Here is a 57,671-nt window from a genome sequence, read left to right as displayed (position 1 = left end):
GTTGCGTAAATCGGTAATGATCTTTTTAATATCCGTGACAGAAATCGGATCAACCCCGGCAAAAGGTTCATCGAGCAAAATAAACTTAGGATTGGCGGCAAGGGCTCGTGCAATTTCTACACGGCGACGTTCCCCACCGGAAAGGGATTGTCCAAGGCTATCACGAATATGCCCGATATTAAATTCTTCAATTAATTCATCCGCTCTTTCCCGGCGTTGTTCCGGGCTGAGATCCTTGCGAACTTCCAACACCGCCATTAAATTATCATAAACACTTAAACGGCGAAAAATAGAAGCTTCCTGAGGGAGATAGCCAATTCCACGCTGTGCACGACTATGCATTGGCAACAAGCTAATATCCTCACCATCAATGATGATTTTACCCTGATCTTGTCGTACCAATCCCACCACCATATAGAAAGTCGTGGTTTTACCCGCCCCATTAGGGCCAAGTAACCCCACAATTTCGTTAGAATTAACCGTAAGGCTTACCTCAGAAACGACTTTACGATTTTTATAACTTTTTGCGAGAAATTCGGCATGTAAAACAGACATCGGTTATTTTTTACCTTTTTGTTGTAACTGAGCAGGAATTAATACGGTTTTCACGCGTGATTTCCCCCCATTGGCTTTTAACTGTTGTTTTTTCACATCGTAAGTAATGCGTTCGCCATTAATTTTGCTATCAAGTTGTTTTAACTCTGCATTGCCTGTCAGCGTTAAAAATTCCGCCCCCAGATCATAATGGACTTTATTGGCTTTACCATCTACCGGTTTCCCATCATCTAACAACTGGTGAAAGGTCACCGGCATACCAAAGGCTTCCACCGTTTCTTTTTTACCTGAATTTTCCGGCGGACGGGTAATCACCACTTTGTTCGCTTTAATCAGAATTGAACCCTGTGTAATCACCACATTATCGGTAAATGTCACTACACTATTTTCCATATCTAAAGATTGATTATCGGAAACAATATTAATGGGTTGATTGGTATCATCTTTCAACGCCGAAGCCGAAAAAGAGGTGAACACCAATGTCGTGAGAAGAAAAAGCTTATGGTTTATTAATTTCATAGTATGTTTTTACCTGTTCTTTTAATGTGGCCGTTTGCTGACGCAAATTTCCCATCATTTTTAATCCTGTGGAATAAAAATTTTGTCCGTTAATTTTCACCGAACTTTCAGAGGTGATATCTTGTGTTTTTAAATCGACCTGGGCGGATTGAGTTTCAACCCGCTGAAGACGGGAAGTTGGCTCCAAACTTTCAGCGATAACATCGCCTTCCAAATATAATATTTCCTCTTTTGTCAGCACGGCTTTTTTCGCACTTAACTTCCAACTTTGTGCTTCAAACACCTTTGCCTTATCATTTTTTGTCGAGGAATGAGGCTCTGCCACATCAAAAAGATAAACCAATGGTGCAATAAAATTGGTTTTACCGTCCTGATTAAAATACTCAACGTGATCCGACAAAGCGAAATACTGCTTTTTGCCTTCCGGTGAAAAAACCGTGGTTTGCATTTTTTCACCCACATAATCAGGGCTATCCGGGGATTTCAACAAACTTTGTAAATCGCCGTTATCTTGATTTAACGAATAATACCAGCCCAATAAACAAAGTGCCGCCGCACCCAGAATAATATTCCAACGAATATTCATAAAAATGTTTTGTCCTGTGTCAATTTGAGGGCGAATAATACCATAATTTTAGCCTTGTTCTAGCCCTAAAGGCGATTAAAAAACAAACTATTTTAATCTGACAAAATGAGATCTTTTAACAGTTGGTAAATCTCACGATACGCTTTTGAGGGCTTATTTTGCGCACGCTCTTTCTGTGCTGCCCGAATTAAATTGCGCAACTGCTGACGATCCACCGAGGGATATTCATTAAATAACTCGGTCAATGCCACATCGCCTTTTTCAACCAATTCATCACGCAATATTTCTAATTTATGGAGCATGGCTTGTTGTTGAAGATGTTTATTTTCAATTTTATCCAAGGCATCACGGATAGGGCTAACATCAATGCCCCGAAGCAATTTACCGATATATTGTAACTGGCGGCGGCGAGCTTCTTTTTGAAAACGTTGTGCAAGCTCAATGGCGTCTAGCAACGCCTCATCAAGTGGCACTTTTGACAAATTATTTTTCGTCAAATTCACCAGCTTTTCACCCAGTTGTTTTAACTCTTGTGCATCACGTTTAATTTCACTTTTACTGACCCAAATGATCTCTTCTTGTTCTTCATCTTCCCAGTCAAAGACTTCTTTTTTATTACGCTTTGCCATGTTATCCCTTCTCTAAAATTTGGGCGCATTTTAGCATAAACTTTGAAAATAAGATAAAATGCGAAAAATTTTTAACGGAAAAAAGACAATGAAAACAACAGAAAATCAGACCGCACTTTTAAAGACACAAGAGCAGGAATTACGCCAAGCCGTCAGCTTTGCCTTGGAAATGGCACAAAAAGCCGGCGCCAGTGCAGAAGTGGGGGTCACCAAAGTGAGCGGTTTATCCGTTTCAACCCGTTTACAAGAAATTGAAAATGTCGAATTTACCAATGATGGCGCGTTGGGTATTTCCGTTTATTTAGGGCAACAAAAAGGCAATGCCTCCACTTCTGATTTAAGTGAAAGTGCCATTAAAAATGCCGTAGATGCCGCATTGGCAATTGCTAAATATACCTCACCGGATGACTGTGCCGGTTTGGCGGAAAAAGAATTAATGGCATTTCATGCACCGGATTTGGAACTTTATCACCCGGCAGAGATTGATGTTGAAAAAGCCATGGAACTTGCCTTTCAAACCGAAAAAGCGGCATTGGAGGCGGATAAACGTATTATCAATAGCAATGGCGCCAGTTTTAATTCTCATTGCGGTGTCCGTGTTTATGGCAATACCTACGGAATGTTACAAAGTTATTTATCCAGCCGTTATTCCTTATCTTGCTCCGTTATAGGCGGTGTGGAAGACGCATTGGAAAATGATTACGAATACACGGTTTCACGGGAATTTGACAAGCTCCACTCACCTATTTGGGTGGGCGAAAATGCGGCTCAAAAAGTCGTGAAACGCTTAAATCCACAAAAATTAACCACCCGAGAAGTGCCTGTGATTTTCTTAAACGATGTCGCAACCGGCATTATCTCCCATTTTGCAGCCGCCATTAGTGGGAGTAGTTTATACCGTAAGTCGAGTTTCTTACTCGATCATTTAGGCAAAGCAGTGCTCCCCCCTTGGTTTAACCTCAGCGAACGCCCTCATCTTCTCCGCCGCCTAGCCTCAACCCCTTTTGATAGTGAAGGCGTGCGTACGCAAGATTTAGAAATCGTACAAAATGGCGTGTTACAAACTTATTTACTCACTCATTACAGCGGCAAAAAAATGGGTATGAAAAGTACCGGTCATGCTGGGGGGATTCATAACTGGCTGGTTCAACCGAATTTAACCGGCGGATTAACCGCACTATTACGGGAAATGGGAACAGGTTTGTTAGTCACCGATGTGATGGGGCAAGGGGTGAACATTGTCACCGGTGATTATTCTCGTGGCGCTTCGGGCTTTTGGGTAGAAAACGGAGAAATTCAATATCCCGTGGCAGAAATCACCATTGCTGGGCAACTCCCCGATATGCTGAAAAATATGGCGGCGGTCGCTGATGATATCGAAACCCGTTCTAACATTCAAACCGGCTCGATTTTATTGGAAAAAATGAAAGTTTCAGGAAATTAACCCATCAATAAGCCCACAATGTTAAACCAACGTGGGCTTATTAATTTAATAAATTATTGACCAAATGCCGCTTGATATTCTTTTTCATTAAACCCAATCAATGCTTTTCCTTCCTGCATAATAATCGGGCGTTTGATTAACGTTGGGTTCTGTGCAAGCACAGAAAGTGCGGTCGTTTTTGACAATGTTTTTTTCACCTCATCGGCTAAATTCCGCCAAGTGGTACTGCGTTTATTCACCAGATTTTCCCAACCAAATTGTGCTTCCGCCTGCTCTAAAAAATCACTATCCAACCCATCCACACGATAATCATGCAATTTATGCTCAATATGGTGATCCGCCAGCCATTTCAACGCCTTTTTCACCGTGTCGCAGTTTTTAATGCCGTAAACAATAATCATAAATCACCTATGCTTTGCTTTAATAGATTCATTAACTCCTTTAGATTTTCTAATTCATGATCTTTTTGGGCTAATAGTTCATCTTTATACTTAAGTTCTAATTCTAGCTTTTCAATCGTAAATTGTGCCTCTTGACTACCATAATAATTGTTACGGAAGTGATTTTGGTTATTTTCTCCCCCAATCAATATCACACCATTATCACTAGGTGATAGAAGATCAATTAAGTCAATTTGAAAAACAGAAGCAATTTGCTTAAGTTTATGCAGGCTAAGATTAGTTTCACCACGTTCAATTTTTGCATAGCCAGTCACAGACATATTCATTCTTTCTGCCATTTCTTCTTGCGACCAATGATTCAATTCTCGAAATAATCGCACTTTTTCATTTATCCCCATTTTATCCTCCTCGTGTTGTCAAGTAACAAACAGTATAGAATATTGTAACTATTGCAATCTTTCTCATGAAAAACATCCGTTTATAATGCGAAAGGATGCTCGAACTTTGCGATTTTAACCTAAAGTCATCAAAGTGTCGTGCATAATTCGTAAGTTAAATTTACATTGGAGTATATATGAAAAAAATCATTATGATTTTATTAGCAACTTTTACATTAAGCACATTTTCATCTTTTGCAAATGCAGGAAGATGCGATCACAGTTGGCAATACGCAAAAGATGGTTCAGCCTGTGGTGATCGTGCTGCAGATCGTCGACCTGGAGGCAGATAAATGAACAAATTCTTACTAGGTGTAATACTTTTGACTCTCTCTTATGATTCTTTAGCCGCTAGGGTTAGATGCTCTGACTTTGCAACTCAAGCTGAAGCCCAACGATATATGGAACAAAATGGAGCTTATAATTTAGATGGAGATCGTGATGGAGAAGCCTGTGAGTGCTTACCTGGTGGTAGCAAATACGGCTCGTCTGTTTGTCGCCAATAATAGGCAGAAAAGAATTTAAGTTAAAATTAATCTGATAAGCACTGTAATTTTAGGTTAGGACTGTCAGATTGAATTTGCTCTTCTGCAGTTTATATTATTAATTCATTTTCCACCTTAAAGGATAAAATATGAAAACATTCATCCCAATTTTAATGCTAAGTGTGATTTTAATAGGTTGTTCCAGTCCATCATCTAAGCTAACTAAAAAGCAAGATTCTTTTATTGCGGAAGGTGAGGAATATTTAAGGCAAAATGATTTAGTTAATGCGGAAAGGAGTTTTCGTTTAGCATCCAAAAACGGCAATCCCGCAGGAATTGTGGGGCTAGGTTTAATTGCACACCAACAAGGCAATTTACAGCAAGAAGAATATTATTATCGACAAGCCTACGACAGAGGCTTTTTATTTGCTGGTTACAAGTTAGCCAAATTTTATATGCAAACTCTTTCTCCGAGAAATTGTCAACTTGGAATACACTATTTAGTGGAAGCAGGATTTAGAGGAAATATTGACGCTCTTGATAGCTTGAAAAATGAATTTGGCTCATATCCAAGTAATTTACACGATTTCCGAAAACACTCACATTTAGTTGTAATTCCAAGTGCAGCTTTGGTAGACAAACTGAATAGAGATAAAGCAGGTTCTGGTGATATTCTGGCTCAGAATATAATAAATTCACTATTACAGAAATGCCAAACAAGAGATTGGAGCTTATAACTCTTATTTGGAATAGTAGAAAAGTTTGTAGGAGTGAAACATTTTGCTTCAATAAATGAAATCATTCGGGTTTGATGATTTGCTCCAGCAATAATAGAATTCTTATGTAGAAGATCAAACCCAATCTGACAGTTCCCATTTAAAATTATGTACTTGTCAGATTAGGTCTGATATTCACATTTAACTTAATAGAGAATTAATCCGTTTAATAAAGGCTACCGGATTTTCTAAAGCACCACGTTCGGCAAGCATGGCCTGTTCAAGCAATAGTTCGATCCAGTCGGCAAACTCTGCTTCGTCTGCCATATCCGCCACTTTTTTCACCAAATGATGTTCCGGATTAAGCTCAAAGGTGTATTTCACTTCCGGCACGGGCTGACCTGCGGCAGCAAAGAGTTTTGCCATTTGGGTGGTCATTTGATCGTTATCGGTGGAAACCACTGCAGGGGTATCCGTTAATCGGTGGGTTAAACGCACCGCTTTAACCCGATCGCCTAACAAGGTTTTCACGCGCTCTACAAAACTTTCAAAGGCTTTGTCCTGCTCTTTTTGTGCGGCTTCTTCTTTGTCTGCTAAATCACCCAAATCCAAATCCGCTTTGGTTATGGTTTGTAAGGCTTTGCCATCAAACTCTGTTAAGTAGCTCAGCATCCATTCATCAATACGATCGGATAATAATAAGACTTCAATGCCCTTTTTATTGAATAATTCCAAATGCGGGCTGTTTTTCGCTGCAACATAGCTATCGGCTGTGATGTAATAAATGGCTTTTTGCCCTTCTTTCATTCGGGATACATAATCTTCCAACGAAACGGTTTGCTCACTGCTGTCATTATTCGTGGAGGCGAAACGTAGTAATTTTGCAATGGTTTCTTTGTTGCTAAAGTCCTCCGCTGGGCCTTCTTTTAACACGAGTCCAAATTCTTTCCAGAATTGTTGGTATTTTTCTGCGTCGTCTTTCGCCAATTTTTCCAACATTTGGAGAGAGCGTTTGGTTAGGGCTTTGCGTAATGCTGCAGTGATTTTATTGTCTTGTAAAATTTCACGGGAAACGTTTAGCGGTAAATCATTGCTATCAATTAAACCACGCATAAAACGCAGATAATTCGGCATAAATTGTTCCGCATCATCCATAATGAACACCCGTTGAACATAGAGTTTCAAACCGTGTTTATGCTCACGATTAAATAAATCCCAAGGGGCTTTGGACGGCACATAAAGCAAACTGGTGTATTCTTGATTACCTTCCACTTTGTTGTGCGCCCACAACAGTGGGTCGGCAAAATCGTGACTTAAGTGTCTGTAAAATTCTTGGTATTCCTCATCGGAAATGTCATTTTTACTGCGTGTCCAAAGGGCATCGGATTTATTGATTTTTTCCCATTTTTCACCGGTTTCTTTACCTTCCTCATCATATTCTTTGGTCAGCATTTCCACCGCAAGACCAATATGATCGGAATATTTGCCAATCACCTCACGCAAACGCCATTCATTTAAGAATTCTTTTTCATCTTCACGCAAATGCAAAATCACATCCGTACCACGGGATTTTTTCTCAATATCCGCAACGGAATACTCCCCTTCCCCGGCGGATTCCCAAATGACCGCTTTATCCGCCGGTTCACCTGCAGCACGGGTTTTCACCGTGACTTTATCTGCCACAATAAAGGCGGAATAAAAGCCCACACCGAATTGACCAATAAGCTGGCTATCTTTGGCTTGATCGCTCCCCAAGGCATTTAAAAACTCTTTAGTGCCGGATTTGGCAATAGTGCCTAAATGATCGATCACTTGCTCACGGGTCATCCCGATACCGTTATCACTGATGGTTAATGTGCCTTTGTCGCTATCAAAACTAATGCGCACGCGTAATTCACCGTCATTTTCATAAAGCGCAGGGTTAGAAAGCGCTTTAAAACGAAGCTTATCCGCCGCATCGGAGGCATTGGAAATCAGCTCACGCAGGAAAATTTCTTTATTGGAATATAAAGAATGGATCATTAATTGGAGAAGTTGTTTGACTTCCGATTGAAAGCCACGGATTTCTTGGTTTTGAGACATGGTTTTTCCTTATAAAGTGAAATAGGTAAAATTGAACCTCACAGATATAAGAGTAAAAATGGGATTTTCAAGGGGGAAAAAAAAGAGCGGTTGATTTTACCGCTCTTTTAGGGAAAATAAATTAGAATTGATAGCCAATACCGATTTTGGCGCCATAATTATCGACTTTGGTATCCTCATAAGAACCCAAACGATTGTATTCTACGCCTCCGTTTACATACCAATTTCCACCTAATTGATATTTTGCCCCAGCAACGAAACCATAACCAAATTTAGTTTCTGATCTGTCTTCAAAAATATTCGCTGCACGATTCGTAATTTTGAATTGATTAGCAGAGAGACGAGCCCCAACATAAGGTGTTATCGCTGAATTGAGATCAATATCATAGATCGCTGAAAAACCTAAACCTTGAATTTTAGCCTCTACTTCATCTCCAAAACTATCAGTTCCTGAAAACTTTCCATGATAAGTATAATCCGCCGCTAGACGAACATTTCCTAATTTGTAACCTACCGAAATACGAGGTTCTACTTTAGTCTTATCAAGTTCAGAATAAGATGTGAATTTTGTTTTTGATACACCTAAATCCCCTTGCACATACCAATCGGCATTTGCGGTTGAAGCAACAGATAATGCCCCGATAACTAACGCTAATAATGATTTTTTCATTAGATAACTCCTGTTATTGATTATGAGTGAAAAACCGCTAGAGTATAGCATAAACTTTTTTGTTATCATCTGTAAAAAACGATTTCTCTTTACCTCTCTGCGTAGCCTAATTCTTGTGATATCGCCAATGCTGTTTTTCTAATTTCCTTGAGGAAAAAATCAATGCCTATTTTTTTCAATTTGTATGTCGACATTGAAACAGAAACGGCGTAGTCCACTTGATGAAAAGAATCAAAAATTGGGCAAGCGATACACACCACCCCGATTTCATTTTCTTCTTTGTCCATTGCAAATTGATTTTCTCGGATAGCCTCCAACTCAGCTTCCATTTGATCTAATTGAGTAATGGTATTTTTTGTGAGTGGTTGAATCACCGGTTGATGGCTTTGCCAATAATCCGACAAGTTATCCGCTTTCTTCGGATACGCCAAATAAAGCTTTCCCATCGCCGAGCAATAAAGCTGGATATGTTGGCCAATATAAGCTCGGGTTTTTAACATACCGTGAGTGGGTTCTAACTTATAAATCATAATGGCTTTATCTTCTTCTCTTTGAGAAAAATTGACCGTTTCTCCCAACGTAAGATTAAGCTGTTCTAAATAAGGGGAAACCACATGAATAATATTCATTGAAGTGAGCATTTTTTGCCCGATGCTGAGGCATTTTATGCTTAACCGATAACTCCCTGATGTGGTAGCCGGTTTCACATAACCCTCACTTTGTAAACCTTGTAAAAGACGGTGAACAGTGCTTTTATTCAACCCTGAAATATCCGCTAATTTTGCCAGTGGGCAACCATTGGGGAAATCGCTTAATATATCTAAAAGTCTCAGCCCCCTTATTAGACTTTGATTTCCCATTAATTTTTCTTTTGTCATAGCATTCCTCATTTTCTGTGCATTATATTTCATAATGTGGAATTCTTCTTCATAAAAATGGGATCTCTGTCACAGAACAAAAAAATCATTCATATCTAATTGATTTTAAAGAGATTTAATCTTATTTCTAAAATTGACTTCATCTCAGACTAATTGTATATTGTGAAACATGATTTTACTATTTGAAATTTTAGAGGTATTCCATGAGAGTTTCTTACTCTGATCTCAAAGCAGAATTCAAACGTGTACTCCTTTCCCGTCATGTTCGTGAGGACATTGCGGAAGAATGTGCCACCGTCTTTGCCGATACCACGCAAGCCGGGGCTTATTCTCACGGGGTTAATCGCTTCCCTCGTTTTATTCAACAACTTGAAAATGGCGATATTGTACCAGAAGCCGAACCTACTAAAGTACTCTCATTGGGTGCGATTGAACAGTGGGATGCCCACCAAGCCATTGGGAATTTAACCGCTCAAAAAATGATGGATCGTGCCATGGCGCTTGCCGCTCAAAATGGAATTGGTGTGGTGGCATTGCGTAACGCTAACCATTGGATGCGTGGTGGTTCTTACGGATGGCAAGCGGCAGAAAAAGGCTATATTGGGATTTGTTGGACAAATGCCCTTGCGGTAATGCCACCATGGGGTGCTAAAGAATGTCGTATCGGTACAAATCCGTTAATCATCGCTGTTCCCACCAATCCTATTACCATGGTGGATATGTCTTGCTCAATGTACTCTTACGGCATGTTAGAAGTGCATCGCCTACAAGGTCGCCAAACCCTTGTTGATGCAGGCTTCGATGATGAGGGCAATCCAACCCGTGATCCGGCAACCGTGGAAAGAAATCGCCGTTTAATGCCAATGGGCTTTTGGAAAGGTTCCGGCTTATCCATTGTCTTAGATATGATCGCCACACTGCTTTCCAATGGGGAATCCACTGTTGCCGTCACCGAAGATAAAGATGATGAATACTGTGTTTCCCAAGTGTTTATTGCCATTGAAGTAGATCGTCTTATTGACGGTAAAACAAAAGATGAAAAACTTCAACGTATTATGGACTATGTGAAAACCGCAGAACGTGCCGATCCGAATGTTGAAATCCGTTTACCAGGACATGAATTTACGCAAATTTTGGCAGATAACAAAGCCAATGGTATTCCGGTAGATGACACAGTTTGGGCAAAACTCAAATCCCTTTAAAAGTGCGGTCATAAAAAATAGCGTTTTTAAAGGTCGCTTTCCCCTCAAAGAGGGGAAAAACAAGGAAGCCGTTTTGTGAATAATTTTCCAAACATTTTTAGGGGGAGCTGATGATTTTCGGTCATATTTCTCATATCGTGGCAAACCGTTATCCCAAAGCGATTGTTGCCGCACTCAACTACCTCAAACAAACCGATTTTGATCAACTGAAAAGCGGACGCTATCCGTTGAAAGGCAAATCTTATGTGCAGGTACTTGATCTTATCCCCTCCCCCGAAGAAACCCATTTACCCGAAGTGCATCGTCAATATATTGATGTGCAATATTGGCATAGCGGAATAGAGAGAATGAGAGTTGCAACGGATCGAGGCCATCATCAAGTTGCTGAAAGCTATGATGCAGAGCGTGACATTCTTTTTTATACCCAAGTCGAAAATGAGCAAGAATTGTTATGCCATCCGGGTAATTTTGCCGTTTTCTTTCCGGAAGATGCTCATCGGAGTGCTTGCAAAGAAAATGAACTTTCAACGATTCGTAAAGTGGTCGTTAAAATTGCCCTTGATGACCTTGAGGAGGAACAATGAAAGCATTGGCTCAATTTGTTGGAAAAGCATTAGAAGCCCTTGTGGTGTTTATTTTATCGGTGATGTCGATTTTGGTGTTTCTTAATGTCGTCTTGCGTTACGGCTTTAACAGCAGCATTAGCGTGACAGAAGAAGTGTCCCGCTATATGTTTATCTGGCTCACTTTTTTGGCGGCCGTCTTGGCATTTAATGAAAATCGCCATGTTAACGTCACTATTTTAACCGATAAGCTCTCCCCAAATAGACGGAATATATTAGGTGTTGTGACAGATAGCATCATGCTTTATTGTTGCTATTTGATTGTGGATGGCAGCTGGATTCAGTTCCAATTAAATTGGACGAATCTTGCCCCAATTTCCGGTTTACCACAAGGCATCACTTATCTTGCCAGTGTTGTCGCAGGAACTTTAATCGGTCTATTGCTTATCGCCCGCCTGATTTCAAGAATTATTTTATTAACGAAAGGAGAGAAAGCATGATTGTTGTTATTTTCCTCTCAGTGTTGCTTGCCGCCATTATTTTGGGCATTCCTGTTGCCTTCTCACTGTTGGTCTGCGGCATTGCCTTAATGATCCAACTTGATTTATTTGATTCTCAGATTTTGGCACAGCATTTAATCAGTGGTGCCGATAGCTTTTCGTTAATGGCGATTCCTTTCTTCATTCTTGCCGGTGAGATTATGAATGAAGGCGGCTTATCAAAACGAATTATTGACCTACCGATGAAATTAGTCGGCCATAAACGGGGTGGCCTCGGCTTTGTCGCCATTATCGCTGCTATGATTATGGCAAGCCTCTCAGGCTCTGCCGTAGCCGATACCGCTGCGGTGGCCGCCATGTTATTACCGATGATGAAAACCACCGGCTATCCTGTTGATAAGTCTGCCGGTTTAATCGGTACAGCAGGGATTATCGCCCCAATTATTCCGCCTTCTATTCCTTTTATTGTCTTTGGTGTGGCAAGTGGTGTTTCCATTACAAAACTTTTCTTAGCCGGTATTTTCCCCGGTTTGATGATGGGGGTGATGTTGGCACTACTTTGGTGGTGGCAGGCAAAACGCTTAAATTTAATGACGTTTTCAAAAGCCACAAAAGAAGAGCTCTGTATTTCCTTCAAAAATAGTATTTGGGCGTTATTGCTCCCCGTTATCATCATTGGTGGGTTCCGCTCCGGGATCTTCACCCCTACGGAGGCGGGGGTTGTGGCAGCATTCTATGCCCTTATCGTTTCGTTATTTGTTTACCGTGAACTTAAAATTAAAGACTTATACCGCGTGATCCTCGCTGCGGCAAAAACCACGGCGGTGGTGATGTTCTTGGTGGCTGCCGCCAATGTCACCGGTTGGCTTATCACAGTGGCGGAATTACCACAAATTATGACGGAATTTTTAGAACCGTTAATCGATAATCCAACCCTATTGTTAATCGTCATTATGGTTTCGGTTTTCATTATTGGTATGGTGATGGATCTCACCCCAACCGTGCTGATTTTAACACCGGTACTTATGCCGTTAGTGGAAGAAGCCGGTATCGATCCTGTGTATTTTGGGGTGTTATTTATCTTAAATACCTCCATTGGTTTAATTACCCCGCCGGTGGGCAATGTATTAAACGTCATCACCGGGGTGTCGAAATTACCCTTTGAACAAGCGGCAAAGGGCATCTTGCCTTATCTGGGAATGATGGTTATCTTATTGTTTTTATTTATCTTCTTTCCATCATTGATTTTAGTGCCATTACAATGGATGTTATAAACACAGTTATCTTCTCAACCACTCTTAATTTAGGAGAATATTATGAAGCATTTTAATATGAAATTTTTAGCCACATTAGTTGCCGGTGCAGCAATACTCACAACCTCAGCCGTTTCAGCGGAAACCAGTTTACGATTCGGGTATGAAGCACCGCGTAGTGATACCCAACATATTGCCGCAAAAAAATTTAATGAATTATTAGCAGAAAAAACCAAAGGGGAAATTAAATTAAAATTATTCCCTGATAGCACCCTAGGTAATGCGCAAACGATGATTGCCGGTGTTCGTGGCGGCACCATTGATCTTGAAATGTCCGGCTCGCCAAACTTCACAGGGCTCGTTCCTGCATTAAATGTAATTGATATTCCGTTTATTTTTAAAGACCGTGAACACGTTTATAAAGTGTTAGACGGCGAAATAGGTGAAAACCTGCTAAAAGCTCTTGAAGAAAAAGGCCTTAAAGGATTGGCGTTTTGGGATGTGGGTTTTAGAGCCTTCTCTAACTCTAAACATACTATGACTAAACCTGAAGATGTGAAAGGTTTAAAAGTTCGCACAAACCAAAACCCGATGTATATTGAAGCGTTCACACTATTAGGCGGTAACCCTGTACCAATGCCATTAGCCGAGCTTTACACTGCACTAGAAACCAAAGCCGTGGATGCACAAGAACATCCGATTGGTATTTTCTGGTCTTCTAAATTATATGAAGTGCAAAAATACTTAACCCTTAGTAACCATGGCTACACCCCACTGATTGTAGTGATGAATAAAGCCAAATTTGATGCACTTTCACCGGAATTACAAAAAGCCATTGTCGATTCTGCAAAAGAAGCCGGGGTATTCCAACGTGATTTAAACGTTAAAAATGAGCAAGAGATTATTGCTAAATTGCGTAAAGAAGGGATTGAGGTGACTGAAACCATCGACCCTGCGCCATTTCAAGCCATTATTGAAGAAAAAGTACGCAAATCTTACATCGATAAACACGGAGATAGCTTGGTTAATCAAATTGATGCATTAGCCAAATAAGATCATCTATCACAAGCAGCCACAAATGGCTGCTTGTCTTTTTTATTGAGGTGTTATGAATTATTACTTAGGTATTGATTGCGGTGGAACCTTTATAAAAGCCGCACTCTTTGATACCACCGGGAAATTACAGGGTATGGCACGCCAAAATGTCTCGGTGATTAGCGAACAATCCGGCTATGCCGAACGGGATCCGAAAACCTTATGGCAAATCACCGCACAAGTGGTGAAAACGGTCATTGAACAAAGCTCGGTTGATGCTCAACAAATTAAAGGTGTTGGTATTTCAGCCCAAGGAAAAAGCGCCTTTTTTTTAGATGAGCATCAACGTCCTTTAGGGCGGGCCATTTTATCCTCGGATCAACGTTCCTTAGAAATCGTCAAAAACTGGCAAGCCTGCCAAATCCCGGAAAAACTTTATCCTTTAACCCGACAAACATTATGGACAGGCCACCCGGTTTCTATTCTTCGTTGGCTGAAAGAACATGAGCGGGAACGCTACGATCGTATCGGTAGCATTTTAATGTCTCACGATTACCTACGTTTTTGCCTCACCGGTCAATTATTTTGTGAAGAAACCAATATTTCCGAATCCAATCTTTATAATATGGAAACGGGTCAATATGATATTGAACTGGCAAAATTATTAGGTATAGAGGAAGTTTTTGATAAATTGCCGCCTATCATCAAACCTAATGAAATTGCCGGATATGTCACTCCACAAGCCGCTGAAATCACCGGATTAGCAGCAGGCACGCCGGTTGTTGGAGGCTTATTTGATGTGGTTTCAACCGCACTTTGTGCCGGTTTAGATGATGAAGAAAAACTCAACGTGGTACTGGGGACTTGGTCTGTTGTCAGCGGGATCACCGATCATATTGATAATCGACAATCCATTCCTTTTGTCTATGGGCGTTATGTAGAAAAAAACCAATTTATTGTACACGAAGCCAGCCCTACCTCATCAGGCAATTTAGAATGGTTTTTAAATCGTTTTAAACCACTGGATTATCAAACCCTCAATACTGAAATTGAAGCCTTACCTCCCGCCTCAAGCACTGTATTGTTTGTGCCTTTCCTCTATGGTTCTAATGCGAAATTAGGGATGCAAGCGGGCTTTTACGGATTGCAAGCGCATCATACGGAAATCCATTTACTTCAAGCCGTCTATGAGGGCGTGTTATTTAGTCTCATGCACCATTTAAAACGAATGACACAGCGTTTTCCTCATGCAACAAAACTTCGAGTAACAGGGGGCCCGACTCAATCCAAAGTGTGGATGCAAATGTTAGCGGATTTAACGGGAATGCAATTAGAAATTCCCTTAGTTGAAGAAACCGGCTGCTTTGGTGCGGCTCTCGTAGCGATAGAGGCTATTGAGGGAATTGATAAAAAGCGCCTGTTAAATTCAACAATGAATACCTTTACACCCAATAAAGCAAACTTCAACGCCTATCAGGAAAAATATCAACGCTATTTGAAATTTGTTCAAGCATTAGAAACCTTAGTTTGAGGTTTTATTGCAACAAAAAATAAACCGTATTTGATGAATCATCAAATACGGTTTTCTTCTATGAGAAAGAAAGACCTAGAACAATTTATAGATTTAAATCCCAAGTATTACCGCATAATATCAAAAAAATCATAAAAAATTCACCACACCTATCATTTCCCTATTCTTTTTTCAAGAGAAAAATGCCTTGTTCTGAGAGGTTGACGTAGGCTTGTTTGAGATCGGCATTAAAATCTTCCGGTTTGCAATTAACCAGTAAATCTTTCCCCCCCCAACAAGCTACCACTTCCCAATGGTTTCCCATATAGACGGCGCTTTTTATTTCGCAACGTTGCGCCTCAGTGCCTTCCGGTGATAGATAAATCGCTTCAGGACGGATGCCCACTAAACATTCGCCATCCGGTAAACCGAATTGCTCACTGTGAGAAAGGGTTATTTGGTAGCCATTAATCGTTACCCTATGCTTTTCTAATCCCCCTTCGAAAATACTGGATTCCCCCATAAAATTCGCCAAAAACAAGGAATTTGGACGACGATAAAGCTCTTTTGCCGGGGCTTTTTGCATAATTTTACCTTTATGCATCACAATCACTTCATCCGATACGGCAAAGGCTTCCGTTTGATCGTGGGTCACATATAAAGAGGTAATACCTAAACGTTGTTGTAATTCACGAATTTTTTCACGCATAGAACGGCGAAGGTTCGCATCGAGGTTACTTAAGGGTTCATCAAATAATAAGACTTTAGGTTTTAACACCAAGGCACGCGCTAAGGCCACACGTTGTTGTTGCCCTCCGGAAATTTGATCCACATAGCGGTCTTCAAATCCGCTTAAATCCACTAATGCTAAGGCTTCTTTCACACGTTGGCGGCGTTCTTCTTTCCCCACCCCTTGCATTTTTAAGCCGTAGCCTACGTTATCGCCAATTGACATATGAGGAAACAGCGCATAAGACTGAAATACAATACAAATATCCCGATTTTGTATGGAGGATTTCGTCACATCTTCACCATCAATAAAAATTTGACCGGAAGTTGGGTTTTCAAGCCCTGCGACCAAACGCAAAACGGTGGTTTTTCCACAGCCGGAAGGCCCAAGCAAGGTGACCATCGTGCCTCGTTTGATGGTTAAATCTAAATTATCAATCACAACCGCCTGACCAAACGCTTTGGTGATGTTTTTCAATACTAAAAAATCATTGTTCATCTTAACTACCTTTTAAAACTTGTCATTTTTATACCGCACTTTTATGGATTAGCGGGGTATTTAATTCATTTTTTTCGCCTTTGAGCGACTAATACGGGTTTCGCCCACAACCCAATCGAAGAAGAGAATAATTGCCATCATCACGACAATTAAAATAGAGCCATAGGCTATCGCCACACCATATTCCCCATCTTCCACACGATTTAAAATATAGGAGGTGGCAACACGGGTGTCGGCAGTAACGAGGAAAACTATCGCACTGACCGTTGTCATAGATCGTACAAAACTGGTGACTAATGCCGACAGCAAGGCCGGTTTAAGCAATGGCAATACAATAAACACAATGGTTTTAAAGGAACTGCCTTTCAGTGAAAGTGAGGCTTCATCGAGAGATTTATCTAATTGCCCTAAACCTGCAATGGCAGCCCGCATTCCCACCGGCATATTTCGCATCACCATAGAAAGAATGATAATAAGCCCGGTCCCGGTGAGATAAATCGGCGCATTATTAAAGGCAAGAATATAAGATACCCCTGCCACCGTACCGGGTACAGCAAAGCAAAGTAAGGTTAAAAATTCTAAGGTTTTCTTGCCTTTGAAATCACGGCGTACCGTAATATAAGCGATAAGCAAACCAAAAAGTGCCGTAATCGGTGCGGCTGCCGCTGAAAATAAAACGGTTTGAATAAGCGATGGCCATGCTCCATCACTAAAACCTTGACCAAATAACGTCTGGTAATGTTTCAGCGTTAAACTGTAGTCCACCCCCCAATTGGCGGTAAAACTGCCATAGAAAATACTGCCGTAAAGCACCACATTGAAAAGCACCCAAACGCCTAAAATCAACATGACTGCATATTTCATTAATTGAGGTAAATCCTGCACCTCACCACGATAGGATTTTCCTGAAACCGTCACATACGAACGGTTACCAATCCAAAGATATTGGAGCACAAAAATGGAGAGTGAAAAAATCAGTAATAAGCTCCCCAAGGTACTGGCTGAAGCATAATCCAACTGAGATCCTGCAATAAAGAAATAAATTTGCGAGGAAATCACATCAAAACTGCCCCCCAGCACCAAAGGGGTACTAAAATCTGCGAGGGATTGAATGGCAACAACCAAGAAGGAATTGCCTAATGCAGGTTTCAGCAATGGAAAAATGATATTGAAGAAAGTTTGGTAACGGTTTGCCCGCAAGGTGTATGAGGCTTCTTCAATGGAAGGATGCACGGATTTAAGTGCCCCCTCTAAAATCATAAAAGACATGGGCGTCAGCGCAAGAGTATGCGCAATCACAATCCCGGTAAAACCATATAACCAGTTATTATTAAATCCCAGATATTCCACTAAAAATTGGGTCACATAACCTGAACGCCCAAGCATTAAGGTGACCCCTAATCCCACTACAAAAGGGGGCGTCACAATAGGTAAAATGGAGAAAATTTTACCGATAAACGCCGTACGCTTAGCAATGCGTGTCGTATAAAGGGCAAAAATTAACCCAAATAGCGTGGCTAAAACACCGATTGTGGCCGCCACACTTAATGAATTGACAATAATACGAACAATATAAGGCTGCTGAATGATGGTTAAAAACTGCATTGGCACAAATTCCGACCCGTCATAAAACATCGAGATAAAAATGGCGAAGGTCGGATAGACAATAAAAAAGAAAATCATCAACACAATACTGATAAGCGAGGCAATAATAAATTTATCACCTTGCATGATTTTCATTTTCGCCAACGCATTTGTTGCCATGGCAATCAACGATACCACCAAAACAAAAATGGAATAACCCAAACTGATTTTGGCGATTGTCGCAGAGATAAAAATAAATGCAAAAATTGCGCAAATGAGTGAAAACTCAATAAAGCCTTGTGAGTACGCCTTTTGCTTGAAAAAAAGGGAAACTAACGGCACTAAAAATAATGCCCCAAACCAAAGCCAAGTTAAATTAGGCGTTGCCCACCCCATCGCCGCCAACACCTCCTCCGAGGTAGATTCTGCGATACCATAATAAAGTGCCGTAGAAGGCAAACAAATAAATCCAATAACAGCAATAGCAATCCAAACCCCATTGCCGCTAAAAAGCGCCAGCTTTCTCATTAATACCTCCGAAAGGCTATTTGGCATTTTTTTATAGTATAAACGAAATACCCACGCTACCAATTCATTCCCGTATTTATATCTACGATAAACAAAATCAAAGTGCGGTCAAAATTTGGGAATTTTCAACCGCACTTTAAGCATATTATTTCGCTAATTTAATTTCTTGTACCCATTTTTCAATCAGACGTTTACGCTCTTCTGTGGCGCCATATTTCTCAAAGTCGTAATTGATTAAATTGAGTTTGGTAGGATCAAAAGCAACGGGGGATTGCTCTGCCGTGGTATTGGTAAGAATTTGTAGGGATTCGCCTTGTTTCCAAGCTAACTCTTGCCCCTCTTTCGAAAGCGCCCAATCGACAAACAATTTCGCATTATCGAGGTTGCGGGCACCTTTAAGGATACTCACCCCGCCTAGCTCATAGCCGGTACCTTCACAAGGTACGATTAATTCCAACGGTGCGCCTTGTTGTTTTTCTAGGGCATAATCGTGTAAGAAACCAATTCCGATGGCGGTTTCACCCCGTGCCGCATTGCGTGATGGAGCAATACCGGATTTGGTGTATTGGGAAACATTCGGATGAAGTTGTTTAAAGAAATCAAAGGCTTTGCCCTCATCCCAGAGTTGCACAAAGGTTGCAATGGCGGTATAAGCCGTACCTGAACTTTGAGGGTCTGCAATTTGAATTTCTCCTTTTAACTTAGGATCCGTTAAATCTTTCCAACATTTTGGCACCTCTCTGATCCCTAATTTAGCAAGACGCTCGGTGTTGACCCCAAACCCTAAAATCCCCATATAAATGGCAGAGACATAATGCCCTTTTGTTTTTGCCGGGTCACGGAAGGCTTCGACAATTTCAGGAATATGTTGAGATTTATAAGGCTCAATTAACCCTAATTCTGCCGCCTGTGCTTGCGGGTCAAAGGTGCCGCCAAACCAAACATCGGCTTGCGGGTTATTTTTTTCCGCCTCCACTTTAGCAAAGGTACTGCCCGAGCCGTTTCGAATAAAAGAGGTTTTCACATCATATTTCTCACCGAAGGCTTTTGTAGTGGTTTCACATAACACATTCGTGGCACTGCAATAAACCACCAAACGCCCTTTTGCATTGACGGCTGAAGAGAACATTAAACCGCCTGCTAAAAGTGCGGTTGAAAGAGAAAGCGAAATTTTATTGATTTTCATAGTTAAGACTCCGTTAAATACTAACGCCGAGATATTAGAATAAAATCAAAAACAATACAGTGATACCCCTCACAATTTTGCCAATTGATACTGAAAAATAAAGGTGAAATTGACCGCACTTTTCTTTATAATTCAGGGAATTTTTCAGCCCTCAGGTTATATCATGCCAGACTCATCTTGTATCATCATCGCTATCACCGGCGCTTCTGCCTCAGGAAAAAGTTCCATTGCCTCCACCGTTCATAAAGAACTTTGTAATGAACTGGGTTGTCAGCAAATTGGTATTATTGCAGAAGATAGCTATTATAAAGACCAAAGCCATTTAGAAATGAGCGAACGGGTGAAAACCAATTACGACCACCCCAACTCTATGGATCGTGATTTACTCATTCAGCATTTAAAAGATCTCAAAGCCAATAAAGCGGTGGATATTCCCGTCTATAGCTATGTAGAACACACCCGAACGGCAGAAACCACACATTTCACCCCGAAACGTATCGTCATTTTAGAAGGTATTTTATTGCTCACCGATGAACGGGTACGTCAGTTAGCCGATATTTCCGTGTTTGTGGATACGCCACTTGATATTTGTTTTATTCGCCGCCTACAGCGTGATATGGAAGAGCGCGGCCGTTCATTACAATCGGTGATTGACCAATATCGCTCAACGGTTCGCCCAATGTTTTTACAATTTATTGAGCCCTCTAAGCAATATGCGGATATTGTGATCCCACGAGGTGGTAAAAACCGTATTGCCATCAATATGTTAAAAGCTCAAATCCTTCATTTACTCAATCAAAAATAGGAGAAATTATGCGTCTTTGCGATACCGATATTGAACGCTATCTTGATGATGGCATTATTTCTTTAACCCCTCGGCCTGATAACAGTAAAATTAACGGTGCCACTATTGATGTGCGTTTAGGCAATTCCTTCCGTGTCTTTCGTGAACATTCTGCCCCTTATATTGATTTAAGCGGCCCGAAGGAAGAGGTGTCCGCACAATTAGAATCGGTGATGAGCGATGAAATTATCATTCCCGATAACGAAGCCTTTTTTCTCCACCCCGGTGTGCTGGCATTAGCCACCACATTAGAATCCGTCAAATTACCGGCCAATATTATTGGTTGGTTAGATGGGCGCTCCTCCCTTGCCCGTTTAGGGTTAATGGTACATGTCACTGCCCACCGTATCGATCCGGGTTGGGAGGGCAAAATCGTCCTTGAGTTTTACAACTCCGGTAAACTGCCCCTCGCCTTACGCCCAAATATGGTGATAGGCGCCCTGAGTTTTGAAGTGTTAAGCGGCCATGCCGCCCGACCTTATAACCGCCGCAAAGATGCGAAATATCGCAACCAACAAAATGCGGTGGCAAGCCGTATTGATGAGGATAAATAAATGAAAAAGATCGCAATAAGCCTGCTGATCGTGCTTGTGGCGATCTTTGCTTTTTTTTACATTCAACTTCAACAAGCCAAAAACCAGCTTACAACGCAACTCGCCCAACACAATATTTATGTGAAATCCCTTGAGTTCAACATGATTCCTCAACCGACTTTTACGATTGAGCAACTGAATTATCACGAGATTTCACTCAAACAAATTGAGGGAAAACTTGCCTTTTTCCCCTTAATCATCGGCGAACCAAAACTTGAACAGCTCGCAATCAATCAAGTTAAATTCAGTGAAAATGCCCTTAATTCAGCAAAAATCACCTTCGTTTTTTCAGATTTTTTACTGAAAAAATTATTCGCCAAAAATCTCTCCTTGAATGGAAAAAACCGCATTACCGTTGAATTTGAAAAGCCCATTTATGGAAAAAATAAAAGCTTTCATTTAAGCTTTAATAAAGGGCAGCTTACCCTCAATCAAGATAAGGAATCTTTACTTCAACTGGATAATGTCGCTTTAAACGGGCAGATATTAGACTATATCGAAGTCCATGCTGATTTCTCTAAACCTCACAAAATGCTGGCGGCTTATATCAACCCTGTCTGCACTACAGATTGTCTTGCGGTGTTAAAATTCAATAGCTTAGAACAAAAAAGTGCGGTCAGATTTTCCGGTAAAAATTTCCCAATGGCACCTTTACTCACCTTGCTCAGTTTTCCTAATACTATGAGCGGTACCACAGATTTTACCATTCAACTCACCTTTTTTAATGCAGAATTGATGCAAGGAAAATTTGACTTTAATGCCCGGGATGGCGAGCTTTTAGGGCTCAACTTACTTGATCTTGCCGCGCAGTATTTCCCAATTAACTATAATGATGATCTGCTCAAAGGAAAAAGTGTGAATACGGCTTATCAAAGCTTTCGCTCATCATTAAGCCTTAAAAATCATTTATTAAGTGTCAATAGCCTCCAGCTCAAAACCCCACTGCTTGTAGGCGAAGGGCATGGGGCAATTGATTTACACACGATGCAATGTGATATTAATCTCAACCTTTCCGCAACGAATGAAAAATATCAACGCCTAAAACTCCCTATTCGCTTTTTCGGCAGTTGCTATTCCCCTCAGTACAAATTGGAAATCAACAAAGATTTTCGCAAACAATTAAAAGATCTGATTAAAGAGAAATTGAAGTAATGTCTTTTTATCAACAAGCTGAAAAAATCCAAACTTGGCGGGTCATTGCCATGGCTTGTGCCGCCTTTGTCTTTAACACAACGGAATTTATTCCCGTTGCCTTGCTCAGCGATATTGCACAAAGTTTTGCTATGCAGCCTTCTGAAACCGGGTTGATGATGACAGTCTATGCCTGGACCGTGCTGCTGATGTCCTTACCCGCTATGCTGGCAACAGGCAAAATGGAGCGAAAAAGTTTACTTATTAAACTTTTTGGGGTTTTCATTATCGGACATCTTTTATCCATTATTGCATGGAATTTTTGGGTGCTACTGATTGCCCGTATGTGTATTGCCTTGGCACACTCGGTGTTTTGGTCAATAACCGCCTCCCTTGTGATGCGGGTTGCTCCAAAAAATAAAAAAACCCAAGCTCTCGGTATGCTGGCAATTGGTTCATCCCTTGCCACCATTTTAGGCTTACCCCTAGGGCGTTTAGTCGGGCAGCTTGTGGGCTGGCAAACTACTTTTGGCATCATTGCCCTCCTCGCTCTTGCCCTAATGTTTTTGCTTATCCGGCTTTTACCCCGTCTGCCCAGCAAAAATGCCGGCTCATTGGCAAGTTTACCGATACTTGCCAAACGCCCATTACTCATCGGGCTTTATCTCACCACTGCCATCATCATTACTGCGCATTTCACAGCCTACACCTATATTGAGCCTTTTATGATTCAAATTGGGCAATTTGATCCGAACCTTGCTACTCTTATTTTGCTCGTGTTTGGTCTATCCGGCATTAGCGCAAGCGTGCTTTTCAGTCGACTATACCGTTTTGCACCCGCAAAATTTATTTTGAGCGCAATAATCTTATTTACCCTTTCACTCGTATTTTTACTCAACGCAACCCATTATGCCGCCACCATCTTTATTCTCGCTTTTCTTTGGGGCATCGGCATTTCCTGTATCGGGCTTGCGTTACAAATGCAAGTGCTGAAACTTGCACCGGATGCCACTGATGTCGCCACCGCCATTTATTCGGGCATATTTAATGCCGGTATCGGTGCTGGGGCATTATTCGGCAGCCAAATGATGAATTATGTGGGATTGCAATACATCGGATTTAGTGGTGCTGCACTGGGCATTATCGGGTTAGTCATTTTCATTGTTTTCCACCTTCGTTATCCTCAGAAAAACATTTAGAAAAAAGACCGCACTTTATCTAAAGTGCGGTCTTTTTTTATCTTATTTTTATCAATCAATATAAAAACAAGCAATGAGCTTGCCATCAGGATAAAGGGATAAATTTGGTTTCTCTTCACGGCATTTCTCCGTGGCTTTCCAACAACGGGGATTAAAAGCACAGCCTTTTGGCGGATTAATCGGGCTTGGCAATTCCCCACTTAGTTTAATACGTTCACGACGTAAATGGGGGGAAAGACGAGGGGTAGCCGAAAGTAACGCTTGTGTATAAGGATGTTGCGGATGAGAAAAAATCTGCTGAGTTGTGCCCTTTTCTACACAACGTCCCAGATACATCACCATCACTTCATCAGCGATATGTTCCACCACGGAAAGATCGTGGGAAATAAACACATAAGAAAGCCCTAATTCCTCCTGTAAATCCATCATCAAATTGAGCACTTGTGCCCGCACGGAAACATCTAATGCGGATACCGGCTCATCGGCCACCACAATATCCGGATCTAACATTAACCCTCGGGCTATCGCAATGCGCTGTCGTTGTCCGCCGGAAAACATATGGGGATAACGAGCGTAAAATTCCGGACGTAGCCCTACTTTTTCCATAATCGCAAGCACTTTTTCCTTACGTTGTTGAGCGGAAAGTTTTGTATTGATGATAAGTGGCTCTTCCAAAATTGAGCCAATTTTCTTGCGTGGATTTAAAGAGGCGTAAGGATTTTGGAAGACAATTTGAATTTTCCGACGGCGTAGGGCTTTTGTCTCTGAATTATTCTCTAAAAAGTTTTGCCCGTTGTAATACAACTCCCCTTCGGTAGGTTGTTCAATCATAGCAAGCAAACGCCCCAAAGTGGATTTACCACAACCGGACTCCCCTACCACAGCAAGGGTTTTCCCTCTCTCTAATTGAAAGGAAACACCGTCTAAGGCTTTTACCAACTGAGGTTTTGCCAACAAGCCTTTTTTCACCGGATAGTATTTTTTTAACCCGATTGCATTCAATAAAGGCTCATTCTCTTTGCTAAGATCTGTCATTGATTATCCTCCTTTACAGCAGCAACCGGTTCCCCGTTGGCATTAAGTGGGGAGTGGCATTTCACTTTACGCTCACCAAACTGATGTAATTTTGGCTCAACCTGTCGGCAATATTCTGTTGCATAAGGACAACGAGGGTTTAGTAAACATCCACTTGGTCGGTCATAACGTCCCGGCACGACACCGGGCAGGGATTGTAGACGTGATTTACCTTCGGCAAATTCCGGTAAAGCGCGCAACAAAGCTTGGGTATAAGGGTGTTTAGGCGCACGGAAAATATCCTCAGCCAGCCCTTCTTCAACCACTTGACCGGCATACATCACCACAATGCGATGCGCTGCTTCGGCAACCAGCGCAAGATCATGTGTAATTAAGATGAGCGACATCCCTTCTTTTTTCTGTAAATCGAGTAATAAATCTACAATTTGTGCTTGAATGGTGACATCTAATGCGGTGGTTGGCTCATCTGCTATCAATAATTTGGGTCTGCAGGCAATCGCCATGGCGATCATCACCCGTTGGCTCATTCCACCTGAAAGTTGATGGGGATAAACATCAATGCGTGATTGTGGATCAGGAATCCCCACCAAACGTAATAATTCTAAAGTACGTTCACGGCGTGATTGTTTGCTTCCCCCTTCGTGAATTTTGAGCGCTTCCATAATTTGAAAGCCTACTGTATAGGCAGGATTGAGGCTGGTCATCGGATCTTGGAAAATCATGGCCACATCAGCCCCAATCAAAGCGCGCTTGTCTTTATCACTCAGTGTTAATAAATCTTTCTCTTCAAAAGCTAAGGATTTTGCCGAGACTTTTCCCGGATAATCAATTAACCCCATAATAGCGAGAGAACTGACGGATTTACCGGAACCAGATTCGCCCACAATACCCAGCACTTCCCCTTCTTCCACCTGATAACTCACGCGATCTACCGCTTTAAAAGCGGTATTTTTCTCACCGAAATGAACAGAAAGATCCTTGACTTCTAATAATGCCATTGCGCCCCCTATTGCTTCAATTTTGGGTCAAGGGCATCACGCAAACCGTCGCCCATTAAATTAAATGCTAAGACCAAAGATAAAATCACCAGCCCCGGAATGGTCACAAGCCAATTTGCCGCCTGCATAAAACTGCGGGCTTCAGAAAGCATTGTGCCTAATTCCGGTGTCGGCGGTTTGGCACCAATCCCAAGGAAGCCAAGGGTGGCAAGCTCTAAAATGGCATTAGAAATCCCCATAGTCATTTGCACAATCAGCGGGGCTAAACAATTTGGTAAAATCACAATAAACATCAAACGTAAAACACCGGCTCCCGCCACTTTGGATGAGGTGACATAATCCCGATTTTTCTCATTCATCACCGCAGCACGGGTTAATCGAACATAACTAGGAATAGACACCACGGCAATAGCCAATGTGGCATTGACCAAAGAAGGTTCAAGGATAGACACCACGACAATCGTCAGTAATAAGTTAGGAATGGCGAGCATAATATCAATTAAGCGCACAATTACGGTATCTAATGCCCCACCATAATAGCCGGCAATCAAGCCTAAACTTGTGCCCAAAAAACAAGAAAGGAGGACGATGATAAACCCGGCAAATACGGAAATTCTCGTTCCATAAATAATACGAGAGAGAATGTCACGACCGATATCATCAGTACCAAGCAAATAGGCCGCATTGCCGCCCTCATACCAAGCCGGAGGTAATAAGAGTGCAGTGCGATTTTGTTCAGCGGGATCAAAAGGGGCAATATAAGGGGCAAAGATACTAATTAGCGCCACGATTAATATAAAAATTAACCCGATGAGCGCTCCTCGGTTCTGCTTAAAATAAAACCAAAATTCCTGTAGAGGGGTTTTAGGCGCTAATATTGACGTCGTGCTTGTCATTTTTTCTCCCACAATTAATGACGAATACGCGGATTCACCACGCCGTAAAGTAAATCAATGGTTAAATTCACCACAATAATAATGGTGGCAATAATTAAAACAGAACCTTGTAGCACCGGATAATCCCGAGCATGAATAGCATCAATAATCCATTTGCCAATACCCGGCCATGAGAAAATGGTTTCTGTTAATACCGCACCGGAAAGTAGCTGACCGACAATTAATCCCACTACAGTCACCACAGGAATCAACGCATTACGCAAAGCATGCACAATGACAATGCGTATATTACTTAGCCCTTTCGCTTTTGCAGTGCGAATATAATCTTCACCTAATACTTCCAACATAGCAGAGCGGGTCATTCTGGTAATAATCGCAAGCGGTATTGTGCCTAAAACAATGGCAGGCAAAATCAGAGATTTCACCGCATTTTCAAACGCGCCTGGCACACCGGAAAGCCAAGTATCAATCAGCATAAAGCCGGTTGGCGTATCAATCCAAAAATCGTTCTCTAAGCGCCCACCTTGTGGTAACCCCAAGGAAGGCGAAACATATAAAATGAGAATGAGTCCCCACCAGAAAATGGGCATGGAATAGCCGGTTAATGAAATGGTGGTAACGGTATGGGAAATCCAGCTGTCTTTTTTTACGGCAGCAATTGTGCCAAGCATTACCCCACCAAGTAGCGACCAAAGCAAGGCAAAAAATGCCAGCTCGGCAGTGGCGGGAAACAGGGTAAAAAATTCCCGAAGAACCGGTTGTTGTGTCCGAAATGATGCGCCAAAATCCCCCTGAAGCACGTTGCCGATATAGTTGAAATATTGCTGATAGAGGGGAAGATCTAAACCTAATTGGTGCATCATTTGCTGATGGACTTCAGGCGTTAATCCTCGTTCACCCATCATAATTTCCACCGGATCCCCCGGAATGAAATGCACAAGGGCAAAGGTAACAAAAGTGATGGCGATAAAGGTTGGAATCACCATTAAAATTCGTTTGAAGATAAATTTAAACATTCAACCACTCTACTCAATATCAGAAAATCGAAGGAGTCGAAAAGGAAAAGTGCGGTGAAAAATGACCGCACTTTTGAATTAAAGCCGATAACCTAAAAATGAGCTTGGATTCTACCGCACTTTTTCCGCTTTTGCCAAATTACCAACAGTTATTACTCATTCTTTTCGAGAATATGTAAATATTCTGTTGTTGAACTTGCTTTGTAATTTCTATTTTCAGTTCGATCAGCTTTAAACCGCTGATAACCAGTCGTCACAAGGTCGTATTTCCCATACTGGGAGAAAATTTGTCTAATTTTTGACTCAGACATTAAGCCTTCATTATTGTAACTTAAAAATATATATTTGAAATTAGCTTGTCGGATCAATGCCTCAAACTCTTGTTCTACCATCACTTTTGAGCAATATTTAGACTTCAAATATTCTCTTAGCCCCGTTTTGCCTTTTGGCATAAAACTATCATACTCAGCAATAGTGTTGAGAAGATGATAATTAGCACCATACTGACGGCTATTATATGGCGGGTCAAGATACAAAATATCACCTGATATTTCTTTAATAAGTTTATTTGCATCTTTCTGAAAAACTTGGTGAGCATTTTCCGTTAAATCAAAATTAGCAGGTTCAAGGATCAAATCTTTCTCTGCTGATTTTTTGATTTGCTTTAGAAAAGCACCATAAACTGATGCTGTATTGGCAACTTTGTCGGCACTTTCAAGCAATGATGCAAGCAAAAAATAGTAACAATCCTCTGTAATTTCTTTATTAGTCATAAATTTATTGATTGCGTTTCTAATAGCATCAATCTTTCGTCCATTATTATCTTTAAAATATTGGCGTCCTTGTCCACCACCTAAGCAGTAATTTTTAAAAATAAATCCATCTTCTAATGGCAAATTATTTAATTCATCGATAATTTCTGAAGTAGAATCTATTATTTGATAATTACCAATATAATTTCGGTTAAGAATATAACTATATTTTTCAAGATCATTCGCAATAACCTGGCTAACATCTTTCTTCAATGTTCTAGAAACAGCCCCAGTTCCAGCAAAAAGATCAGCAAAAACTTTATTAGATAAGTCCTTCCCTACAACACTATGGATTTCTTTTTTTATCCAATTTGATAATTTAAATTTTGAGCCAATATAATTCATTACTCTTCCGGATATAATTTATTTAAAATAAAATTTGTCGCATGCTTAGATGCTTCATTAGATATTCTCTTTACGCAACTTTTACGATATTGAACGGGATCGTATTGATAGCACCCTACACAACCTAATTCTTGAGTATAATTTTCATCTCCCTTATAAAATGAATAGGGATTACCTAAAATATTCTTCGCATCCCACCTTTTATTAGTTTCTTTACAAGATTTACATATTTGGCGTTTTATATCATTTGCTGCTTTACATAAAGGTTGAAAATCTTCTAATTTCTGAGTTTCTATATTACTGACTCTATGATCATTTTTTCTTCCATCTTTATGATCTATCTCTATTTTGGTATTTTCAGAATTGCCATTAACCCCTAACATTACACATCTTTTATTTTTATAATGATTTTTAATATCTTGTCTAATATTTTGGTTAAAGGTCTTTCTTTGGTTAAATCCAACAAGACGAATAGCATCGATAGAATTCCCTTTTGTTTTCGTCTTATCAAGCTCTATAATATATTGTTTAGCGAGTTGAGAGCTTGCTCTACACCAACTTCCTCCATTACCTAATTTTAATACTTCATACTTTCCGCTAAATTCTGCCGAATCAACCCAGCGTGAGAAACCATTACTATCAGGATTTGCTAATTCTAGGAAAAGTTGCATTTTTGTCTTTTTAGTCATTAAAACTCCTTTTTAAATACCATAATATATTCATGTTTAAAAATATAATAATCACTTGATAATGCCCGATAACGCCATATTCCTTGCGTACCAAACTTTCCACGATTACCTTCAATATTTTTAACAACAATACCTTTTAATTTAACCTTAAAGTTTCTTTTTATCATATCCATACAATAGAAAGCCAAAGGCAACACTTCACTATTTTTATAAACATCACCAATAACAACTGCAAAGTATCGACCTTTATCTAAATATCTTAAGACATTCTGACAAACAATTTTAAACTTATTTATAAATTCATTAATATTGCTAATTTGAGAGAGGTCATTACAATCATTCGTAAACTTTATTATATCCATATATGGTGGGTGCATTAAAATAAACTGCACAGTTTTCTGAATTTTAGAAAATATTCTTTCCGTTTTCAAAAAATCCATTGAGTTACAATGCATTATATGAAAATCATTAAATCCAGAATCCCTCATCATATTATCAACATAAGTGATAATTTCTCTATTTATATCAAAGCCAATATACTGCCTATTTAGATTTTCACACTCAAATAATGTTGTACCACTACCCATAAATGGTTCAAAGACGACTTCATTTTCTCTTGTATAGCGTTTGATTAATTGATTTGGAATCTGCGGAATAAAATTACCATGGTAAATATTTTTATGTTTTCCTGTTTTGTTACGTTCATTAATTAACCATAGACTATTCGTATTAATATCTAATTCCCTCCAATTATTCAAATCAAGATCATTTATTTTCACAATAATTTTCCTCATATTAAATATTAATACTCATATTCCTCTAACTTTAATTCTTCATTTTCTATAAAGAACTCAATATATCTTAATTTTATCTTATTTAATTTATTAAAAGACTTAAATTCATTAATTAGATTAGAAAACAATTCTGATTCTTTTATATTGATTCTTCTTGATATTAATATAGGTGATAAATCAGAAGGATGATTAGGGAGATAATATTGATTAAGCCAATCAATATAACGCTGAATTTGACTTGTTATCCCTGAGTATGCTTCTGTTGATTTTAGCTCAATAGGCAAACATTCTCTATTAATTCCTTTCTTCTTTGAAATCAAAATATCTATGCGTTGCATACCAACACCACAAGATACCTCATTACCAATCCATTCAATAGATGAGCCTAAATAATATTCTATTTTTTGGATGATATAAGCCTGTAAATGAAACTCAAACTGATTATTTGAATGATATTTATCAAGTAGCCTTGGTAGTAAATCTATATGTTCTTTTCTGCCTTCATATTTTTTAGATAACAATATTGAAGAAATCTTTTGATTAGACAAATCAAATGAAAATGCATCACTATATAATATATTTTTATTATTTTTATTTCTCAGGAGTTGTCGCAACCGTTCAAATTCATAAATGGTAATCATTGTATTGCCACGATTTCCTTTTAATTTTCGGTAAATTAAACTCCATAGCATTTGATTAGGTGATATTATATTTTTTATTTCATCTAATGCTTCCCATTCTGTGATTCCTTCTTGATAAACTTCATAAGGCTTTATTTGCACTCGAAATGTTAGTGATTTCCCCAATTCAGAAGTTAGATATTGTTTTTCATCATAATTATCAAGAAAAACACTACTAGCGACCCTAAAAATGCCATAAAACTTACCTTCTAAAATGTTATCTTGCTTACTTTGTTGTAAATAAAAAATAACAAAATCATCAACTCTAATTCTATTAATATCAGCAATCATACCAACAATGTTATTCTCCGTTGTATGGTGAAGTCTAGATTTACCCTGTGCATTAAAATCAATATACTCAGTTCTCACACCAGTACCAGCAAACATATATTCAAGATGAATTTTAAATGTTTTACTGTTTACAATAAAAACGTGTGTTGTTGCCATAACTCTCAGCCCCTTAAAAAATTCCCAAAAATCTACCGCACTTTTTCCAATTTTGCCAAATGAACAATCAACCATTTTATGCCCTGTGCTTGGAAGGCAATTTGTAATCTCGTGTTATTATCGCTTCCTTCTACATTGATCACCGTGCCTAAGCCAAATTTTTCATGTTTGACTTTTTGTCCCATTTTCCAGCCGTTTTCAGCATCACCGGAAGCTGTCAATGAGCCGACTTTGGCTAAATTCATCGCACGGGTTACTGTTCCTCTCAGGCGAATTTCTTGGATACAGTCTTGCGGTAATTCTGCAATGAAACGGGAAGGTAAATGCCGCTCTTCTTTTGCATATAAACGGCGGCTTTCCGCATAAGAAATCGTGAGTTTTTGCTTCGCTCTGGTGATGCCCACATAAGCCAAACGTCGCTCTTCTTCCAAACGCCCCGGTTCTTCAAAAGAGCGGAAACTTGGAAATAATCCTTCTTCTACCCCCACCATCAATACCCGTGGAAATTCTAATCCTTTGGCGGAATGTAATGTCATCATTTCGACACAAGATTGATGTGGCGATGCCTGCTCTTCCCCCGCCTCAAGAGAGGCATGGGTTAAAAAGGCGGTCAGCTCCGTCATCTCATCGGCGTCGTCAGTTTTTACAAATTCACGGGTCGCGGTGACCAATTCTTCCAAGTTTTCGATCCGTACTTCACCTTTTTCCCCTTTTTCTTGTTTATACATGTCATACAAGCCGGAATGTTTAATCACAAAATCCGTTTGAGCAAAAAGCGGCATTTCTGATGTATCCAATGACAAGGAGTTAATCAGTTCTTGGAAACGTAACAAAGCAGTAGCGGCTCGGCTTGTAAGCCTATTTTCTTGTATAGCAAGCTGTATCGCCTGCCATAGGGTAATTTGGCGCTCACGGGTTAAGTTTCTCAAAATATCTAAGGTGCGATCACCAATACCACGAGGTGGGGTATTAATTACCCGTTCAAAGGCAGCATCATCTTGTCGGTTATTGATCAACCGTAAATAGGCCAATGCATCTTTAATTTCTTGACGTTCAAAAAAGCGCATACCACCGTAAATACGGTAAGGAATTTGGCTACGAATGAGGGCTTCTTCAATCACACGGGATTGGCTGTTGCTCCGATAAAGTACCGCACAATCGTCTAATTTTCCGCCGTTTTCAACCCAATCTTGGATTTGTGAGGCCACAAATTTAGCCTCATCTAATTCATTAAATGCGGCATAAATCCCTACCGGTTCGCCTTTTTCCCCTTCCGTCCATAAATTTTTACCGAGGCGATCCGAATTATTGGCGATTAATTCATTGGCACTATTTAAGATATTGGCCGTCGAGCGATAATTTTGCTCAAGGCGGATAGTTTCGCCATTAAAATCCTTGAGGAATTTTTGGATATTTTCAATTTGTGCACCACGCCAGCCGTAAATAGATTGGTCGTCATCGCCCACAATCATCACTTTGCCTGTTTGTCCTGCAAAAATTTTAAGCCATTGATATTGAATTTTGTTGGTATCTTGGAATTCGTCCACCAAAATATGTTGGAAACGTTGTTGATAACGCTGCAAAATCAGCGGTTTTTTTACCAATAACTCATAGGCACGAATTAACAATTCAGCAAAATCCACCAAACCTGCACGATCACAAGTATCTTGATAAATCTGATAAATTTTAATCCATTCACGCTCTTGGCGATCATTGAAATGCTCAATCTCTTGTGGGCGTAAACCTTCATCTTTTTTATTGTTGATATACCAACAAGCCTGTTTCGGTGGAAAGGCTTTCTCATCAAAGTTATGTAATTTCAACAGACGTTTCACTAAACGAAGTTGATCTTCTGAATCTAAAATTTGAAAATCTTGCGGCAACCCTACATCTAAATGATGCGCCCGCAATAAACGATGAGCAATACTGTGGAAAGTACCAATCCACATACCAAATAAATTTGAGTTGGAATATTGGCTTAAGGTAGCCTGAATACGATGACGCATTTCTGCTGCCGCTTTATTGGTAAATGTCACCGCCATAATGCTGCCTTCAGAAATATTTTCCACAGCCACCAACCAGGTTATACGATGCGTCAGCACCCGGGTTTTTCCACTTCCCGCTCCGGCTAATACTAAATAATTGCCAAGCGGAGCGGTTACTGCCTCACGTTGTTTATCATTCAAACCGTCAAGTAATTCAGAAATATCCATAGCGTTATTTATCTGTTTAAATTTACAGGTATTATAGACATTATTTTTCAATACCACAACGGAAAGATTCCAAACAGATCCGACTTTACAAAAATCGGGCAAGCACTTATAGTTTGAGGTCGGTTAGTCGGGGTGCAAGATCGCTGAGAAATACCCGTGAACCTGAAGCAGTTAGCACTGACGTAGGAAACTAATCTTCTCTTCCTCAAGGGCTGACTTACTTTTTTCTTTGATTCATAAATAAGTAAGGATTCATGATGAGCCATTATGCGCATTTAAAAAACATCTTAAAATTTACCGCACTTTGTGCTCTTTTAGGTTTCAGTTTACCCAAACACGCGGAAGCACAAGGCAAACTCGTTATTTATTGTAGCGTTCAAAACACGACCTGTGAGAAAGTTTCACAAGCATTTAGTAAAAAATATGATGTTGAAACCCAATTTGTTCGTCATAGCACCGGCACAGTGTTGGGTAAACTGAAAGCGGAAAAAGACAATCCCCAAGCGGATGTTTGGTATGGGGGAACTTTCGAACCGCACCTGCAAGCTCGAGATGCAGGTTTGCTTGCCACTTATCGTTCGCCTGAACAAAAAAATATCCTGCCTCAGTTCAAAAATTTGGTTGAGCAACGTGGTGATACCACCTCAATTATTTATTTGATGGAACTGGGTATCGGAGTCAATGAAAAATTGCTTGCCGAAAAAAACATCAAGACACCACAATGTTATTCGGATTTAGTCAAACCGGAATTCAAAGATTTGGTGCAATACCCCGACCCTCGTGTATCCGGCACCGGATATAGTATTCTTACCACCCTCATTGAAACTATGGGTGAAGATAAAGCCTTTGATTATCTAAAAGCACTCAATAAAAATATTTCCCAATATACCAAAACCGGTATGGCAACCAGCCATCTTTCAACAGGTGCGACCGCGGTGAATATTAGCTTTATGCATGCTTATGTGCGTGAAAAAGATAAAGGGGCACCGGTTGTCGGTATCCTCCCTTGTGAAGGCGTGGGCTACACATTAGGTGCGGCAAGCATTATCAAAAATGGACGAAATCTAGACAATGCGAAACGCTTTATTGATTTTGTGCTTTCTGCCGAAGCACAAGAAATTCCATGGCGTGAAGCCGATTCTTATCAATTACCGACAAATATTCATGCAAAATCACACCCTAACCTTCCTGATCCGATGAAATTAAAATTAATTGATATTGATTTCATTCGATTTGGTCACGATCAAGAAGCGAAACGCTTAATTGACCGCTGGATGAAAGAAGTGAAAGGCGAATAAAGATCTAACGAAAAGACGGGGCGGCTTATCCCCCGCCTCGTCTTGTTTACCTCAATAGGCTAACGGTAAAAACATCTAAAAAATCAACCGCTCTTTTCCGGTGTAAATATTTCCCTTGCCTTCCCTTGCAAATCCTATCAATGTCAGATGATGTTCTTTTGCCATTTTTACTGCCAAATCTGTTGCTGCAGAGATTGTAACAAGTAACTCAATCTCGGCAGAAACCACTTTTTGTACCATTTCATAACTTGCCCGACTTGAAGCGATAATAAAACCTTGAGGTTTGTCCGCTTTGACATACCAGCCGATCAATTTATCCAACGCTACATGGCGGCCGACATCTTCACGAATCGCAAGCATTTTGCCTTGTAAATCAAAAAAGGCACAGGCATGCGTTGCGCCCGTTTTTTTACCAAGCTGTTGGTGAGTTTGTAAGGTCGAAAGACAATCATCCAGTAAGTGGAGATCGAACTGAAAAGTGCGGTCTAATTTCGGCAAATTTTTATAAACCTGATTAAGTTGCTCTGTGCCACAAATACCACACCCCGTACGCCCGGTAAGATTACGGCGGTGTGCTTTAAGTGCCATAAATTGACGACTGGAAAGCTCAATTTGTACTTCAATACCGTTGCTTCCTTCAATTACATCAATCCCATAAATATCCGAAGGCTTTTCAATAATCCCCTCCGAGAGGGAAAAACCGAGGGCGAAATCCGCCAAATCTTGTGGTGAGCACATCATCACCGCATGAGAAATGCCGTTATAAACCAAAGAAACGGGAGTTTCAACTGCAAGAAGATCGCTTTTTTGTTGTAAAAGTGCGGTTAATTTTTCCGATGTTTTTAATTTTTTAAAAAAATCAATGGATTGTTCCATTGCGCCATTCATTACTAACCTGCCTATTGCCTTATGTAACAACAATGTTAATTATTTGATAAATTCGTGAGTTTGGTCACGCATTTTCGTGGATATAATGTATTTTGATTATGGATTTATCGTTAAAAAGTCGGTATCCTACGCCACATAAATTGATGTTTTTCCATACTCAATTTAATCCGTTGATTCGCATTATTCTAACGAAATCAACTCAATTTTCTAGATGAATTTCTTTACTATCCAATAATATCTCAACAATTTTTTGTTGAAAGGAGTGATTATGCAGGTCTCAAGAAGAAAGTTCTTTAAGATCTGTGCAGGTGGTATGGCAGGAACTTCTGCTGCGATGTTAGGTTTTGCGCCGGCAAATGCCTTAGCAGCACCGCGTGAATACAAATTATTGCGCGCTTATGAATCCCGTAACACTTGTACATATTGTGCTGTCAGCTGCGGTATGTTGCTTTATAGTACAGGCAAACCTCATACCGGCTTAAGCAGCTATACCGGTACAAATACCCGTTCAAAATTGTTTCACCTTGAAGGCGACCCTGACCATCCGATTAGCCGTGGTGCCCTTTGTCCAAAAGGTGCAGGCGCTCTTGATTATATTAACAGTGAAAGCCGTTCTTTATATCCTCAATATCGTGCACCTGGTTCTGACAAATGGGAGCGTATTTCTTGGCAGGATGCAATCAAACGTATTGCCCGCTTAATGAAAGATGATCGCGATGCTAACTTTATCGAAACCGATGCAAGCGGGAAAACCGTAAACCGTTGGGCAACCACAGGGATTATGACCGCATCCGCCATGAGCAATGAAGCTGCGTTACTAACGCAAAAATGGATTCGGATGCTCGGGATGGTACCGGTATGTAACCAAGCGAATACTTGACACGGACCAACGGTAGCAAGTCTTGCTCCATCATTTGGTCGCGGTGCCATGACAAATAACTGGGTTGACATCAAAAATGCCAATTTAATTATCGTTCAAGGCGGTAACCCTGCCGAAGCCCACCCTGTTGGTTTCCGTTGGGCAATTGAAGCTAAGAAAAACGGTGCAAAAATTATCGTTATCGATCCACGCTTTAACCGTACAGCCTCTGTCGCTGATCTTCATGCTCCTATTCGTTCAGGTTCTGATATTGCATTCTTAATGGGTGTGATTCGTTACCTATTGGAAAACGATAAGATTCAGCACGAATATGTTAAACATTACACTAATGCCTCTTTCTTAGTTAATGAAGGCTTTAAATTTGAAGATGGGTTATTCTCAGGTTACGATGCAGATAAACGCAGCTATGATAAATCAACATGGAATTACCAGTTTGATGAGAATGGTCAGGCTAAACGTGATATGACCTTACAAAATCCACGTTGTGTGATTAATGTATTAAAAGATCATGTTTCTCGTTACACACCTGAAATGGTCGAGCGTGTAACCGGTGTAAAACAAAAACTGTTTTTACAAATCTGTGAAGAAATCGGTAAAACCTCCGCACCGAACAAAACCATGACGCATTTATATGCATTAGGTTTTACAGAACATACTATCGGCACACAAAATATCCGCTCAATGGCAATGATTCAGTTGCTATTAGGTAATATGGGGATGCCAGGTGGTGGTATTAACGCATTACGTGGACACTCAAACGTACAGGGTACAACCGATATGGGGTTATTACCAACTTCCCTACCGGGCTACATGCGTTTACCAAACGATAAAGACACCTCTTATGAGCAGTATATCAATGCGATTACGCCAAAAGATATCGTTCCCGGTCAAATTAACTATTACCGTAATACCTCAAAATTCTTTGTGAGTATGATGAAAACTTTCTATGGTGATAAAGCCACCAAAGAAAATGGCTGGGGCTTCGATTTCTTACCAAAAACCGATCGTTTCTATGACCCGATCACACATGTGAAATTAATGAATGACGGTCAAATGAACGGTTGGATTTTACAAGGCTTTAACGTATTAAACTCATTACCGAATAAGAACAAAACCCTTGCCGGTATGAGTAAATTAAAATACTTAATCGTGCTTGACCCGCTTCAAACAGAAAGTTCTGAATTCTGGAAAAACTTTGGTGAATCAAACGATGTGAATCCAGCTGAAATTCAGACCGAAGTATTCCGTTTACCAACCACCTGTTTTGCCGAAGAAGATGGCTCAATTTCCAACTCCGGTCGTTGGGCACAATGGCACTGGAAAGGTTGTGATCAACCGGGTGAAGCCTTACCGGATGTGGATATTCTTTCCATGCTCCGTGAAGAAATGCACGAACTCTATAAAAAAGAGGGTGGTCGTGGTATTGAATCCTTTGAGGCGATGACTTGGAATTATGCCCAACCTCATTCTCCAACAGCAGAAGAGTTGGCAAAAGAATTAAATGGTTATGCCCTTGAGGATCTGTATGATCCAAACGGTAATCTGATGTATAAAAAAGGCCAATTACTCAATGGGTTCGCTCACTTGCGTGATGACGGTACGACGACATCGGGTAACTGGATATACGTCGGTCAGTGGACAGAAAAAGGTAACCAAACCGCCAATCGGGATAATTCGGATCCGTCCGGTTTAGGCTGTACCGTGGGGTGGGGCTTTGCATGGCCTGCAAACCGTCGTGTCCTCTATAGCCGTGCATCCTTAGATATTAACGGTAATCCATGGGATAAACACCGTCAGTTAATCAAATGGAACGGTAAAAACTGGAACTGGTTTGACATTGCCGACTACGGCACGCAACCACCGGGTTCTGATGCGGGTCCATTTATTATGTCTGCTGAAGGGGTAGGACGCTTATTTGCGGTGGATAAAATCAATAACGGCCCAATGCCTGAGCATTATGAACCGGTTGAAAGCCCGATTGATACTAACCCACTCCATTCAAATGTCGTCGTGGATCCAACCGTGCGTATTTACCAAGAAGACCGTGAATTTATCGGTTCAAACAAAGAGTTCCCATTCGTGGCAACCACTTATCGTTTAACCGAGCATTTCCACAGTTGGACGGCACAATCTGCACTGAATATTATTGCCCAACCACAACAATTTGTGGAAATAGGCGAAAAATTAGCCGCAGAAAAAGGCATCCAAAAAGGCGATCTAGTGAAAATTACCTCAAAACGGGGTTATATCAAGGCCGTTGCCGTGGTCACCAAACGCTTAAAAGAATTGGAAATTGACGGTAAAACCGTTCACCACGTTGGTATTCCAATTCACTGGAATATGAAAGCCTTAAACGGTAAAGGTAATCGTGGATTCTCCACCAATACCCTCACACCATCTTGGGGTGAAGCCAATACACAAACACCGGAATATAAAACATTCTTGGTCAATATTGAGAAAGCGGAGGCATAAGCGATGAGTGTACAATCTCAAGATATTATTAAGATCTCCGCCACCTCAGGGCTGACCCCTGCACCCCATGCGCGAGATCATAAAGTAGAAGTTGCAAAACTGATTGATGTTTCCACCTGTATCGGCTGTAAAGCCTGTCAGGTGGGCTGTTCGGAGTGGAATGACATCCGCTCCGATGTCAATGCACAATGCGTGGGTATTTATGATAACCCGGTTGATCTTAACGCTAAAGCATGGACGGTGATGCGCTTTAATGAAGTGGAAGAAAACGATCGCTTAGAATGGTTAATTCGTAAAGACGGTTGTATGCACTGTTCCGAACCGGGCTGTTTAAAAGCCTGTCCTGCACCAGGGGCGATCATCCAATACAAAAATGGGATTGTGGATTTCCAATCCGACAAATGTATCGGCTGTGGTTACTGTATTGCCGGTTGTCCGTTTAACATTCCTCGAATGAACCCAGATGATAACCGTGTGTATAAATGTACCCTTTGTGTTGATCGTGTTTCTGTGGGTCAAGAACCGGCTTGTGTCAAAACCTGTCCGACAGGTGCGATTCGTTTCGGTTCAAAAGAAGAGATGAAAATCTACGCGGAACAACGTGTGGCAGATTTAAAATCCCGTGGCTATGAAAATGCCGGACTTTACGATCCACCGGGTGTGGGCGGAACTCATGTGATGTATGTACTACACCACGCAGACAGACCCGAGCTTTACAATGGTCTTCCTAAAGATCCGCAAATTGACCTCACTGTCACCTTATGGAAAGATGTGCTAAAACCGGTTGCCGCTGTGGCAATGGGTGGTTTGGCCTTAGCCGAACTAGGGCATTACTTAACCGTAGGTCCAAATACCGAGACAGATGTGGAAGATCACCACGAAAAATTTGAAAGCGAGGATAAACAGGGAGGAAAAAAAGATGAGTAAATTTGAAATTACCAATGATACCCGTATCGTTCGTCATCGAATCCCTGCCCGCTTAAGCCACTGGTTTTTGGTGATCACATTCTTTCTCACCATGTTTACCGGGATCGCTTTCTTCTTTCCTGATTTTGCGTGGTTAACGGATATTTTAGGGACACCACAGCTGGCAAGAGCCGTTCATCCATTCACCGGGCTTTTAATGTTTGTTGCCTTTGTATTCTTGTGCTCATTATATTGGCATCACAACATTCCGGAGAAAAACGATATTCGTTGGCTAAAAGGTATTGTTGAAGTACTGAAAGGCAATGAGCATGCTGTTGCCTATAACGGGAAATATAATCTTGGTCAAAAAATGTTATTTTGGACCCTGATTCTTGCTATGTTTACCTTATCAGTAACGGGTATCATTATGTGGCGTCAGTTTTTCTCGCATTACTTTTCGATTCCCGTACTAAGATTTGCCATTCTTCTTCACTCAGCCAGTGCATTTATGCTATTCACCGGTATCATGGTGCATATCTATATGGCATTTTGGGTGAAAGGTTCGATTCGCGGCATCATTGAGGGTTGGGTAACCGTTCGTTGGGCGAAAAAACACCATCCGAAATGGTATCGTGAAGAAATTCTCCCTGAATTAGAAAAAGACGGAGAACGTGAAGCAAAAGGTGAAAAAACCAAAGCCTTATTCAAAGGTTTTGCAGACTAAGCCTGAAATTAACTCATAAAAGTGCGGTTAAAAATGACCGCACTTTTTATTATTAATAACGTTATATTGCGATTGCACAACACGAGAAATTTTAATGAAATGTAGGGGTACACTATGTGTCCGTTTATAACAACCTATAGCTGACACACAGTCTGTCCCTACATAGCCTCGAAATCAAATTTGTGTAACTGCGACATAATATGGATTATTGAAGGAATATTATGAGTATCAAAATCCTATCCGAATCGGAAATTAAACAACAAAAAACCAATTCCTATGAAGCACCGGCAATCCTTTTTGCCAATCCGAAAAACCTTTATCAACGCCGGGTAAAACGCTTAAGAGAATTGGCTGATTCACATCCCCTTTCAGATTACCTACTGTTTGCCGCCGATATTGTGGAAACCCAACTCAATACGTTAGAAAAAAATCCGCTACCGAAGCAAACGTTAGAAAATTTAACCGGTGTTGAACCCCTCAATGCGAAAAATTTCAAACGAGATGGCATTTGGCGGGAATATCTTAATGAAATTTTATATGCCATTAAACCCAAAGCGAACGAACAAGTCTCAGCAACAATTGAGATGTTAGAAAAAGCCTCAACAACCGAACTTGAAGAAGTGGCAACGCATTTACTTTCGCAAGAATTCCATTTAGTCAGTGCTGATAAAGCGGTGTTTGTTTGGGCGGCTCTCTCACTCTACTGGCTCCAATTAGCCCAACAAATCCCCCATCATAGCCGGCTCGAAAATGCTGAAAATTTACACCACTGCCCTGTTTGTGGTTCTCTGCCTGTATCCAGTATGGTTCATATTGGCACATCACAAGGTTTACGTTATTTACATTGTTCGTTATGTGAAAGTGAATGGAATCTTGTGCGTGCTCAATGTACCAATTGTGACGGACACGATAAGTTAGAAACGTGGTCACTTGATGAAGAACTAGCCCTCATTCGAGCTGAAACCTGCGGTAGTTGCGAAAGCTATCTAAAAATCATGTTTCAAGAGAAAAATCCTAACGTCGAATCTATCGCCGACGATCTCGCTTCAATTTTCTTAGATGTGGAAATGGAAGAAAAAGGCTTTGCCCGAAGTGGAATCAACCCGTTCTTTTTCCCGGCGCAAGAGGCTTAAAAAAGTGCGGTCATTATTTACAGGATTATGTCACCGTTGCATAAACCATTTTTAGCTCACTTGAATGTGGTTACTCCCAGCTTGTAAAACCGCAAAATGGTCCTGATAAATAAACGCCATACAGCTCGTATGGCGTTAAAAAAGTCAATTGCATTTCAACATAATGCCGATTATTTACCACAATTGACCGCGCTTTTCCTTAGTCAATGAGCTTTAAACTTACTCATCAACCTCCCCCAAACAGCCTACTTATTAATATACTCAATCTTACCTTGATAAATCATTTTAGCTATACCGTTTCTATTAACAACATAATCTAAAAAATATATAATATCGCGCTTCAATTTATAACTTATTAGCTTCTAATAGGGATTTACAATGCTTTCGATTATACAGCCTATCGTAAATAATATTGAACAATTTTTAACAGAAAGTTCAAGCAATGATATTACCAATATATTCTTTGCAATTTTAATTATCCTCTTTTTTATAGCACTTATTTTTCATTTTCTCGGAAAATGGAAAAATTTTACAGACTATTCTCCTACATTTTTAACCTCAATAAGTATCTTAGGTACATTCACGGGAATTGTTTCAGGTTTATTAAATTTCGATATTAACGATATTGACGGCAGTATTAGCCAATTATTAGGGGGAATGAAAACAGCATTCTTAACCAGCGTCATAGGAATTACGCTATCCCTTTTATTAAAAGTTGTCTTCTCCATTTCCATAAAAAAGCATAATAAAGGTTCAACAGATAGCAAGGATTTACTCAATACATTTAATACTCAAGCTCAGCATATTGAAGCATTAAAAGAAGGTATTACCGGGCAAGGTCCTAATAGCCTTTTATCACAAATAAATACATTTAAAACAGAAATTATTGACACAAACCAAAAATTGCTAAATATAATGGGTTCAGATACAGAAGGCAGTTTACTCGGTCAATTGAAATTGTTAAGAACTGATTTTTCTGATCAGCATAAACATATTGAAGCATTAAAAGAAGGTATTACCGGGCAGGGTCCTAATAGCCTTTTATCACAAATAAATACATTTAAAACAGAAATTATTGACGCAAACCAAAAATTGCTAAATATAATGGGTTCAGATACAGAAGGGAGTTTACTCGGTCAATTGAAATTGTTAAGAACTGATTTTTCTGATCGTCATAAACAGCTCGAAAATTTACTTACTCCTATCAATACCTTAACGAATATAAAAGTAATTATTGAAAATCAGCAAAATAATTTTGAGAGCTTCAGATTAGAACTTAAAAAACAAATGGAAAGCTTTGCTGAAATGTTATCAAAATCGGCAACCGAGCAAGTGATTAATGCTTTAAAAGAGGTGATTACTGAATTTAACCAAAAACTTACCGAACAGTTTGGCGAAAATTTCAAAGAATTAAATCGTGCGGTAATGGCATTGGTTGATTGGCAAGAGCGTTATCGTCAACAACTTGAACAAATGATCGAACAGTATCAATTAGGCATCAAAGCTATTTCAGATACTGAAAAATCAGTTCAACATATAGAGCAATCTAGCCAAACTATTCCAACCACAATGGCTGCATTAAGTGAAGTAATGACGGTTAATCAGCACCAGATTAGCGAATTGGCTAATCATTTGAATGCCTTTAGCGAATTAAAAGAAAATGCAGTTAAAGCCGTGCCAGAGATTCAGCAAAATATTCAGACAATGCTTGAGAATGTGAGCAATGCGACACAAAATTTAACCAATGGATTAAGTGCAAGCAGTGAACATCTTGCAAAATCTCTCGAAAATTCGACCGCAAATTTAATGATTGGCATTAATGAAAGCAGTGCAAAACTCACTCAAAGTATTGAGCACTCAACCAATACGCTCAATGAATCCATTCAACAAAATAACCGCTCTTTAGCGGATACCGCAACAACCATTAAACAACGCAATGATGAAATGAGTAAAAATCTTGATAATTCAGTTAAAGAGTTAGAAAAACGCATACAGCGTTGGACAGAGGATTTTGATACCTCCGTTAAGCAAGTTCACAATAGCTTTACTGGCTCAATGGATAAAATGATTAAAGAGCAGATCGAGAGCAGTAAAAAATTAATGAGTGGCTTAACAAGCGAGAGTGAAAACGCTCTAAAAGCCACCACTGAGAGTATGGCTAAACAACTGGGTAATATTGATAAATCCATGCAAGAAGAGATTAATCGTACTATGCAACAGATGGGAAATGCCCTTGCGACAATTACTAGACAATTCACTAATGATTATACCACCTTGGTAAATGAAATGCAGAAAGTGATAAATGCCCACAGACAAAACCGCTATTAAACGAGGCTAAGTGAAAATGATCAATCTCTCTACGTTAATACGCTCAAAAAAGAGGAAGATTCCCAATGGTTGCCAATTTCCGATTTAATGTCTGGCTTGATGATCCTCTTTCTCTTCATTGCAGTCAGTTTAATGCGTAATGCCTTTCAAGAACGGGATAAAGTCAAAGAAGTTGCCATTGCTTATCAGGAAAACCAAGTCGCAATTTACCAAGTATTAATGAAAGAATTTGAGCAGGATTTAGCCAAGTGGAATGCCGATATTGAGCAAGATACCCTCACTTTCGTGTTTAAATCCCCCGATGTTTTATTTGAAACGGGCAAATATGCACTGAACGAGCAATATAAAATGATATTGCGCGATTTTTTTCCTCGCTATATGAATACGATTTATCAATATCAAGACTCAATTAGCGAAATTCGCATTGAAGGGCATACAAGTAGTATTTGGAATACTAAAGTGAGCGAAGATCAAGCCTATTTTTATAATATGCAACTTTCCCAAGACAGAACTCGTGCGGTATTACAATATATCTATCATTTAGATAATTTGCCGAGCAAATATCACGCTTGGATCAAATCCCATATTGCTGCGGTAGGGTTATCTTCTTCAAAACCGATTATCGAAAACAACAGTGAAAATCAGGAAAAATCTCGCCGAGTGACATTCCGCATTATCACCAATGCAGATATCAAAATTAAGCAGATTTTGGAGAATTAATATGAAACTTTCCGTGGACTTTTCTGATCTTTATCAAGCCGTTAAAAAGATAAGTGATATTCAGGATATTTTTACAGGCGATATGCTCCCCATAAAAACATTACAAATAGATAATTTTGATACTAATTTAAGCTCATCAAAAGGTATTGAAGTTAAATTAAGTGATATTGAAATTAAAAGGGGACTACTTACCTATAAAGGAAGACACGTTTTATTATTTATGCCTGATAATACTTATGTTTGTAATCAAAATGGTAAATCCATTAGTGATATTAAAAGGAATCCGGCTCTTGGTAATAAATATCATATTGCTGATTGTAAAACTCTACAAGATATGCGTTTAAATAATCGTATCGATAAATATCACGTTCAAGCCAATCTCAATAATTTATTTCATATTCATAATGATAAAGGCGAAGAAGATGATGTTTCTTTACAAGTTTGTAAAAACTGTTTAGATATGCTTAAGTACAAGGGATACAGTCGTTCTGGCGATTGGAAGAAAAAGAATGAAATTTTTAATAATTTCAATAATGCTGAATTTTTTGAATATTATTCTGCGATTTTTGCAGATATCCCCGATGATATAGGACAAACTAAAATAGGCTACGCTGAAAATTGGCAAGAAATCGCAAATAAAGTAAAAAAGCGTGCCAACTATTGCTGCCAGAAATGTCAGTTAGATTTAAACTTACATCCAAATTTGCTCCACGTTCATCATATCAATGGTGTAAAACAAGATAACCGCCCCGAAAATCTGATTCCTCTTTGTATTGAGTGCCACAGCCAACAACCCATGCACCAACATATGAAAGAAGAAGCACAAAAATATAGTGCGACTATTCAATTATTAAGGCAAAAACAACTTATATAGTAGCAGTAACCCTGAAAGAAATTGTCTTTATTTGTAAAAATCTAAGTCCGTACTTATAAGTTCAATGTATTCATATTAGAATGGTCATAAAGGTTTAGAAGCCCGAATACAAATAACACGCCATCACAACAGCGTTCTCTCTTCTACCATCAGGCAACGGATAATAATTTTTACGAATATCCACCTCGTTAAATCCCTGTTTTTCATAAAGCCGACGTGCCGGATTAGACTCTCGCACCTCCAACCAAAGAGTTTGAATACCCTTTTCTTTCAGACGAGCCATTAATTCATTCAAAAGCAATTTACCCCATCCTTTCCCCTGCATCGCGGGCTCAATGGCGATATTAAATAAGGTTGCTTCATCCAGCACGGTTTGGCAAATGGCAAAGCCGATAATTTGATTATCTTTAACCAGTTTCAGATTCAAATAACGCTCGCCTTGGTTATTTTTCAATGCTCCCAAAGACCAAGGCACAAGATGGGCTTGTTGTTCAATTTCGTATAAACGCTGAAAATCACATTCTTCAATGGTCAAAATTTGAGGCATTAGTTAATCCGCTGAATTTGCTGCCAAAGCGCGCGCTTTGCTGCCGGTGAGGAAAGGAAGTCGGTATAGTTTGGTGAGCGGTAAATGCGCTCTGCCTGCAAACAATAGGGCAAAGTGCGGTCAATTTTTTCTGCGTTTTTCGCTAACAACCAATACTGCACGGGATGATTTAATTCAAGGTGTTGGATTTGATCATAATTCAAACAAAGACAATCTTCTTTTTTCACTCTCAGGCTTAACAATACATCCGCCAATAAAGGTGACTGACTCAAATTTTCATCAGACACCACAATAAGCCGGATATGTTCCGCCACAGTAATTCCCACCGCACCTTGTAATACTTCGGGGCGGTGCAACTGCCATTGAGTGATACCCATTGCTTTTAGAAGAAGACTGCGTCTGTCCATATTAGTCATCAACGGGAAATAGAATCAAACGGATAGCCAATCAAACCTTTCACAATGGCTTTTTCTTCCGCATCCGTCGGTTTTTGTTGATAGGCTTTTAGGCTACGAAATGACAAAATATTTTTTTCTTTATGTACCACGGCGATAAAACGTTGGAAATCCCTGCCGTTACAAGCATAGTAAGAGGAATTTCCATCACTCAATGTTTGTAAATCACATACTTTTTTATTGCCTTCTAAATATTTTGAAACAAGCGTTGGCTCGTGGCTGAGATTTTTGAGGTAAAAGGTTTCACTGAGAATAAATTTACGATTAGTGCGATCCACACTCGCCGCACCGCTTACAAAACGAGGCTCTTCACTTTTCACTGCTTGCGTTTGTTTTACATATTTTTCACCGTTAAATTCAATTTCAATGCCGGCCTGTTTCATACGTTCAAATTGCGCATCTAATTTTTTGAACTGCTCCGATTTTTCCGGCGTTTCCTCTATTTTGGAAGGCGCTTGAGGTTTGCCTTGTAATTGTTCAATTAATTGACAACCTGACAACAACATTGCTGCGGTTGTTGCTAACACGATTTTTTTCATAAAACATTCCTTAACGGTAAAATGGCACAATGCCATGAAATAATTTTTTATCTACACTATATTTGCTAAAATAGCGCATAATTTTAAACCAATAATTCATAGGATTCAAAGCGTGATTTCTCTTGAAAGCGAAGTTTTAGAGCGCCACTTCCCCCTTTTCCACGGAAAATCAATTCTTCTTGCCGGCGGCATAAAGGATCAATTTCCACAGAAATTGATGCAACATTGTCAATCCATTCAAATTTGGAGTAGCTATTTTGATTATGCCCGGAGCCAAAGTGCGGTCAATTTTTCCGTTGAATTTCAAGGCAATGCGGATCTTATCCTTTATTATTGGCTAAAAAACAAACAAGAGGTACAATTTCAACTAATGCAACTTCTTGCGAATGCACAAGAAGGGCAGGAAATGCTTGTTATCGGTGAAAACCGTTGCGGTGTTCGTTCGGTGGAAAAAATGCTCGCCCCTTTCGGCGATATTGCGAAAATAGATTCTGCACGCCGTTGCGGGCTATATCACTTTTCTCTAAAAAAACGACCGCACTTTTCCTTCCATACCTATTGGAAAACCTATCATCATCCTCAACTGCAAGGTCTAACCATCCATAGTTTGCCGGGCGTGTTTAGTGCCAATGAATTGGATGCCGGTACGGCACTTTTGCTTTCAACACTCAATCACCCAATAAAAGGCAAAGTGCTTGATCTCGGTTGTGGTGCCGGCGTAATCGGCTCAATAATCAAAAAAACAAATCCTAAATCGGCTATTGTGATGACCGATATTCACGCAATGGCGTTGGAATCTGCCCGTAAAACCCTTTCGGAAAATCAATTGGAAGGCGAGGTTTTCGCAAGCGATGTGTTTTCTGATGTGAAAGGAAAATTTGACCTCATCATTTCCAATCCTCCTTTCCACGATGGAATTGATACCGCTTATCAAGCGGTAAAAACACTGATTACCCAAGCCAAATGGCATCTAAATCAAGGGGGCGAATTGCGCATTGTCGCCAATGCGTTCCTGCCTTACCCTGATTTATTGCAACAGCATTTTGGCGAATTTGAGGTATTGGCTCAAACTTCAAAATTTAAGGTTTATTCGGTAAAAAATTAATCCATGATGGAAAAAAATTATACGATTAAGGATATTGCAAAACTATGTCAAGTGGGAAAATCCACGGTGTCCCGCGTATTAAACCACGATCCCAAAGTCAGCGAAGAGACTCGAAAAAAAGTCCAAGCGGTCATTGATTCCGTTGGGTTCAAGCCGAATCGTTCCGCCCGTGCAATGCGCGGTGCACAAAACCCCGTGGTGGGGATTATCGTCTCAAAATTCAACTCAAGCGGCGAATCTCAAACATTACGGGCAATTTTGACCGAACTTTATCGACAAAAAATCACCCCGATTATCGTTGAAAGTCAGTTTGACGAAAAACAGGTCGCCCGGCATCTCAATTTATTCAAACAACGCCAAGTGGATAGTGTTATTGTCTTTGGATTTTCTCCGCTTTCAGAAGAAATATTGCAACAATGGCAGGGAAATATGGTCGTGATCGCCCGTTATTTTAAGGATATTTCTTGCGTTTATTATGATGATCAAGGCGCAATCAACGCCCTAATGGAAAAACTGTACACCCAAGGATATCGCCACATCGGTTATCTCGGCATCCATAATCAAGACGAAACCACAGGACGATTACGTACACAAAGTTATTTAAATTTCTGTCTCCAACACCACCTCGTCCCCAATTTTGCTCTCACCGAACTTGATATCGAAGCCGGCTATCAGCATTACGCCAAACTGGCACAACCGTTAGATGCCGTGTTATGCGCCACCACCAGTCTTGCAATCGGTACGGTGAAACATTTTCAGGAAAGCCAACAAATGCTTCCCCTTGCCTACATCGGACAAAATTCCCTGTTGGAACATTTCGTACCAAATTTAATCAGCCTCGATTTCGGCTATGAACAAACCGGAAACCGGGCTGTAGCGTTACTTCTTGAACAAATTCACGGCAATAAAACCATACAACAACAGTTAGTATCATTTCTGCTATCGTAATTGTACTTCCTCAAAAATTATGTAAAATTATGCAACCAAAACATAATTATGCTCAACCTACATAATTTTACATAAAAGGTATAAAAAATGACCATAACTAAATCCGATCCTCTCTATTATCCTCGAGTAGAACTCGCTGATTTACTTGTGCGTAACCTAGCTGAGGGAATTAGTTCTGCCTTCACGTTATTTGCCCCCCGCCGAATGGGAAAAACCCAATTCTTACTCAATGACATCACGAAATCGGCAGAACAACTGGGGTTTAATGTGTTCTACTTCAGTTTTATGAATGAAAACAGAGCGACAATTCAAGGGGAATTTCGGCAAGCATTAATGAAATTCTTAACAGAAATTAGCCCGACATCTGCCTTAAAACAAATTAAAAGTGTGGAAATTTTAGGCGTGAGCATTGAGAAAAATGAAGAAATAACCCAAGAATTACCGATAAATGTGCTGATTGATGAAATTGCCAAAGATAAAAAACCCACCCTAATGTTGCTTGATGAAGTGCAAGAACTTGCACGCATTCCAAAAACTGAAGGCTTAATTCGTTCTCTCAGAACGGGCTTGGACACGAACAAAAATCAAGTAAAAGTCATTTTTACCGGTTCTTCCACAAATGGTTTGCGTAAAATTTTTGATGATATTAAAGCGCCTTTCTTTCATTTTTCGCATACGATTAAATTTCCGAATTTGGATCAGAAATTCACCGACTATCTCGCTGAAATTTATACTCAACGAACAGGGAATAAGCTGGATAAACATCAATTTTTTACCTTATTTGAAAAACTTCAATTTACGCCCCTTTATTTGCGTGCAATTACGCAAGATATGATTATCGATCCAACGATGACATTGGAAGAGGCGGCCGAATCCCGTTTACATCAAATTCACGATCAATCGGATTTTGTAAAAGATTGGCAAAATTTGACCGCACTTGAACAGCAAATCCTATTGTTTGTTCATCGTGGCGAATCGGGATTTTATAAACAAGATATTCGTCAAAAACTTGCCGATGCACTTGGACTTGAAAAAGCCATTTCTACCAGCAGTGTACAAACCAACATCAAAAAGTTAATAAATAAAGAATTATTGACAAAGCAACCCAATGGAAAATTCATCCTAACGAGCGGATTGTTTGGGCAATGGCTTAAGGATAATGTCGAGTAAAAAGTATTCTCGCCAGAATATCGGCTTTCAACAAAATTTGATAAAGCCGACATCATTGTGTCTTTCTATTATCAAAATTGCTTCCCCCTCCAATTCCGTGATCTACCTCACATTTTCTTGATATATTCCCTTTTAATGGGAACGTTCCCATTTACTTTATTTTTCGAAAGCGTATAATCCGCTTCGGTTTAATTTTTATACGAAAAGAAGGTTTTTCTTATGGCTAAACAAAAAATTGATCCGCAAAATGTGGATAAACTGATCCAATTAGTTGGTGGAAAAGAAAATATTTCCGCTGTGACCCACTGTATCACCCGATTACGCTTTGTGCTAAATGATGAGAGTAAAGCAGATAAAGCGGCAATTGATGAATTATCAATGGTCAAAGCCACCATTTCTACGGGGGGCAGTTCCAGGTAGTAATCGGTCAGGAAGTGGGGGATTATTACAAAATTTTGCTCAACAAAACGGGGTTGGCAAGCGTGGATAAAGAGCAGGTGAAAGCTGCCGCACGCCAAAATCAAAAATGGTATGAAAGTTTGATTTCACATATGGCGGATATTTTTATTCCTCTGTTACCTGCGTTAATCAGCGGTGGTTTGATTTTAGGTTTCCGTAATGTGATTGGCGATATTGCGATGTTTGATGGCAAAACGCTGACCCAAATCAGCCCGTTCTGGAACAGTATGCATAGTTTCTTGTGGTTGATTGGCGAAGCGATTTTCCATTTCTTACCGGTGGGAATTTGTTGGTCGATTGCACGTAAAATGGGGACGTCACCGATTTTGGGTATTGTACTTGGGATTACTCTGGTTTCTCCGCAATTGATGAACTCTTACGGCTTAGGCTCACAAATCCCGGAAGCGTGGGATTTTGGCTTGTTCAGTATTGAAAAAGTAGGTTATCAAGCACAAGTGATCCCGGCAATTATGGCAGGTTTAACGCTCTCTTACATTGAGCGTTTTATGACAAAAATCGTGCCGGATTTCCTAAATTTAATCATCGTGCCTGTCACTTCAATTATTTTGGCAGTGTTCTTAGCTCATACGATTATCGGGCCTATCGGGCGTGAAATCGGTAATGGCGTGGCATTCGTGGTGAAATATGCGATGACGGGCAATTTCGCTCCGATTGGTGCGGCATTATTCGGTTTCCTTTATGCACCGCTTGTGGTGACAGGTGTACATCAAACCTCCCTTGCCATTGATATGCAGATGATCCAAAGTATCGGCGGTACACCGGTATGGCCAATCATAGCCCTTTCCAATATTGCACAAGCTTCTGCGGTAGTCGCTATTATCTATGTGAACAAAACCGCAAAATCCCGTGAAGTTGCCATTCCTGCGGCACTCTCCGCCTACTTAGGCGTAACCGAACCGGCAATGTATGGGATTAACCTCAAATATCGCTTCCCGATGTTATGTGCGATGATCGGTGCATCGGTTGCCGGCTTAATTTGCGGTTTATCGGGTGTATTGGCAGGCAGTATCGGTGTAGGCGGCTTACCGGGTATTCTCTCGGTACAACATCAATACTGGGGCGTTTTCGCTCTCGCAATGCTTGCGGCAATCGTGATCCCATTTGTATTAACAACCCTTGTTTATAAACGTAAAGAGAAATTGGGAACCTTATAAGAACATCAAAATGTGGAATAAAGGAATTTTCATCTTTGGTTTACTTTTGGCGTTGCCTCTCGTGGCAATGCCAAAAGCGGATTGGCAACAAGCCATTACACAGCAAGAACAAAAATTAAAAGCCAATATTGGCGTGGCATTGCTTGCCGCTGATGGAAAAGTGCTGTTTGAATATCAGGGGCATCGCCCTTTTCCGCTCAACAGTACCCATAAAGCCTTCATTTGTGGCATTGCATTAGATTTGGCAGACAACAACGGTTTATCCTTCACACAAAAATTACCTATTTTGCCTAAGGAAATTGTCAATTACTCCCCGATTACCCAACACAAAACAGAAATGAATTTGACCGCACTTTGTTCAGCAGCGGTGAGTTATAGCGATAATACCGCCGCCAATCTGATTGTGAAACAGATTGGTGGTATTAAAGCGGTAACGGACTATTTTAAACGACAAGGGTTAAATCAAACCCGTCTTGATCGCCCAGAACCGGATATGAACCGAGATAATCTCAAAAAAGGTTTAGATCTTACCACTCCGATTGAAGCGGCTCAGTTGCTTCAGCAATTTACCTTTGGCAATTTGCTCAGCAACAGCTCAAAACGATTATTTATCCAATGGATGTTCGACGATCAAGTAGCGAATGATTTACTGCGTTCAACCTTACCGCAAGGTTGGAAAATTGCCGATAAAACGGGAGCAGGAAGTAATGGGGCGAGATCGATTATTAGCGTTTTTTGGAAACCTGACGGTACGGCTTATCTGCTTTCCGTTTATCTCACTAATACCCAAGCAACAATGGCGCAACGCAACCAAGCCATCGCAGAAATTGGAAAAACAATTTTTGATCATTTAAAAAGACAAAATTAAGGATTCAAAATGAACAATAAAAACTGGTGGAAAAACGGGGTAATTTATCAGATTTACCCAAAATCATTCCAAGACACTACAGGCTCAGGCACGGGCGATATTCAAGGCATTATCAAACGTTTGGATTACTTACAAACTCTCGGCATTGATGGCATTTGGATTACGCCGATGTACGTTTCACCACAAATCGACAATGGCTATGATATTGCCAATTACCGTGAAATTGACCCAAGTTACGGCACAATGGCAGATTTCGAGCAATTGATTGCCGAAGCCCACAAACGCAATATTCATATTGTGATGGATATGGTGTTCAATCACAGCTCCACTTTCCATCGCTGGTTTGACAAAGGCGAAGACCCGCAAAGCGAATATCACGACTACTACATTTGGCGTGAAACACCGACTAACTGGAAATCGAAATTTGGTGGTTCGGCGTGGAAATGGTCGGATAAAGCACAAAAATACTACCTCCATTTATTCGCCCCGGAACAGGCGGATTTAAACTGGGAAAACCCAAAAGTGCGGTCGGAATTGTTCGAGATTTGCCGTTTTTGGGCGGAAAAAGGCATAGACGGCTTGCGTTTGGACGTGGTGAATTTGATTTCCAAACCCGAACATTTTGAAGATGACTTTGAGGGCGATGGCCGCCGTTTTTACACGGACGGGCCGAAAATCCACGAATACCTGCAAATGCTCAACCAAAATGCTCTCACTCCTTACGGTTTGATGAGCGTAGGTGAAATGTCCTCCACCAAACTTGAGCATTGCCAACGCTATGCCAATTTGGACGGCACGGAATTGTCGATGACCTTCAATTTCCACCACCTCAAAGTGGATTACCCGAACGGCGAAAAATGGACGTATGCCAAGCCCGATTTTGTAGAGTTAAAATCCATTTTTAACTATTGGCAACAAGGTATGCACGGCAAGGCGTGGAATGCACTATTCTGGTGCAACCACGATCAGCCACGCATTGTTTCCCGCTTCGGTGATGAGGGCGAACTTCGCACAACTTCCGCCAAAATGCTGGCAATGTTACTCCACGGAATGCAAGGCACACCCTATATTTATCAAGGCGAAGAAATCGGAATGACGAATCCAAATTTCACCACCATTGAAGAATATCGTGATGTGGAAAGTTTAAATGCCTACGATGAATTGAAAGAAAAAGGCGTGAATGAGGATCTGATTATTAAAATCTTGGCACAAAAATCCCGTGATAATTCCCGCACACCGGTGCAATGGGATGCAACCGAAAATGCAGGATTTTCCGGCGGTAAACCTTGGATTGATGTGGCAAAAAACTATCCGCAAATTAACGTAGAACAGGCTTTGGCAGATAAAAATTCAACATTCTACACCTATCAAGCCTTAATCAAACTTCGCAAAGAATTACCGATTCTAACCGAAGGCGATTACCGGGATTTACTGCCAAATCACGCTTCCGTTTGGGCGTACCAACGCCAAGCCCACGGACAAACCTTAACCGTGTTGACAAACTTAAGCGACCAACCGCAAACCGTGGCGTTGAATGTTAAAGGCGAGGTATTGATGAACAACTACAATGATCTGGCATTAGACGAAAAAGAAGTCATCTTAATGCCATATCAGAGCGTTTATTTACTAAGCTAAAATTATAAGCTCAATATCAAAAGCGATGGAAAGATGTGCTAATATCTTCCCATCGTTTTTTATTAAGGAGGAAAACATTATGATCGTCATCAGTTCAGCTATTAAAAACGGTGCATTTGAAGACAAATACGGCAAACGTGGCAGCCAATTCAGCCCAAACGGAATGCCGACTTATTCCATTCCTTTTGAAATTAAAGATGCCCCTGCAGGTACAAAATCTTTCGCCGTCGTGTTGGAAGATAAAGATGCCATCACCGCCAGCGGTTTTGTGTGGATTCATTGGCTTATCGCCAATCTTGAACGCACCAGCGTGCAAGAAAATGAAAGCCAAACCGCCACCGATTATGTGCAAGGGGCAAACTCTTGGGCGAGTGTGTTAGGCAAATTTGAACTTGACGAAGCCTCCGCCTATGGCGGTATGGCACCGCCAAATTGCCTACACCGTTATGAATTGATTGTCTATGCCCTCGACACCAACCTCGATCTCAAACCGGGCTTCCGTTTCAACGATCTCCACTTTGCCATGCAGGGACATATTTTGGATCAAGCGGTAGTGATGGGGAGTTATGATGTTTAGCGAGATATAAATCTATAAAATTATGCAGTGAAATCATTCCGATTTAGCTGCATACTTTTGTATAAATAAGGGAATAAAAATGAAAAAAGATAAAGAAAATCCCTATGTATTTGCTGTATTTATAGCAATTTTTACTGTTACATCCTACTTCTATTTTTTTCACTTTGAGCAAGGTATCTTTGAAAAAATCACAAATATACCTCTCATTGTTACTTGTACTTTATTAATCTATGTTATTTATCTAATTATTTTTCTGTTCTCCAATAATCCTTATAGCACATCAGCTCCCAAATATTCCTTTCGTTTTATTGTGAATTTCTTACTTTTTTGGGGACTTCCTATTTTGGAAGGGTATATGTTAGCAAACAGCATTGCAATCTACTATACGGGCAATTATGGAAAATTAGAGCCAATATCTATCGCTCAAATAACAGATAAAGAAAAAATCACAGGCGGAAAGGGAGGATCCTCTTATTACCTGTATCTTTATAATAATTTACTCCCAAGTCTGCGTATTAGTAGGGAAAGCTATGAGAAAGCTCAAATTAAGCAATGTGTAGAAATTCAATATAGAACGTCATTCCTTGGGATTTATCGTGATTATTGGAAATTCACAAAATGTCCTGATAAATTCTCACAAAATTTATATCAACCATCATACAACTATATCGATCCTGCACTTTTTAAAAAGGAAATACCAAAAAATCCATTCCCACAGCGCGACATACTTGACTATGAAAAATCCGATCTGATCAAATTTCTATATAATAGCCCCAACAAAGAGTGAATACATTAATTCCCCTGCGCCTTCAAAAACGGCAATAACGAAAGCCCAATCCCGGCGGCACAACACGCCACGAGGATAAAAAAGCCCGTCCAGTGGAACTGTTGCACAATGAGGGCTAAGGGATAGCCTGCAATTGCTGCGCCGAGGTAGGCAAATAACCCCACAAACCCGGTCGCTGTGCCGGGTGTTTTTTTATGAGCACATTCTGCCGCCGCCATACCAATGAGCATTTGCGGACCAAACACAAAAAAGCCCACCACAAAGAAAAGTGCGGTCAATAAAATGGGATTTTCTTTTGGCAGCAACCATAACGCCGTGATGGAAAAGAAAATACCAATGGCAAAAAGCAATGCCATAGGGCCACGGTTACTGGAAAACAGCCGATCCGATCCCCAGCCTGCCACCAGCGAACCGAAAAATCCGCCCATTTCAAACAACGCCAATGCACTGTTGGCGGAGACCAAATCGTAATGATATTTTTCCGTAAGATAAATATCGCCCCAATCATTAATCGCCGTTCGCACCACATAAACGAGGGTATAACTTAACGCCAATAGCCAAATATATTTATTCAAAAAAACATAACGGCGCAAAATTTCCCGCCAATTTAGCCGAGGCGCAAGGGACTCTTGCTTGAGTTCCAATTCGTCATTTCTCCAATATCCGACACTGGGCAGCCCCATTGATTCCGGCGTATTACGCAATCGCCACAGTAGAAAAAATCCAATTGCAATCGCCAATCCCCCTGCCACGGCAAAACCATAACGCCAGCTATAATGCAATGTCACATAGCCAATCAGCAAAGGAATCAAGGCGCCCCCGACATTATGTGCGGTGTTCCAAACCGCCCACCAATGTCCCCGCTCATTTCGGGACTACCAACTCGTCAATAATTTGGAACACGCCGGCCAGCCCCATCCTTGAAACCACGCATTTGCGATCCAAAGTGCGGTCAGAAACAGCACAGAATTTGAAAACCCGAAGAAAATATTGAGTACGCCCGTCATAATGAGCCCTATTGCCATAAAATGACGGGGATTCGATTGATCCGAAAAAATCCCTGAGATAAATTTTGATAATCCATAAGTGATATAAAATAGTGTTGCCATTAACCCAATATCACTTTTCTCAATGCCTAAATCCGTCATCATTTCCGGAACGGCAAAATGGAAACTCTTTCTGGTGAGATAAAACCCCGCATAGCCAATATACATTGCGATCATCAAATGCAAACGCCAGTAACGGTAAGTGCGGTCAATTTTGGGAGAGAATATTGTCATATCAAATCCTCGGCAAAATGATGTTAATTGTGGTGCCGTGTTTTTTCGGCGAAACGGCTTTTTCACGGGAAATTAGCTGAAATGTGCCGCATAAAATATCCACACGTTCCTGCATTCCCTTCAAGCCAAAACCCTGTTTGACCTTTGTCGGGTCAAATCCCTTGCCGTTGTCTTGGATAATCAGCCGAATATCTTGGCGGATAATAATAGAAGGGGCTGA

54 protein-coding genes, 3 pseudogenes and 1 riboswitch (1 of these 58 running past the window's edge) are annotated in these 57,671 nt (G+C 40.3%); of the genes and pseudogenes, 30 read left to right on the top strand and 27 right to left on the bottom strand.

Translation table 11 applies throughout. From position 1 onward, the window contains the following. From lptB to yjgA, 4 genes are all read right to left on the bottom strand, one after another. Positions 1-555: the 5' portion of an LPS export ABC transporter ATP-binding protein gene (gene lptB, locus BKK52_RS03205; RefSeq protein WP_077416648.1), read on the bottom strand. It extends 171 nt beyond the left edge of the window; the window shows 555 of its 726 coding nt (coding positions 1-555); its start codon is at positions 553-555; the stop codon falls past the left edge of the window. Between the two features lie 3 nt (positions 556-558). After that, on the bottom strand, positions 559-1,074 hold the full coding sequence (gene lptA, locus BKK52_RS03200) for a lipopolysaccharide transport periplasmic protein LptA (RefSeq protein WP_077477870.1): 516 nt from the start codon (positions 1,072-1,074) through the stop codon (positions 559-561). Beyond that, the gene (gene lptC / locus BKK52_RS03195) at positions 1,055-1,660 is read right to left on the bottom strand and encodes an LPS export ABC transporter periplasmic protein LptC (RefSeq protein ID WP_077477868.1); all 606 of its coding nucleotides are present in this window, start codon (positions 1,658-1,660) and stop codon (positions 1,055-1,057) included. Before lptC ends, lptA begins: the two co-directional genes overlap by 20 nt. A gap of 92 nt (positions 1,661-1,752) precedes the next feature. Then, positions 1,753-2,289 (bottom strand): ribosome biogenesis factor YjgA, encoded by a 537-nt coding sequence (yjgA, locus tag BKK52_RS03190; protein ID WP_077477866.1) that lies wholly within the window; start codon positions 2,287-2,289, stop codon positions 1,753-1,755. 88 nt (positions 2,290-2,377) lie between these two features. On the opposite strand from yjgA, the gene pmbA reads away from it, so the two are divergent. After that, on the top strand, positions 2,378-3,733 hold the full coding sequence (pmbA, locus tag BKK52_RS03185; protein WP_077477864.1) for a metalloprotease PmbA: 1,356 nt from the start codon (positions 2,378-2,380) through the stop codon (positions 3,731-3,733). A gap of 53 nt (positions 3,734-3,786) precedes the next feature. On the opposite strand, the gene BKK52_RS03180 is transcribed toward pmbA, so the two are convergent. Together BKK52_RS03180 and BKK52_RS03175 are read right to left on the bottom strand one after the other, a co-directional pair. Next, positions 3,787-4,134 carry an ArsC family reductase gene (locus BKK52_RS03180; protein ID WP_077474298.1) on the bottom strand — a complete coding sequence of 116 codons (348 nt, stop codon included), beginning with the start codon at positions 4,132-4,134 and terminating at the stop codon, positions 3,787-3,789. Then, positions 4,131-4,532, bottom strand: coding sequence for a helix-turn-helix domain-containing protein (locus tag BKK52_RS03175; protein ID WP_077474297.1), 402 nt, complete (start codon positions 4,530-4,532; stop codon positions 4,131-4,133). The genes BKK52_RS03180 and BKK52_RS03175 overlap by 4 nt, the downstream gene beginning before the upstream one ends. A gap of 176 nt (positions 4,533-4,708) precedes the next feature. Between BKK52_RS03175 and BKK52_RS13630 the strand changes: the two genes are divergently transcribed. The 3 genes from BKK52_RS13630 (at position 4,709) to BKK52_RS03165 (ending at position 5,793) form a co-directional block, all read left to right on the top strand. After that, positions 4,709-4,864, top strand: coding sequence for a hypothetical protein (locus tag BKK52_RS13630; protein ID WP_165688470.1), 156 nt, complete (start codon positions 4,709-4,711; stop codon positions 4,862-4,864). Further along, a complete protein-coding gene (locus BKK52_RS03170) occupies positions 4,865-5,077 on the top strand; it encodes an excalibur calcium-binding domain-containing protein (protein ID WP_077477862.1) in 213 nt (70 codons plus the stop codon). A gap of 128 nt (positions 5,078-5,205) precedes the next feature. Then, positions 5,206-5,793: an SEL1-like repeat protein gene (locus BKK52_RS03165; RefSeq protein WP_077477859.1), complete on the top strand. Its 588-nt coding sequence runs from the start codon at positions 5,206-5,208 to the stop codon at positions 5,791-5,793. A gap of 180 nt (positions 5,794-5,973) precedes the next feature. On the opposite strand, the gene htpG is transcribed toward BKK52_RS03165, so the two are convergent. The 3 genes from htpG to BKK52_RS03150 form a co-directional block, all read right to left on the bottom strand. Beyond that, positions 5,974-7,854, bottom strand: a complete 1,881-nt coding sequence (gene htpG / locus BKK52_RS03160) for a molecular chaperone HtpG (protein WP_077477857.1) — start codon at positions 7,852-7,854, stop codon at positions 5,974-5,976. 121 nt (positions 7,855-7,975) lie between these two features. Continuing rightward, positions 7,976-8,524, bottom strand: coding sequence for an opacity family porin (locus BKK52_RS03155; protein WP_077420792.1), 549 nt, complete (start codon positions 8,522-8,524; stop codon positions 7,976-7,978). 89 nt (positions 8,525-8,613) lie between these two features. Then, complete coding sequence (locus BKK52_RS03150; RefSeq protein ID WP_077477855.1) at positions 8,614-9,402, bottom strand: IclR family transcriptional regulator; 789 nt, start codon at positions 9,400-9,402, stop codon at positions 8,614-8,616. A gap of 203 nt (positions 9,403-9,605) precedes the next feature. On the opposite strand from BKK52_RS03150, the gene yiaK reads away from it, so the two are divergent. From yiaK to BKK52_RS03120, 6 genes are all read left to right on the top strand, one after another. Further along, entirely contained in the window at positions 9,606-10,604 is a 999-nt protein-coding gene (gene yiaK, locus BKK52_RS03145) for a 3-dehydro-L-gulonate 2-dehydrogenase (protein WP_077474295.1), read from the top strand. Positions 10,605-10,714: 110 nt separating this feature from the next. Beyond that, positions 10,715-11,188, top strand: a complete 474-nt coding sequence (locus BKK52_RS03140; RefSeq protein WP_077477853.1) for a NanQ anomerase/TabA/YiaL family protein — start codon at positions 10,715-10,717, stop codon at positions 11,186-11,188. Continuing rightward, positions 11,185-11,667: a TRAP transporter small permease gene (locus BKK52_RS03135; protein ID WP_077474293.1), complete on the top strand. Its 483-nt coding sequence runs from the start codon at positions 11,185-11,187 to the stop codon at positions 11,665-11,667. The genes BKK52_RS03140 and BKK52_RS03135 overlap by 4 nt, the downstream gene beginning before the upstream one ends. Next, positions 11,664-12,941, top strand: coding sequence for a TRAP transporter large permease subunit (locus BKK52_RS03130; RefSeq protein ID WP_077474292.1), 1,278 nt, complete (start codon positions 11,664-11,666; stop codon positions 12,939-12,941). The genes BKK52_RS03135 and BKK52_RS03130 overlap by 4 nt, the downstream gene beginning before the upstream one ends. A 42-nt stretch (positions 12,942-12,983) precedes the next feature. Further along, the gene (locus tag BKK52_RS03125; protein ID WP_077474291.1) at positions 12,984-13,973 is read left to right on the top strand and encodes a TRAP transporter substrate-binding protein; all 990 of its coding nucleotides are present in this window, start codon (positions 12,984-12,986) and stop codon (positions 13,971-13,973) included. A gap of 55 nt (positions 13,974-14,028) precedes the next feature. Further along, positions 14,029-15,486 (top strand): FGGY-family carbohydrate kinase, encoded by a 1,458-nt coding sequence (locus BKK52_RS03120; RefSeq protein ID WP_077474290.1) that lies wholly within the window; start codon positions 14,029-14,031, stop codon positions 15,484-15,486. Positions 15,487-15,646: 160 nt separating this feature from the next. On the opposite strand, the gene fbpC is transcribed toward BKK52_RS03120, so the two are convergent. From fbpC to BKK52_RS03105, 3 genes are all read right to left on the bottom strand, one after another. After that, positions 15,647-16,693 carry a ferric ABC transporter ATP-binding protein gene (gene fbpC / locus BKK52_RS03115; protein ID WP_077477852.1) on the bottom strand — a complete coding sequence of 349 codons (1,047 nt, stop codon included), beginning with the start codon at positions 16,691-16,693 and terminating at the stop codon, positions 15,647-15,649. A 60-nt stretch (positions 16,694-16,753) separates the two neighbouring features. Next, a complete protein-coding gene (locus BKK52_RS03110; protein WP_077420787.1) occupies positions 16,754-18,805 on the bottom strand; it encodes an ABC transporter permease in 2,052 nt (683 codons plus the stop codon). Positions 18,806-18,950: 145 nt separating this feature from the next. After that, entirely contained in the window at positions 18,951-19,991 is a 1,041-nt protein-coding gene (locus tag BKK52_RS03105; RefSeq protein ID WP_077420785.1) for an ABC transporter substrate-binding protein, read from the bottom strand. A gap of 163 nt (positions 19,992-20,154) precedes the next feature. Here BKK52_RS03105 and udk point away from each other — a divergent pair, with 163 nt between their 5' ends. From udk to BKK52_RS03085, 4 genes are read left to right on the top strand one after another with little or no spacing between them, the layout of a single operon-like run. Beyond that, positions 20,155-20,796, top strand: a complete 642-nt coding sequence (udk, locus tag BKK52_RS03100) for a uridine kinase (RefSeq protein ID WP_077418073.1) — start codon at positions 20,155-20,157, stop codon at positions 20,794-20,796. Positions 20,797-20,804: 8 nt separating this feature from the next. Continuing rightward, positions 20,805-21,389: a dCTP deaminase gene (gene dcd, locus BKK52_RS03095; RefSeq protein ID WP_077420783.1), complete on the top strand. Its 585-nt coding sequence runs from the start codon at positions 20,805-20,807 to the stop codon at positions 21,387-21,389. Then, the gene (locus BKK52_RS03090) at positions 21,390-22,580 is read left to right on the top strand and encodes an AsmA-like C-terminal region-containing protein (protein WP_077420781.1); all 1,191 of its coding nucleotides are present in this window, start codon (positions 21,390-21,392) and stop codon (positions 22,578-22,580) included. Beyond that, complete coding sequence (locus BKK52_RS03085) at positions 22,580-23,758, top strand: sugar transporter (protein ID WP_077420779.1); 1,179 nt, start codon at positions 22,580-22,582, stop codon at positions 23,756-23,758. Before BKK52_RS03090 ends, BKK52_RS03085 begins: the two co-directional genes overlap by 1 nt. Before the next feature lie 51 nt (positions 23,759-23,809). Here BKK52_RS03085 and BKK52_RS03080 read toward each other — a convergent pair whose 3' ends face one another. The 9 genes from BKK52_RS03080 to uvrD all read right to left on the bottom strand — a co-directional run bounded on the left by BKK52_RS03080 (position 23,810) and on the right by uvrD (position 33,683). After that, a complete protein-coding gene (locus tag BKK52_RS03080) occupies positions 23,810-24,793 on the bottom strand; it encodes a peptide ABC transporter ATP-binding protein (protein ID WP_077473503.1) in 984 nt (327 codons plus the stop codon). After that, on the bottom strand, positions 24,790-25,791 hold the full coding sequence (gene dppD / locus BKK52_RS03075; protein WP_077420775.1) for a dipeptide ABC transporter ATP-binding protein: 1,002 nt from the start codon (positions 25,789-25,791) through the stop codon (positions 24,790-24,792). Before dppD ends, BKK52_RS03080 begins: the two co-directional genes overlap by 4 nt. A gap of 8 nt (positions 25,792-25,799) precedes the next feature. Continuing rightward, positions 25,800-26,687: an ABC transporter permease subunit gene (locus BKK52_RS03070; protein ID WP_077420773.1), complete on the bottom strand. Its 888-nt coding sequence runs from the start codon at positions 26,685-26,687 to the stop codon at positions 25,800-25,802. A 14-nt stretch (positions 26,688-26,701) separates the two neighbouring features. Then, positions 26,702-27,703, bottom strand: coding sequence for an ABC transporter permease subunit (locus BKK52_RS03065; protein ID WP_077473505.1), 1,002 nt, complete (start codon positions 27,701-27,703; stop codon positions 26,702-26,704). A gap of 152 nt (positions 27,704-27,855) precedes the next feature. Continuing rightward, positions 27,856-28,860 (bottom strand): DNA adenine methylase, encoded by a 1,005-nt coding sequence (locus tag BKK52_RS03060; RefSeq protein ID WP_077473506.1) that lies wholly within the window; start codon positions 28,858-28,860, stop codon positions 27,856-27,858. Then, positions 28,860-29,549 carry a restriction endonuclease gene (locus BKK52_RS03055; RefSeq protein ID WP_077473507.1) on the bottom strand — a complete coding sequence of 230 codons (690 nt, stop codon included), beginning with the start codon at positions 29,547-29,549 and terminating at the stop codon, positions 28,860-28,862. The genes BKK52_RS03060 and BKK52_RS03055 overlap by 1 nt, the downstream gene beginning before the upstream one ends. After that, on the bottom strand, positions 29,549-30,328 hold the full coding sequence (locus BKK52_RS03050) for a DNA methyltransferase (RefSeq protein ID WP_242650010.1): 780 nt from the start codon (positions 30,326-30,328) through the stop codon (positions 29,549-29,551). The genes BKK52_RS03055 and BKK52_RS03050 overlap by 1 nt, the downstream gene beginning before the upstream one ends. A 23-nt stretch (positions 30,329-30,351) precedes the next feature. Continuing rightward, positions 30,352-31,545, bottom strand: coding sequence for an EVE domain-containing protein (locus BKK52_RS03045; protein ID WP_207551795.1), 1,194 nt, complete (start codon positions 31,543-31,545; stop codon positions 30,352-30,354). Next, positions 31,503-33,683: a DNA helicase II gene (uvrD, locus tag BKK52_RS03040; protein ID WP_077473509.1), complete on the bottom strand. Its 2,181-nt coding sequence runs from the start codon at positions 33,681-33,683 to the stop codon at positions 31,503-31,505. The genes BKK52_RS03045 and uvrD overlap by 43 nt, the downstream gene beginning before the upstream one ends. A 118-nt stretch (positions 33,684-33,801) precedes the next feature. Further along, positions 33,802-33,889: riboswitch (TPP riboswitch) on the top strand. A 51-nt stretch (positions 33,890-33,940) separates the two neighbouring features. Between uvrD and BKK52_RS03035 the strand changes: the two genes are divergently transcribed. Next, positions 33,941-34,981, top strand: coding sequence for an ABC transporter substrate-binding protein (locus tag BKK52_RS03035; RefSeq protein WP_077477847.1), 1,041 nt, complete (start codon positions 33,941-33,943; stop codon positions 34,979-34,981). A 75-nt stretch (positions 34,982-35,056) separates the two neighbouring features. On the opposite strand, the gene fdhD is transcribed toward BKK52_RS03035, so the two are convergent. Beyond that, positions 35,057-35,869, bottom strand: a complete 813-nt coding sequence (fdhD, locus tag BKK52_RS03030) for a formate dehydrogenase accessory sulfurtransferase FdhD (RefSeq protein WP_077420765.1) — start codon at positions 35,867-35,869, stop codon at positions 35,057-35,059. Between the two features lie 268 nt (positions 35,870-36,137). On the opposite strand from fdhD, the gene fdnG reads away from it, so the two are divergent. The 7 genes from fdnG (at position 36,138) to BKK52_RS02990 (ending at position 45,906) form a co-directional block, all read left to right on the top strand. Continuing rightward, the gene (gene fdnG / locus BKK52_RS03020) at positions 36,138-39,221 is read left to right on the top strand and encodes a formate dehydrogenase-N subunit alpha (protein ID WP_143530053.1); all 3,084 of its coding nucleotides are present in this window, start codon (positions 36,138-36,140) and stop codon (positions 39,219-39,221) included. Positions 39,222-39,224: 3 nt separating this feature from the next. Beyond that, complete coding sequence (gene fdxH, locus BKK52_RS03015; protein ID WP_077420759.1) at positions 39,225-40,148, top strand: formate dehydrogenase subunit beta; 924 nt, start codon at positions 39,225-39,227, stop codon at positions 40,146-40,148. Further along, positions 40,141-40,851, top strand: a complete 711-nt coding sequence (locus BKK52_RS03010; protein WP_077477845.1) for a formate dehydrogenase subunit gamma — start codon at positions 40,141-40,143, stop codon at positions 40,849-40,851. Before fdxH ends, BKK52_RS03010 begins: the two co-directional genes overlap by 8 nt. Positions 40,852-41,072: 221 nt before the next feature. Beyond that, entirely contained in the window at positions 41,073-41,984 is a 912-nt protein-coding gene (gene fdhE / locus BKK52_RS03005; protein WP_077420755.1) for a formate dehydrogenase accessory protein FdhE, read from the top strand. A gap of 378 nt (positions 41,985-42,362) precedes the next feature. Beyond that, positions 42,363-44,312 (top strand): hypothetical protein, encoded by a 1,950-nt coding sequence (locus BKK52_RS03000; RefSeq protein ID WP_077420753.1) that lies wholly within the window; start codon positions 42,363-42,365, stop codon positions 44,310-44,312. Between the two features lie 69 nt (positions 44,313-44,381). Continuing rightward, positions 44,382-45,032, top strand: a complete 651-nt coding sequence (locus BKK52_RS02995) for an OmpA family protein (RefSeq protein ID WP_244160212.1) — start codon at positions 44,382-44,384, stop codon at positions 45,030-45,032. 1 nt (position 45,033) lies between these two features. Next, a complete protein-coding gene (locus BKK52_RS02990; RefSeq protein WP_077420751.1) occupies positions 45,034-45,906 on the top strand; it encodes an HNH endonuclease in 873 nt (290 codons plus the stop codon). 94 nt (positions 45,907-46,000) lie between these two features. On the opposite strand, the gene rimI is transcribed toward BKK52_RS02990, so the two are convergent. Genes rimI through BKK52_RS02975 form a run of 3 tightly spaced genes read right to left on the bottom strand, consistent with a single transcriptional unit; the run spans position 46,001 to position 47,447 of the window. Continuing rightward, positions 46,001-46,453 carry a ribosomal protein S18-alanine N-acetyltransferase gene (rimI, locus tag BKK52_RS02985; RefSeq protein WP_077420749.1) on the bottom strand — a complete coding sequence of 151 codons (453 nt, stop codon included), beginning with the start codon at positions 46,451-46,453 and terminating at the stop codon, positions 46,001-46,003. Next, the gene (holD, locus tag BKK52_RS02980) at positions 46,453-46,860 is read right to left on the bottom strand and encodes a DNA polymerase III subunit psi (RefSeq protein WP_077420803.1); all 408 of its coding nucleotides are present in this window, start codon (positions 46,858-46,860) and stop codon (positions 46,453-46,455) included. Before holD ends, rimI begins: the two co-directional genes overlap by 1 nt. An 8-nt stretch (positions 46,861-46,868) precedes the next feature. Next, entirely contained in the window at positions 46,869-47,447 is a 579-nt protein-coding gene (locus tag BKK52_RS02975) for a membrane lipoprotein lipid attachment site-containing protein (protein WP_077420747.1), read from the bottom strand. Between the two features lie 112 nt (positions 47,448-47,559). Here BKK52_RS02975 and rsmC point away from each other — a divergent pair, with 112 nt between their 5' ends. The 8 genes and pseudogenes from rsmC to BKK52_RS02935 all read left to right on the top strand — a co-directional run bounded on the left by rsmC (position 47,560) and on the right by BKK52_RS02935 (position 56,171). Then, the gene (gene rsmC, locus BKK52_RS02970) at positions 47,560-48,552 is read left to right on the top strand and encodes a 16S rRNA (guanine(1207)-N(2))-methyltransferase RsmC (protein ID WP_077420745.1); all 993 of its coding nucleotides are present in this window, start codon (positions 47,560-47,562) and stop codon (positions 48,550-48,552) included. A gap of 3 nt (positions 48,553-48,555) precedes the next feature. Beyond that, positions 48,556-49,500, top strand: a complete 945-nt coding sequence (locus tag BKK52_RS02965; RefSeq protein ID WP_306291865.1) for a LacI family DNA-binding transcriptional regulator — start codon at positions 48,556-48,558, stop codon at positions 49,498-49,500. Positions 49,501-49,587: 87 nt separating this feature from the next. Continuing rightward, positions 49,588-50,670: an ATP-binding protein gene (locus BKK52_RS02960; protein ID WP_077420742.1), complete on the top strand. Its 1,083-nt coding sequence runs from the start codon at positions 49,588-49,590 to the stop codon at positions 50,668-50,670. Between the two features lie 219 nt (positions 50,671-50,889). Beyond that, a pseudogene (gene treB / locus BKK52_RS02955) lies at positions 50,890-52,304 on the top strand (PTS trehalose transporter subunit IIBC). 10 nt (positions 52,305-52,314) lie between these two features. After that, entirely contained in the window at positions 52,315-53,172 is an 858-nt protein-coding gene (gene bla, locus BKK52_RS02950; protein WP_077420740.1) for a class A beta-lactamase, read from the top strand. Between the two features lie 9 nt (positions 53,173-53,181). After that, the gene (gene treC, locus BKK52_RS02945; protein ID WP_077420738.1) at positions 53,182-54,807 is read left to right on the top strand and encodes an alpha,alpha-phosphotrehalase; all 1,626 of its coding nucleotides are present in this window, start codon (positions 53,182-53,184) and stop codon (positions 54,805-54,807) included. A 79-nt stretch (positions 54,808-54,886) separates the two neighbouring features. Next, on the top strand, positions 54,887-55,384 hold the full coding sequence (locus BKK52_RS02940; protein WP_077477841.1) for a YbhB/YbcL family Raf kinase inhibitor-like protein: 498 nt from the start codon (positions 54,887-54,889) through the stop codon (positions 55,382-55,384). Between the two features lie 79 nt (positions 55,385-55,463). After that, entirely contained in the window at positions 55,464-56,171 is a 708-nt protein-coding gene (locus tag BKK52_RS02935) for a hypothetical protein (RefSeq protein ID WP_077420734.1), read from the top strand. Positions 56,172-56,176: 5 nt separating this feature from the next. Here BKK52_RS02935 and uhpC read toward each other — a convergent pair. Both uhpC and BKK52_RS02925 read right to left on the bottom strand, forming a co-directional pair. Beyond that, positions 56,177-57,451, bottom strand: a pseudogene (uhpC, locus tag BKK52_RS02930) (MFS transporter family glucose-6-phosphate receptor UhpC). Position 57,452: 1 nt separating this feature from the next. Further along, positions 57,453-57,671: pseudogene (locus BKK52_RS02925) on the bottom strand (signal transduction histidine-protein kinase/phosphatase UhpB); the annotation flags it as partial.

The organism is Rodentibacter trehalosifermentans, from assembly GCF_002000545.1.
GTDB lineage: Bacteria > Pseudomonadota > Gammaproteobacteria > Enterobacterales > Pasteurellaceae > Rodentibacter > Rodentibacter trehalosifermentans.
The sequence above is the reverse complement of the archived record's forward strand: the minus strand, read 5'-3'. Positions and strand labels throughout refer to the sequence as shown.

What these genes read in the sequence shown, in the direction of transcription:
- lptA (WP_077477870.1), bottom strand. Translation starts at nt 1,074, where the DNA reads ATGAAATTAATAAACCATAAGCTTTTTCTTCTCACGACATTGGTGTTC.
- lptC (WP_077477868.1), bottom strand. Translation starts at nt 1,660, where the DNA reads ATGAATATTCGTTGGAATATTATTCTGGGTGCGGCGGCACTTTGTTTA.
- yjgA (WP_077477866.1), bottom strand. Translation starts at nt 2,289, where the DNA reads ATGGCAAAGCGTAATAAAAAAGAAGTCTTTGACTGGGAAGATGAAGAA.
- pmbA (WP_077477864.1), top strand. Translation starts at nt 2,378, where the DNA reads ATGAAAACAACAGAAAATCAGACCGCACTTTTAAAGACACAAGAGCAG.
- BKK52_RS03180 (WP_077474298.1), bottom strand. Translation starts at nt 4,134, where the DNA reads ATGATTATTGTTTACGGCATTAAAAACTGCGACACGGTGAAAAAGGCG.
- BKK52_RS03175 (WP_077474297.1), bottom strand. Translation starts at nt 4,532, where the DNA reads ATGGGGATAAATGAAAAAGTGCGATTATTTCGAGAATTGAATCATTGG.
- BKK52_RS13630 (WP_165688470.1), top strand. Translation starts at nt 4,709, where the DNA reads ATGAAAAAAATCATTATGATTTTATTAGCAACTTTTACATTAAGCACA.
- BKK52_RS03170 (WP_077477862.1), top strand. Translation starts at nt 4,865, where the DNA reads ATGAACAAATTCTTACTAGGTGTAATACTTTTGACTCTCTCTTATGAT.
- BKK52_RS03165 (WP_077477859.1), top strand. Translation starts at nt 5,206, where the DNA reads ATGAAAACATTCATCCCAATTTTAATGCTAAGTGTGATTTTAATAGGT.
- htpG (WP_077477857.1), bottom strand. Translation starts at nt 7,854, where the DNA reads ATGTCTCAAAACCAAGAAATCCGTGGCTTTCAATCGGAAGTCAAACAA.
- BKK52_RS03155 (WP_077420792.1), bottom strand. Translation starts at nt 8,524, where the DNA reads ATGAAAAAATCATTATTAGCGTTAGTTATCGGGGCATTATCTGTTGCT.
- BKK52_RS03150 (WP_077477855.1), bottom strand. Translation starts at nt 9,402, where the DNA reads ATGACAAAAGAAAAATTAATGGGAAATCAAAGTCTAATAAGGGGGCTG.
- yiaK (WP_077474295.1), top strand. Translation starts at nt 9,606, where the DNA reads ATGAGAGTTTCTTACTCTGATCTCAAAGCAGAATTCAAACGTGTACTC.
- BKK52_RS03140 (WP_077477853.1), top strand. Translation starts at nt 10,715, where the DNA reads ATGATTTTCGGTCATATTTCTCATATCGTGGCAAACCGTTATCCCAAA.
- BKK52_RS03135 (WP_077474293.1), top strand. Translation starts at nt 11,185, where the DNA reads ATGAAAGCATTGGCTCAATTTGTTGGAAAAGCATTAGAAGCCCTTGTG.
- BKK52_RS03130 (WP_077474292.1), top strand. Translation starts at nt 11,664, where the DNA reads ATGATTGTTGTTATTTTCCTCTCAGTGTTGCTTGCCGCCATTATTTTG.
- BKK52_RS03125 (WP_077474291.1), top strand. Translation starts at nt 12,984, where the DNA reads ATGAAGCATTTTAATATGAAATTTTTAGCCACATTAGTTGCCGGTGCA.
- BKK52_RS03120 (WP_077474290.1), top strand. Translation starts at nt 14,029, where the DNA reads ATGAATTATTACTTAGGTATTGATTGCGGTGGAACCTTTATAAAAGCC.
- fbpC (WP_077477852.1), bottom strand. Translation starts at nt 16,693, where the DNA reads ATGAACAATGATTTTTTAGTATTGAAAAACATCACCAAAGCGTTTGGT.
- BKK52_RS03110 (WP_077420787.1), bottom strand. Translation starts at nt 18,805, where the DNA reads ATGAGAAAGCTGGCGCTTTTTAGCGGCAATGGGGTTTGGATTGCTATT.
- BKK52_RS03105 (WP_077420785.1), bottom strand. Translation starts at nt 19,991, where the DNA reads ATGAAAATCAATAAAATTTCGCTTTCTCTTTCAACCGCACTTTTAGCA.
- udk (WP_077418073.1), top strand. Translation starts at nt 20,155, where the DNA reads ATGCCAGACTCATCTTGTATCATCATCGCTATCACCGGCGCTTCTGCC.
- dcd (WP_077420783.1), top strand. Translation starts at nt 20,805, where the DNA reads ATGCGTCTTTGCGATACCGATATTGAACGCTATCTTGATGATGGCATT.
- BKK52_RS03090 (WP_077420781.1), top strand. Translation starts at nt 21,390, where the DNA reads ATGAAAAAGATCGCAATAAGCCTGCTGATCGTGCTTGTGGCGATCTTT.
- BKK52_RS03085 (WP_077420779.1), top strand. Translation starts at nt 22,580, where the DNA reads ATGTCTTTTTATCAACAAGCTGAAAAAATCCAAACTTGGCGGGTCATT.
- BKK52_RS03080 (WP_077473503.1), bottom strand. Translation starts at nt 24,793, where the DNA reads ATGACAGATCTTAGCAAAGAGAATGAGCCTTTATTGAATGCAATCGGG.
- dppD (WP_077420775.1), bottom strand. Translation starts at nt 25,791, where the DNA reads ATGGCATTATTAGAAGTCAAGGATCTTTCTGTTCATTTCGGTGAGAAA.
- BKK52_RS03070 (WP_077420773.1), bottom strand. Translation starts at nt 26,687, where the DNA reads ATGACAAGCACGACGTCAATATTAGCGCCTAAAACCCCTCTACAGGAA.
- BKK52_RS03065 (WP_077473505.1), bottom strand. Translation starts at nt 27,703, where the DNA reads ATGTTTAAATTTATCTTCAAACGAATTTTAATGGTGATTCCAACCTTT.
- BKK52_RS03060 (WP_077473506.1), bottom strand. Translation starts at nt 28,860, where the DNA reads ATGAATTATATTGGCTCAAAATTTAAATTATCAAATTGGATAAAAAAA.
- BKK52_RS03055 (WP_077473507.1), bottom strand. Translation starts at nt 29,549, where the DNA reads ATGACTAAAAAGACAAAAATGCAACTTTTCCTAGAATTAGCAAATCCT.
- BKK52_RS03045 (WP_207551795.1), bottom strand. Translation starts at nt 31,545, where the DNA reads ATGGTTGATTGTTCATTTGGCAAAATTGGAAAAAGTGCGGTAGATTTT.
- uvrD (WP_077473509.1), bottom strand. Translation starts at nt 33,683, where the DNA reads ATGGATATTTCTGAATTACTTGACGGTTTGAATGATAAACAACGTGAG.
- BKK52_RS03035 (WP_077477847.1), top strand. Translation starts at nt 33,941, where the DNA reads ATGAGCCATTATGCGCATTTAAAAAACATCTTAAAATTTACCGCACTT.
- fdhD (WP_077420765.1), bottom strand. Translation starts at nt 35,869, where the DNA reads ATGAATGGCGCAATGGAACAATCCATTGATTTTTTTAAAAAATTAAAA.
- fdxH (WP_077420759.1), top strand. Translation starts at nt 39,225, where the DNA reads ATGAGTGTACAATCTCAAGATATTATTAAGATCTCCGCCACCTCAGGG.
- BKK52_RS03010 (WP_077477845.1), top strand. Translation starts at nt 40,141, where the DNA reads ATGAGTAAATTTGAAATTACCAATGATACCCGTATCGTTCGTCATCGA.
- fdhE (WP_077420755.1), top strand. Translation starts at nt 41,073, where the DNA reads ATGAGTATCAAAATCCTATCCGAATCGGAAATTAAACAACAAAAAACC.
- BKK52_RS03000 (WP_077420753.1), top strand. Translation starts at nt 42,363, where the DNA reads ATGCTTTCGATTATACAGCCTATCGTAAATAATATTGAACAATTTTTA.
- BKK52_RS02990 (WP_077420751.1), top strand. Translation starts at nt 45,034, where the DNA reads ATGAAACTTTCCGTGGACTTTTCTGATCTTTATCAAGCCGTTAAAAAG.
- rimI (WP_077420749.1), bottom strand. Translation starts at nt 46,453, where the DNA reads ATGCCTCAAATTTTGACCATTGAAGAATGTGATTTTCAGCGTTTATAC.
- holD (WP_077420803.1), bottom strand. Translation starts at nt 46,860, where the DNA reads ATGGACAGACGCAGTCTTCTTCTAAAAGCAATGGGTATCACTCAATGG.
- BKK52_RS02975 (WP_077420747.1), bottom strand. Translation starts at nt 47,447, where the DNA reads ATGAAAAAAATCGTGTTAGCAACAACCGCAGCAATGTTGTTGTCAGGT.
- BKK52_RS02965 (WP_306291865.1), top strand. Translation starts at nt 48,556, where the DNA reads ATGATGGAAAAAAATTATACGATTAAGGATATTGCAAAACTATGTCAA.
- BKK52_RS02960 (WP_077420742.1), top strand. Translation starts at nt 49,588, where the DNA reads ATGACCATAACTAAATCCGATCCTCTCTATTATCCTCGAGTAGAACTC.
- bla (WP_077420740.1), top strand. Translation starts at nt 52,315, where the DNA reads ATGTGGAATAAAGGAATTTTCATCTTTGGTTTACTTTTGGCGTTGCCT.
- treC (WP_077420738.1), top strand. Translation starts at nt 53,182, where the DNA reads ATGAACAATAAAAACTGGTGGAAAAACGGGGTAATTTATCAGATTTAC.
- BKK52_RS02940 (WP_077477841.1), top strand. Translation starts at nt 54,887, where the DNA reads ATGATCGTCATCAGTTCAGCTATTAAAAACGGTGCATTTGAAGACAAA.
- BKK52_RS02935 (WP_077420734.1), top strand. Translation starts at nt 55,464, where the DNA reads ATGAAAAAAGATAAAGAAAATCCCTATGTATTTGCTGTATTTATAGCA.